The sequence below is a fragment of the Azospirillum picis genome (assembly GCF_017876115.1).
Classification (GTDB): Bacteria; Pseudomonadota; Alphaproteobacteria; order Azospirillales; family Azospirillaceae; genus Azospirillum; species Azospirillum picis.
In genome coordinates, this window is sequence record NZ_JAGINO010000005.1 from 171,454 (window position 1) to 229,124 (window position 57,671).

Annotated in this window: 46 protein-coding genes and 1 riboswitch (1 of these 47 running past the window's edge); of the genes, 29 read left to right on the forward strand and 17 right to left on the reverse strand. The window is 69.9% G+C overall.

Annotated elements, in window-relative coordinates; translation table 11 throughout:
• Positions 1 to 585 carry the 3' portion of a hypothetical protein gene (locus tag J2850_RS09640; RefSeq protein WP_246512946.1) on the forward strand. 498 nt of this gene lie to the left of the window's left edge, so 585 of the gene's 1,083 nt are visible here — the last part of the coding sequence; its start codon lies off the left edge, out of view; it ends in the stop codon at positions 583 to 585.
• Positions 586 to 594: 9 nt separating this feature from the next.
• On the opposite strand, the gene J2850_RS09645 is transcribed toward J2850_RS09640, so the two are convergent.
• Complete coding sequence (locus J2850_RS09645; protein ID WP_209981021.1) at positions 595 to 2,640, reverse strand: NAD(+) synthase; 2,046 nt, start codon at positions 2,638 to 2,640, stop codon at positions 595 to 597.
• Between the two features lie 379 nt (positions 2,641 to 3,019).
• Between J2850_RS09645 and J2850_RS09650 the strand changes: the two genes are divergently transcribed.
• Positions 3,020 to 6,055: a CheR family methyltransferase gene (locus J2850_RS09650; RefSeq protein WP_307354334.1), complete on the forward strand. Its 3,036-nt coding sequence runs from the start codon at positions 3,020 to 3,022 to the stop codon at positions 6,053 to 6,055.
• Positions 6,052 to 8,622: a hybrid sensor histidine kinase/response regulator gene (locus J2850_RS09655; RefSeq protein ID WP_246512947.1), complete on the forward strand. Its 2,571-nt coding sequence runs from the start codon at positions 6,052 to 6,054 to the stop codon at positions 8,620 to 8,622. The genes J2850_RS09650 and J2850_RS09655 overlap by 4 nt, the downstream gene beginning before the upstream one ends.
• A gap of 31 nt (positions 8,623 to 8,653) precedes the next feature.
• Here J2850_RS09655 and J2850_RS09660 read toward each other — a convergent pair whose 3' ends face one another.
• The 4 genes from J2850_RS09660 to clpB all read right to left on the reverse strand — a co-directional run bounded on the left by J2850_RS09660 (position 8,654) and on the right by clpB (position 14,712).
• The gene (locus J2850_RS09660; RefSeq protein ID WP_209981023.1) at positions 8,654 to 9,460 is read right to left on the reverse strand and encodes an aminotransferase class IV; all 807 of its coding nucleotides are present in this window, start codon (positions 9,458 to 9,460) and stop codon (positions 8,654 to 8,656) included.
• Complete coding sequence (pabB, locus tag J2850_RS09665) at positions 9,457 to 10,839, reverse strand: aminodeoxychorismate synthase component I (protein ID WP_209981024.1); 1,383 nt, start codon at positions 10,837 to 10,839, stop codon at positions 9,457 to 9,459. The genes J2850_RS09660 and pabB overlap by 4 nt, the downstream gene beginning before the upstream one ends.
• 25 nt (positions 10,840 to 10,864) lie before the next feature.
• Complete coding sequence (locus J2850_RS09670) at positions 10,865 to 11,650, reverse strand: SDR family oxidoreductase (RefSeq protein ID WP_209981026.1); 786 nt, start codon at positions 11,648 to 11,650, stop codon at positions 10,865 to 10,867.
• A 356-nt stretch (positions 11,651 to 12,006) separates the two neighbouring features.
• Positions 12,007 to 14,712 (reverse strand): ATP-dependent chaperone ClpB, encoded by a 2,706-nt coding sequence (clpB, locus tag J2850_RS09675; RefSeq protein ID WP_246512948.1) that lies wholly within the window; start codon positions 14,710 to 14,712, stop codon positions 12,007 to 12,009.
• A 231-nt stretch (positions 14,713 to 14,943) separates the two neighbouring features.
• On the opposite strand from clpB, the gene J2850_RS09680 reads away from it, so the two are divergent.
• From J2850_RS09680 to J2850_RS09690, 3 genes are all read left to right on the forward strand, one after another.
• Positions 14,944 to 15,858, forward strand: a complete 915-nt coding sequence (locus J2850_RS09680; protein ID WP_209981029.1) for a LysR family transcriptional regulator — start codon at positions 14,944 to 14,946, stop codon at positions 15,856 to 15,858.
• A gap of 147 nt (positions 15,859 to 16,005) precedes the next feature.
• Complete coding sequence (locus tag J2850_RS09685; RefSeq protein WP_209981031.1) at positions 16,006 to 18,522, forward strand: cation:proton antiporter; 2,517 nt, start codon at positions 16,006 to 16,008, stop codon at positions 18,520 to 18,522.
• A 22-nt stretch (positions 18,523 to 18,544) separates the two neighbouring features.
• Entirely contained in the window at positions 18,545 to 19,426 is an 882-nt protein-coding gene (locus J2850_RS09690) for a DMT family transporter (protein WP_209981033.1), read from the forward strand.
• A 364-nt stretch (positions 19,427 to 19,790) separates the two neighbouring features.
• Here the strand turns inward: J2850_RS09690 and J2850_RS09695 are convergent, their stop codons facing one another.
• Positions 19,791 to 20,561: a helix-turn-helix transcriptional regulator gene (locus tag J2850_RS09695; protein WP_209981034.1), complete on the reverse strand. Its 771-nt coding sequence runs from the start codon at positions 20,559 to 20,561 to the stop codon at positions 19,791 to 19,793.
• Between the two features lie 102 nt (positions 20,562 to 20,663).
• Between J2850_RS09695 and J2850_RS09700 the strand changes: the two genes are divergently transcribed.
• Positions 20,664 to 21,749, forward strand: a complete 1,086-nt coding sequence (locus J2850_RS09700; protein ID WP_209981036.1) for an alcohol dehydrogenase catalytic domain-containing protein — start codon at positions 20,664 to 20,666, stop codon at positions 21,747 to 21,749.
• A gap of 270 nt (positions 21,750 to 22,019) precedes the next feature.
• Here the strand turns inward: J2850_RS09700 and J2850_RS09705 are convergent, their stop codons facing one another.
• From J2850_RS09705 to J2850_RS09730, 6 genes are read right to left on the reverse strand one after another with little or no spacing between them, the layout of a single operon-like run.
• Positions 22,020 to 22,409 (reverse strand): DUF1636 domain-containing protein, encoded by a 390-nt coding sequence (locus J2850_RS09705; protein WP_209981038.1) that lies wholly within the window; start codon positions 22,407 to 22,409, stop codon positions 22,020 to 22,022.
• The gene (locus J2850_RS09710; RefSeq protein WP_209981040.1) at positions 22,399 to 23,211 is read right to left on the reverse strand and encodes an ABC transporter ATP-binding protein; all 813 of its coding nucleotides are present in this window, start codon (positions 23,209 to 23,211) and stop codon (positions 22,399 to 22,401) included. The genes J2850_RS09705 and J2850_RS09710 overlap by 11 nt, the downstream gene beginning before the upstream one ends.
• Positions 23,212 to 23,214: 3 nt before the next feature.
• Entirely contained in the window at positions 23,215 to 24,219 is a 1,005-nt protein-coding gene (locus J2850_RS09715; protein ID WP_209981042.1) for a FecCD family ABC transporter permease, read from the reverse strand.
• 10 nt (positions 24,220 to 24,229) lie between these two features.
• Positions 24,230 to 25,069, reverse strand: a complete 840-nt coding sequence (locus J2850_RS09720) for an ABC transporter substrate-binding protein (protein WP_211113848.1) — start codon at positions 25,067 to 25,069, stop codon at positions 24,230 to 24,232.
• Entirely contained in the window at positions 25,066 to 25,674 is a 609-nt protein-coding gene (locus J2850_RS09725) for a DUF7676 family protein (protein WP_209981046.1), read from the reverse strand. Before J2850_RS09725 ends, J2850_RS09720 begins: the two co-directional genes overlap by 4 nt.
• Positions 25,675 to 25,689: 15 nt before the next feature.
• A complete protein-coding gene (locus J2850_RS09730) occupies positions 25,690 to 27,594 on the reverse strand; it encodes a TonB-dependent receptor plug domain-containing protein (RefSeq protein ID WP_209981048.1) in 1,905 nt (634 codons plus the stop codon).
• Positions 27,595 to 27,886: 292 nt separating this feature from the next.
• Positions 27,887 to 28,108, reverse strand: a riboswitch (cobalamin riboswitch).
• Positions 28,109 to 28,317: 209 nt separating this feature from the next.
• Here J2850_RS09730 and J2850_RS09735 point away from each other — a divergent pair.
• Positions 28,318 to 28,983, forward strand: a complete 666-nt coding sequence (locus J2850_RS09735; RefSeq protein WP_209981050.1) for a nitrogen fixation protein NifQ — start codon at positions 28,318 to 28,320, stop codon at positions 28,981 to 28,983.
• 69 nt (positions 28,984 to 29,052) lie between these two features.
• Here J2850_RS09735 and J2850_RS09740 read toward each other — a convergent pair whose 3' ends face one another.
• Positions 29,053 to 30,057: an alpha/beta fold hydrolase gene (locus tag J2850_RS09740; RefSeq protein WP_209981051.1), complete on the reverse strand. Its 1,005-nt coding sequence runs from the start codon at positions 30,055 to 30,057 to the stop codon at positions 29,053 to 29,055.
• Between the two features lie 207 nt (positions 30,058 to 30,264).
• On the opposite strand from J2850_RS09740, the gene J2850_RS09745 reads away from it, so the two are divergent.
• Positions 30,265 to 31,902: a GMC family oxidoreductase gene (locus J2850_RS09745; RefSeq protein WP_209981053.1), complete on the forward strand. Its 1,638-nt coding sequence runs from the start codon at positions 30,265 to 30,267 to the stop codon at positions 31,900 to 31,902.
• Between the two features lie 28 nt (positions 31,903 to 31,930).
• On the opposite strand, the gene hutU is transcribed toward J2850_RS09745, so the two are convergent.
• From hutU to hutI, 3 genes are all read right to left on the reverse strand, one after another.
• Entirely contained in the window at positions 31,931 to 33,613 is a 1,683-nt protein-coding gene (hutU, locus tag J2850_RS09750) for a urocanate hydratase (RefSeq protein WP_209981055.1), read from the reverse strand.
• 138 nt (positions 33,614 to 33,751) lie between these two features.
• A complete protein-coding gene (gene hutC, locus J2850_RS09755) occupies positions 33,752 to 34,480 on the reverse strand; it encodes a histidine utilization transcriptional repressor HutC (RefSeq protein ID WP_209981057.1) in 729 nt (242 codons plus the stop codon).
• Complete coding sequence (gene hutI, locus J2850_RS09760) at positions 34,477 to 35,760, reverse strand: imidazolonepropionase (protein WP_209981059.1); 1,284 nt, start codon at positions 35,758 to 35,760, stop codon at positions 34,477 to 34,479. The genes hutC and hutI overlap by 4 nt, the downstream gene beginning before the upstream one ends.
• Before the next feature lie 123 nt (positions 35,761 to 35,883).
• Between hutI and J2850_RS09765 the strand changes: the two genes are divergently transcribed.
• From J2850_RS09765 to J2850_RS09780, 4 genes are all read left to right on the forward strand, one after another.
• Positions 35,884 to 37,248, forward strand: a complete 1,365-nt coding sequence (locus tag J2850_RS09765) for a formimidoylglutamate deiminase (RefSeq protein ID WP_209981061.1) — start codon at positions 35,884 to 35,886, stop codon at positions 37,246 to 37,248.
• Positions 37,245 to 38,783: a histidine ammonia-lyase gene (gene hutH, locus J2850_RS09770; RefSeq protein WP_209981063.1), complete on the forward strand. Its 1,539-nt coding sequence runs from the start codon at positions 37,245 to 37,247 to the stop codon at positions 38,781 to 38,783. The genes J2850_RS09765 and hutH overlap by 4 nt, the downstream gene beginning before the upstream one ends.
• Positions 38,780 to 39,595 (forward strand): N-formylglutamate deformylase, encoded by an 816-nt coding sequence (hutG, locus tag J2850_RS09775; protein ID WP_209981065.1) that lies wholly within the window; start codon positions 38,780 to 38,782, stop codon positions 39,593 to 39,595. The genes hutH and hutG overlap by 4 nt, the downstream gene beginning before the upstream one ends.
• A 105-nt stretch (positions 39,596 to 39,700) precedes the next feature.
• Positions 39,701 to 40,393, forward strand: a complete 693-nt coding sequence (locus tag J2850_RS09780; protein ID WP_307354326.1) for a phosphatase PAP2 family protein — start codon at positions 39,701 to 39,703, stop codon at positions 40,391 to 40,393.
• Positions 40,394 to 40,406: 13 nt separating this feature from the next.
• Here the strand turns inward: J2850_RS09780 and J2850_RS09785 are convergent, their stop codons facing one another.
• The gene (locus J2850_RS09785) at positions 40,407 to 41,639 is read right to left on the reverse strand and encodes a plasmid replication protein (protein WP_209981069.1); all 1,233 of its coding nucleotides are present in this window, start codon (positions 41,637 to 41,639) and stop codon (positions 40,407 to 40,409) included.
• Positions 41,640 to 42,426: 787 nt separating this feature from the next.
• On the opposite strand from J2850_RS09785, the gene J2850_RS09790 reads away from it, so the two are divergent.
• The 16 genes from J2850_RS09790 (at position 42,427) to J2850_RS09865 (ending at position 57,579) form a co-directional block, all read left to right on the forward strand.
• On the forward strand, positions 42,427 to 43,356 hold the full coding sequence (locus J2850_RS09790) for a helix-turn-helix domain-containing protein (RefSeq protein ID WP_209981071.1): 930 nt from the start codon (positions 42,427 to 42,429) through the stop codon (positions 43,354 to 43,356).
• Entirely contained in the window at positions 43,353 to 44,030 is a 678-nt protein-coding gene (locus J2850_RS09795) for a hypothetical protein (protein ID WP_209981073.1), read from the forward strand. The genes J2850_RS09790 and J2850_RS09795 overlap by 4 nt, the downstream gene beginning before the upstream one ends.
• A 148-nt stretch (positions 44,031 to 44,178) precedes the next feature.
• Complete coding sequence (locus J2850_RS09800) at positions 44,179 to 44,841, forward strand: ParA family protein (RefSeq protein WP_209981074.1); 663 nt, start codon at positions 44,179 to 44,181, stop codon at positions 44,839 to 44,841.
• Entirely contained in the window at positions 44,838 to 45,407 is a 570-nt protein-coding gene (locus J2850_RS09805; protein ID WP_209981076.1) for a hypothetical protein, read from the forward strand. The genes J2850_RS09800 and J2850_RS09805 overlap by 4 nt, the downstream gene beginning before the upstream one ends.
• Before the next feature lie 28 nt (positions 45,408 to 45,435).
• A complete protein-coding gene (locus tag J2850_RS09810; RefSeq protein WP_209981078.1) occupies positions 45,436 to 46,347 on the forward strand; it encodes a LysR family transcriptional regulator in 912 nt (303 codons plus the stop codon).
• Between the two features lie 148 nt (positions 46,348 to 46,495).
• Positions 46,496 to 47,839 (forward strand): ABC transporter substrate-binding protein, encoded by a 1,344-nt coding sequence (locus J2850_RS09815; protein ID WP_209981080.1) that lies wholly within the window; start codon positions 46,496 to 46,498, stop codon positions 47,837 to 47,839.
• A 218-nt stretch (positions 47,840 to 48,057) separates the two neighbouring features.
• Positions 48,058 to 48,924: a branched-chain amino acid ABC transporter permease gene (locus J2850_RS09820; RefSeq protein ID WP_209981082.1), complete on the forward strand. Its 867-nt coding sequence runs from the start codon at positions 48,058 to 48,060 to the stop codon at positions 48,922 to 48,924.
• Positions 48,924 to 49,937, forward strand: a complete 1,014-nt coding sequence (locus J2850_RS09825; RefSeq protein WP_209981084.1) for a branched-chain amino acid ABC transporter permease — start codon at positions 48,924 to 48,926, stop codon at positions 49,935 to 49,937. The genes J2850_RS09820 and J2850_RS09825 overlap by 1 nt, the downstream gene beginning before the upstream one ends.
• A complete protein-coding gene (locus J2850_RS09830; RefSeq protein WP_209981086.1) occupies positions 49,934 to 50,653 on the forward strand; it encodes an ABC transporter ATP-binding protein in 720 nt (239 codons plus the stop codon). Before J2850_RS09825 ends, J2850_RS09830 begins: the two co-directional genes overlap by 4 nt.
• A gap of 4 nt (positions 50,654 to 50,657) precedes the next feature.
• Complete coding sequence (locus J2850_RS09835; protein ID WP_246512949.1) at positions 50,658 to 51,440, forward strand: ABC transporter ATP-binding protein; 783 nt, start codon at positions 50,658 to 50,660, stop codon at positions 51,438 to 51,440.
• Positions 51,441 to 51,625: 185 nt separating this feature from the next.
• Positions 51,626 to 52,414 (forward strand): putative hydro-lyase, encoded by a 789-nt coding sequence (locus J2850_RS09840; RefSeq protein ID WP_246512950.1) that lies wholly within the window; start codon positions 51,626 to 51,628, stop codon positions 52,412 to 52,414.
• 96 nt (positions 52,415 to 52,510) lie between these two features.
• Positions 52,511 to 53,287, forward strand: coding sequence for a substrate-binding periplasmic protein (locus J2850_RS09845; RefSeq protein ID WP_209981089.1), 777 nt, complete (start codon positions 52,511 to 52,513; stop codon positions 53,285 to 53,287).
• Positions 53,288 to 53,327: 40 nt separating this feature from the next.
• Positions 53,328 to 54,101 carry a 5-oxoprolinase subunit PxpB gene (gene pxpB, locus J2850_RS09850; protein WP_209981091.1) on the forward strand — a complete coding sequence of 258 codons (774 nt, stop codon included), beginning with the start codon at positions 53,328 to 53,330 and terminating at the stop codon, positions 54,099 to 54,101.
• Positions 54,098 to 55,120 carry a 5-oxoprolinase subunit C family protein gene (locus J2850_RS09855; protein WP_209981093.1) on the forward strand — a complete coding sequence of 341 codons (1,023 nt, stop codon included), beginning with the start codon at positions 54,098 to 54,100 and terminating at the stop codon, positions 55,118 to 55,120. Before pxpB ends, J2850_RS09855 begins: the two co-directional genes overlap by 4 nt.
• A 55-nt stretch (positions 55,121 to 55,175) precedes the next feature.
• Positions 55,176 to 56,750, forward strand: coding sequence for a methyl-accepting chemotaxis protein (locus J2850_RS09860; protein WP_209981094.1), 1,575 nt, complete (start codon positions 55,176 to 55,178; stop codon positions 56,748 to 56,750).
• 67 nt (positions 56,751 to 56,817) lie between these two features.
• A complete protein-coding gene (locus J2850_RS09865; protein WP_209981096.1) occupies positions 56,818 to 57,579 on the forward strand; it encodes a LamB/YcsF family protein in 762 nt (253 codons plus the stop codon).
• Positions 57,580 to 57,671 lie beyond the last annotated feature (92 nt).

Consider the following 57,671-nt stretch of genomic DNA (forward strand, 5'->3'; position numbering starts at 1 on the left):
GTCACCGGCAACGAGGTCATCGTATCGGACATCGACGAGCTTGAGCAGCTCGTGGAGGACCCGCAGACCAAGGACCGGATGAAGCTCGGCCTGGGCAAGATCGCCGAGCGCCTGAAGCTGACCAACAACCCCGAACAATATCTCAGCGACCGCATCGACGACCTGGCGCAGGAGCTGTCCTACATCGAGGCGCTGCGCGACCGCTTCAAGCACATCCGCCGGATCGACGGCAGCATGGCCAAGCTGGCAACCATCTACCGCACCGACCGCACCTTCTGCTCGGAACTCAACCGCATGCAGGGGCTGATCCGCAAGCCGTTGCGCGAATACGACATGATCTTCGACCAGGCCGACGCCCAGACCGGCGACATCGTCGGTGCGCTGCGCAACTTCCATCCCACCGTGCAGTTCATCCGCAAGATCCGTGACGACCTGCGCGCCAAGCTGCTGGAGTGGGAGGAGCTGCTGACCGGTTGGGACTCCGTCTCGATGGAGCGCTCGGCCCAGGTCGAGCAGCTCCAGAAGCAGACCTACCGCTTCCTGGCCAGCCGCTACATCGAAACCACGGTGTGGAAACGGGGGTAAGGCCCTCCCTTACTCTGCCGGAACCTCCCGTTCCTGCTCATCCAGCCAGACGCGCACGTTGCCGTCCGACGGTGCGCGCCAGTCGCCGCGGGGCGACAGCGAGCCGCCGGGGGTCACCTTTGGGCCGTTCGGCATGGCGGATCGCTTGAACTGGCTGAAACCGAAGAAGCGACGCAGGAAGACGCGCAGCCAGTCGCGGATCTCGGCCGGGCTGTAGGCGCGGCGCTTCTCCAGCGGGAAGCCCTCCGGCCAGTCGCCCGTTCCGGCGTCCGACCAGGCATGGCGGGCCAGGAAGGCGATCTTCGCCGGGCGGAAGCCGTAACGCAGCACATAGTACAGGGTGAAGTCCTGCAGCTCGTAAGGTCCGACCACGGACTCGGAGCTCTGCAGCGCCTTGTCGGAACCGGCCGGCACCAGCTCCGGGGAAATCTCCGTCTTCAGGATGGCGTCCAGCGTCTGCGACACCTCCTGCTGGAACTGGCCGGTGCGGCCGACCCAGCGGATCAGGTGCTGGATCAGCGTCTTCGGCACGCCGGCATTGACGTTGTAGTGGGACATCTGGTCGCCGACGCCATAGGTGCACCAACCGAGCGCCAGTTCCGACAGGTCGCCGGTGCCCAGCACGATGCCGTTGTGCTGGTTGGCGAGACGGAACAGGTAGTCGGTGCGCAGGCCGGCCTGCACGTTCTCGAAGGTGACGTCGTAGACCGGCTCTCCCCGCGAATAGGGGTGGTCCATGTCCGCCAGCATCTGGTTGGCGGCCGGACGGATGTCGAGTTCCTGCGCCGTGACGCCAAGCGCCGTCATCAGCCGCCAGGCGTTCGACTTTGTGCCCTCGCTGGTGCCGAAGCCCGGCATGGTGTAGGCGCGGATGCCCGCGCGCGGCAGTCCCAGCCGATCCATGGCGCGGGCGGCGACGATCAGCGCATGGGTGCTGTCCAGCCCGCCCGAGACGCCGATCACCACCGATTGGATGCCGGTGGCGCGCAGCCGCTGCACCAGCCCCGCGACCTGAATGTTGTAGGCTTCGTAGCAGTCCTGCTCCAGCCGCTCGGCGTTGGCGGGAACGAAGGGCAGGCGCGGGACCACGCGCAGCAGGCCGACATCGTCGGCCGGCGGATCGAGCTGGAAGCCGACGCTGCGGAAGCCGCCCGCCGGCCCGCCGCTCCAGCGGCGGTTGTCGTCGAAGCTGCCCATGCGCAGCCGTTCCTGCCGCAGCAGGTCGAGGTCGACGTCGGCCACCGCCATTTGGGCGCCGTCGGGAAAGCGATCGGTTTCCGCCAGCAGCTCGCCATTCTCGAAGATCGAGGTCTGGCCGTCCCAGGCGAGGTCGGTCGTCGACTCTCCCGTACCGGCGGACGAATACAGGTAGGCCGCCAGGCAGCGGGCCGACTGCGATTTGGCGAGCAGACGGCGGGTGTCCGACTTGCCGATGGTGATGTTGCTGGCCGACAGGTTGGCCAGCACCGTCGCGCCGGCCAGCGCCGCCATGGCGCTCGGCGGCACCGCCACCCACAGATCCTCGCAGATCTCGGCATGGACGACGAGGCCGGGCTGGTCCTCCGCGGTGAACAGCAGGTCGGGTCCGAATGGTGCGGTCAAGCCGCCGATGCGGATCGTACCGCCCTCGGTCCCGGCGCCGGAGGCGAACCAGCGGCGCTCGTAGAACTCCCGGTAGTTCGGCAGGTGGATCTTCGGCACCACGCCGAGCAGCCGGCCGCGGTGGATCACGACCGCCGTGTTGTAGAGCCGCCCCTGGTGCAACAGCGGGGCGCCAACCAGCAGAAGGGGCATCAGGTCGGCCGAGGCGACGACGATCCGCTCGACCGCCCGCGCCACCGCGTCGATCAGCGGATCCTGCATCAGCAGGTCGTCGATGGCATAGCCGGACAGCGCCAGTTCCGGAAACAGGGCCACCGCCACCGCCTTGTCGTGGCAGGCGCGCGCCACGTCCAGCACCGCGTCGGCATTGGCCGCCGGATCGGCCGGCATGCAGCGGGTCGTGCAGGCGGCCACCCGCGCAAATCCGTGCCGATAGATCGATGTGAAGCCCATGACCCGTCCCTGCTGCCGTTTACGACCCGTATGCTCGTTCCGCCCGGCATGCGCGGCGGGGCGCAGGGTGCCGGCCGGTCGCCCATACAGCAAACATAGCAGGATTTTCGCCAGCGTCAGTCCCGCCGTACCCGGCCTTTCGGCGCAACCGTCCCAGGCCGTTCTGCAGCCGAGACCGGCATGCCGGCGGTTTGCCGGCCGAGTCCTGAGCATTCGATATAAAACGAAGGTCAAATCGATCGGAACCATCGGAAGCGCCAATTGAATCTTAGGCAGTTCGGCTGTGTGGAAACCTTAGCTAAGTTGACCGAACGAACATGGTTGGTTATAGCCAGGAGCAGCATTGCCCAGCCTACGTCACAGGGACTCGTTTCACACCGTGCCATCGGACATCCCGGTCACGCATCCAGATCCCGACCCCGCGGACCCGCGTGATCTTGAGTCGGAAGCTTCTCCGGCGGCCGGTTCGGCTGACGGGCAGCCGGCCGAGGAGCCGCGGCCGGAACCTCCCTGCTGCATCGTCGGCATCGGTGCCTCCGCCGGCGGGCTGGAGGCGTTGCAACGCTTCTTCGATGCGGTCCCCGGCGACAGCGACCTCGCCTATGTCGTGGTTCAGCACCTGTCTCCCGTCCATAAGAGTTTGATGGTCGACCTGCTGGCCAAGCACACGGCGATGGACGTGGTGCAGGCCACCGACGGCGTGCCGGTGCAGCGCAACACGGTCTATCTGCTGCCCCCGGCGAAGCATCTCAGCATCGAGGATGGCCGGCTGCGGCTGACCGTCAAGGATGCCGGAAGCGGGATGAGCCTGCCGATCGACATCTTCCTGACGGCACTGGCGCGCGACCAGGGACCGCTGGCCCTCGGCGTCATCCTCTCGGGCACCGGATCGGACGGCACCCGCGGCCTGATGGCGATCAAGTCGGCCGGCGGCTTCACCGCGGTTCAATTGCCGGAGACCGCGCAGTTCGACGGCATGCCCCGCAGTGCGCTGGCCACCGGGAAGATCGACGCCAACCTGCCGCCGGAGGAGCTGCCGAGGCGGCTGATCGAACATGCGCGGCGGGCACTGGCCCGCGCGCGTCCGCTGCCGGACAAACGGACGCGCGACGAGTATGGCGACCCGCTGGGCCAGATCATCGCCGTGATCCGGTCGGTCACCGGCGTCGACTTCTCGCATTACAAGCTCGCCACCCTGCTGCGGCGGATCGAACGGCGGATGCAGGGCGCCGGGCTGGAATCGATGGACGATTATGCGGCGCTGCTGCGAAGGAACAGCGCCGAGACCGTCAGCCTCTACAAGGAGATGCTGATCGGGGTCACCCGCTTCTTCCGTGACGAGGCCGCCTTCCGCGTGCTGGCCGAGAAGGTGATCCCCAGCCTTCTCGCCAACCGCAGCCCGACCGACATGGTGCGCGTCTGGGTCTGCGGCTGTGCCAGCGGCGAGGAGGCCTATTCGATCGCCATCCTGTTCGCCGAGGCGCAGGAACGGATGGGCCGCAGCATCGACGTCAAGATTTTCGCCACGGACATCGACCAGGACAGCATCGAGCAGGCGGGCCTTGGCGAGTATCCCCGCACCATCGCCGAGGATGTGTCCCAGGACCGGCTGTCGCGCTACTTCACCGCGCACGGCGACACCTACACGGTCTCGCGCGACATCCGCCGCATGGTCGTGTTCGCCGCGCACAACATCATGCGCGACCCGCCCTTCACCAAGATCGACCTGCTGAGCTGCCGCAACCTGCTGATCTACATGGACCAGCCGCTGCAGCGCAAGGTCCTGAGCCTGTTCCAGTACGCGCTGCGGCAGGGCGGCTTCCTGTTCCTCGGCACCAGCGAGACGCTGGGCGACCTCCAGAGCGACTTCCACACGATCGACAGCCGGAACAAGATCTACCAGAGCCTGCGTGCCGGCTCCTTCCGGCTGTCGCGGCTGCTGGTGCCGACGGTGGCCGCACCGCCGGCACGCCACGGCGACGATGGCGCGCACAATGCGACCGAGGACGGGGCGGCCATCGACGAGGCGATCGGCGCCCTGATGAAGGCCTACGTGCCGCCCTGCCTGCTGGTCAGCGAACAGCTCAACATCATGCATGTCTTCGGCGACGCGTCCTCCCTGCTGAAGGTGCCGGCCGGCGAGGCCACCCTGAACGTGCTGAAGCTGCTGCCCTCCTCCGTCTCGATGGTCACCGGAACCGCGCTGAACCGCGCCTTCCGGTCGGGCGAGGAGTTCTCGCTGTCGAACATCCCGGTGAAGGACCGCGAGGGCGTCGCCGCCATCAGCCTGCGCGTCCAGCCCTTCACCGCCCGCAAGACCGGCCGCCGGCTCGCCCTCGTCGTCCTGGATCGTGCCAACGCGCCGATGCTGCAGATGCCGGACTCCGACTTCGACCTCACCGCCGACGTCGCCGAGCGCATCCGCGGGCTCGAACAGGAGCTGACGTCGCGGGGCGAGAACCTGCAGGCGACGATCGAGGAACTGGAAACCGCCAACGAGGAACTGCAGGCGACCAACGAGGAACTGCTCGCCTCCAATGAGGAGCTGCAGAGCACGAACGAGGAGCTGCAGTCGGTCAATGAGGAGCTCTACTCCGTCAACGCCGAATACCAGGCGAAGGTGGAGGAGCTGACGGAAATCACCAACGACCTCGACAACCTGCTGCGCTCCACCGAGATCGGCACCGTGTTCCTCGACGGCGACTTCGTCATCCGCCGCTTCACCCCCGCGGCGGCCGGCTTCATCAACATCATTCCCCGCGACATCGGCCGCTCGATCTCGCACCTGTCCACGAACATCGACTATCCCGGCTTCCTGGCGGACATCCGGGCGGTGTTCGTCCAGCATGAGCCGGTGGTCCGCCATGTGCGGGTCCGCGACGGCCGCTGGGTGCTGACGCGGATCCTGCCTTACCTGACCGACAAGAACCAGGTGGTCGGCGTGGTGGTGACCTTCGTCGACGTCACCGCCACCAAGCAGGCCGAGGAACGGGTTCAGAGCGTGCTCGACAGCCTGCCGGAGCACATCGCCGTTACCGACCGCGACGGCCACATCGTCATGGTCAACGCCGCCTGGCGCAACTTTGCCGAACGCAATGGCGCCCCGGCCGCGGAGCGCTGCGGTGTCGGCACCAATTACCTGGATGTCTGCCTGTCGCCGGACACCGGCAACGAGGTCGCCCGCGCGGTGCATGACGGGTTGCGCCGCCTCCTCGACGGCGACGCCGAGGACTTCACCTTCGAATACCCCTGCCATTCACCGAACGAGCAGCGCTGGTTCCTGATGCATGCCACCCGCCTGAACGACCATGACGGCGGCATCGTCGTCAGCCACATCAACATCACCAACCGCAAGCAGATGGAACTTCGGCTGTCCGGCGGGCGGGCCGATGCAGGCGATGGGGGCGAACGATGACCGACGATCCGTCCCGCGGCCTGCGGCGCCGAGCCGAAAGCGCCCTGACCGACGGCCATTTCGAGGCTGCCGACATGACCGCCACCTCGATGAAGGAGCTTCTGCACGAACTCTACGTCCATCAGGCGGAACTCGAGATCCAGAACGAGGAACTGCGCAGCGCCCAGCAGGCCCTGGAGGCGTCGCGCCTGCAGTATCTCCAGCTTTTCCAGTCGGTGCCCCTCGCCTGCCTGGCCGTCAACGCCGCCGGCATCGTCGGCGAGGCCAATGCCGCCGCGGAACACCAGTTCGGCCTGCCCATGCTTCGGCTGAAGGGGCGCCCGCTGACCCTGCTGGTCGACAGCCTCGACCACGGCCGCATGTTCACCGCGCTGTCCCGGTTGCGCGAGACCGGGGAATGGACCCGTCAGGAATTCCGCTTCGTCGGACCGCGCGGAACGGTGATCGACGGGCTGACGGATGCCCGTACCGTCGCCCTTGATGACGGCGAGCGCGGCGACGTGCTGCTGACCGTCACCGACCTGACCGAGCGGAACGCCTGGCTGCGCGAGGTGCAGCAGGCGCGCGACGACGCCGAACGCGCGCGTGCCGATTACCACCACATTCTTCAGTCGGTCCGCGACTGCATCCTTGGAGTGGATGCCGACGGCCGCATCCGGTTCGTCAACGCGGCGGCGACCGACCTGACCGGGCAGCTCGACCTTGATCTGATCGGTCGCCCGCCTTCCGATCTGCTGGCCGGCCCGCTGCCCGGCGAGGAAAGGAACGGGGCGGCCTGGGACACTTCGGCGGAAGGGGGCGCCGCGCGCGCGCTGGCGCTGGCGCTGACCGACGGACGGCCACGCCGCATCGCCTGCGAACGACTGCGCCGGCCGGACGGGACCTACCGGCTGGTCGAGGTCGGCATCTCGCCGATGATGGCGCCCGACAGGCACATCGGCCCGCCCGAGGACCGCATCCTGGGCGCCGTCATCTCCCTGCGCGACGTCACCGCGCGACGGGCGGCCGAACTGGCCCTGACGCTCAGCGAACGCCGTCACCGGGTGCTGGTGCAGTCGCTGCACGATGCGCTCGCCATGACCGCGGTCGACGGCACGCCCCTGCTGGCCAACGCCATGGCCGAGCAGCTCCTGGCGGGACCGGCGCGACCGCTGCTTGACCCCACGGCGCCGGCATTCGGGGACTCCCGCCCGGCGGCGCAGACGACGGCCGGCCGCCGCTTCATCGATGCCAACGGCAACCGCCTGGCCGGACTGCCTCCGGCAGCGGAGGCGGCGGGCGGCAGGCCGGTGGTGGAGCGCATCATCGGCGTCGTGGAAGGCGAGGAGGCCGGCGGCCCGACCCGGTGGCTGCGGGTTTCCAGCCATCCGGTGACCGACGCGGACGGCACGGTGGAAGCGGTGGTATGCAGCGTCGCCGACGTCACCGCGGTCAAGGCGCTGGAGCGCGAACTGAACGTGGCACTGGATGCCCGCGAACGCTTCCTGGCCGCCGCGAGCCACGACCTGCGGCAGCCGGTGCAGGCGTTGCTCCTGCTGTCCGACCTGATGCTGAAGCAGGCGCTGCCCGACGGCGCACGCCGGCTGGCCGAACAGGTCCATTCCTCGCTCGGCGGCCTGGGCGGCATGCTGGACGGTATGCTCGACATATCGCGGCTTGAGGCAGGGCTCGTGACCGCTGTTCCGGCGCCGGTCGACCTCCGCGCGCTGATGACGCGGCTGGAGGCGGAGTTCGCACCGCTCGCTGAGACGGGCGGACAGCGCCTGCGCGTGGTGGCGCCGCCGCTGACGATTTCAACCGATCCCGGCCTGCTGGAGCGCGCACTGCGCAACCTGCTCGCCAACGCCCTGCGCTACGCCCCCAGGGGCCATGTGCTCTTCGGTGCCAGGCGGCGGGACGGCGAAATCCAGATCGAGGTGTGGGACAGCGGCATCGGCATCGCCGACCAGCACATCGACCTCATCTTCCAGGACTTCTTCCAGGTCGGGAATGCCGCCCGGGACCGCCGCGAAGGGCTGGGTCTGGGGCTGAGCCTTGCCCGCCGGATGATCACCATGCTGGGTGGCAGCATCGACGTGACCTCGTCGCTCGGCCGCGGCAGCCGCTTCATCGTCCGCCTGCCGATGTCCGGCCAGGATGCGGACGGCGCCCGCCAGGCAGACCGCAGGGACGGAGATGCCGATGGAGAGACGGCCGGCGGGGACCGCCTGGTGATGCTGGTGGAGGACGACGCGGTCATCCGGATGGCGCTGGCCCTGATGCTGGAGGAGTGGGGCTATCGCGTGGTCGAGGCCGGCAGCGGCACCGAGGCCGACGAGCTGCTCGACGCCGGAGAAGCCCCGGACCTGATCCTCGCCGACTACCGGCTGCCGGCGGGCACCACCGGCCTGATGGTGATGGACATGGTTCGCCGCCGCCTGTCGCGCGACGTGCCGGGCGTCCTGCTCACCGGCGACACCTCCGCCGACCGGCTGCGCGAGGCGGCGAGCGCCCAATGCGCCCTGCTGCACAAGCCCATCCAGCCGACCCGCCTGCGCGAGACGCTGACGGCGGCATTGGCGGGGTGACCGGCTCTGCCCGCCGCCTGCGGGCGGCCCGTCACAGTTCGGCATCCTCCAGCAGTGTTGCGAGGACCGGGCCACCATGCCCGGCTCCGATGGGGTGGCCGTCGACGGATACGAGCGGCCTCAGGCTCAGGCTGTTGGTGAGGAACGCCTCTTCTGCACGGGCGAGGTCGTCGGGACCGAGCGGCGCTTCCTCCGCGCCATGCCGGTCGATGACGAGCGCGCGGCGGATGCCGGGAAGGGCGCCATCGGACACCGGTGGGGTCAGGATGCGGCCGCCGATCACCAGGAAGAGGTTGGCGACACTGGATTCCGCCAGCCGGCCGGCCCCGTTCAGCAGCAGCGCCTCGTCGCCGCCCCGCGCCGCCGCCTCCTGCCGCGCCAGGATGGAATCGAGATAGTTCAGGGATTTCAGCCGCGACAGCGGCGAATGCTCGTTGCGGCGGGTGCAGCCGGCGATCACCGCATGCACCGGGCTGGTCAGGTGCCCCGCCGGGACGAGCGTCATCAGCAGCGTCGGACGAGCATCGGCCGGCGGCAGGACGCCGCGGGCGCCGGTGCCGCGCGACAGGGTCAGGCGCAGCGCCCCGTCGGCGACGTCGTGGGCGGCAACCAGCGCCCTCATCCCGGCTGCCAGAACGGCAGCGTCGTGCGGCAGTGGCAGGTGCAGCAGGGCGGCGCCGGCCGCCAGCCGGTCGAGATGGCGCGGCAGGTGGCACGGCGCGCCATCCTTGACGCGGATGGTCTCGAACAGCCCGTCGCCGAGGGTGAAGCCTCGGTCGGCCGGATCGATCCACGCCGCACCCGATGCGACCAGACTCCCGTTCAGCCAGACCGTCATGCCCGGCCCTCCCCCGCCGAACCGCCCGCCGGCAGGTCACCGACCGCCAGCAGTTGCGGCCTGATCTTGATGCGCATCTCGTCATACTCCGCCGCCGGGTCGGAATCGGCGACGATGCCGCCGCCGGCCTGGGCGATCACCGCGTCCGGCGTCACCGACAGGGTGCGGATGACGATGTTGCTGTCCATCGCCCCATCGAAGCCGATCCACACCACGCTGCCGCAATAGGCGCCGCGGCGGGCGACCTCCAACTCGTCGATGATCTCCATGGCGCGGATCTTGGGGGCGCCGGTGATCGAGCCGCCGGGGCAGGCGGCGCGCAGCAGGTCGACCGGCCCCAGCCCGGGACGCAGCCGCGCCGTGACCACCGAGACCAGGTGATGGACGCTTGCGAAGCTTTCCAGCCCGTAGAGCACCGGGACCTTGACGCTGCCGATCTCCGCGACGCGGGCGAGGTCGTTGCGCAGCAGGTCGGTGATCATCAGGTTTTCCGCCCGGTCCTTCACGCTGGCCACCAGCTCGGCCGCCGCCGCCGCGTCGGCGGCAGGATCGGCATGGCGCGGACGGGTGCCTTTGATCGGCCGCGTCTCGATGCGGCGATCGGCACCGAGGCGGATGAAGCGCTCCGGCGAGGCGCCGACGACCTGAAGGCGCGGGCCGCAATTGAGAAAGGCGGCGAAGGGGGCCGGGCTCAGGCGGCGCAGCCGCTCGTACAACGCATAGGCATCGGCGCGTGCGTCGGCCTCGGCCAGGAAGCGCTGGGTGAAGTTCGCCTGGTAGATGTCCCCGGCGCGGATATATTCCAGCACCCGCCCGACCCGGGCGAGATAATCGGGGCGCGCCAGTTCCGACCGCCATCGGATCGGGGACGGGCCGGCCGAGGGGTCCGGTGGTGCCACGGACAACCGTTCGGCCATCCGGCGGGCGCGGGCCTCCGCCTCCGGGCGGGCGGCGATGACCCAGGCGCGCCGTTCCTGCCGGTCGAAGGCGGCGACGACGTCGTAAAGCCCGATCGCCATGTCCGGCTGGCCGCCAGGATTGCGGTGACGCGAGCGTATGCCCTCAAGTGCCGTTCCGGCTTCGTAGCCGATCAGGCCGACTGCCCCGCCGGTGAAGGGCACCGGCCCGCCTGGAGGTGCCGGCCATGCGGCCAGCGCCGTGGCGAGCAGGTCGAAAGGGTCCCCTCCCACCGGCGCGCCATCCAGCATGACTTGGCTGCCCACGGCCTCGATTGTCCGGACCGGTTCCGCAACGATATAGGCGTGGCGGCCGTGCAGCGGGTGTGGCGCCGCGCTGTCGAGCAGCATCGCCCAGGGTTCGGCGGCAAAGTGCCGGAACAGGGCGGCTGGGTCGCCGCAGGAAATGGATATGGTCAGCATGGGCGTGCCCGGATGGCAGGGGCGCTCACATCAAGATGGTGGCGCCGCCGTCGACGACCAGGACATGGCCGTTGACGTAGCTGGCGGCGGCCGAGGCAAGGAACACCGCGGCACCGGCGATCTCCTCCGGCCGGCCCCAACGGCGCAACGGCGTGCGGTTGGCGAAATAAGCACCCCGTTCCGGATCCGTAGCGATCGCCGCATTTGTTTCGGTGGCGAAAAAGCCGGGAGCGATGGCATTGCTGGTCAGGCCATGCGGCCCGTATTCGGCGGCGAGCGCCCGCACCATGCCGGCAAGGCCGGCCTTGGCGGCGGTATAGATCGCATCGTTGGCCCGCGCGATCTGCCCGGCGACCGAGGTGACGGCGATCATCCGGCCATAGCCGCGCGGCAGCATCAGCCGTGCCGCCTCGCGCGACAGGATCAGGCCGGAAACCAGATCGACATCGAGCAGCGTGGAAATCTCGTCGTCGGACAGCTCGGTCAGCGGCTTCCGGTTGCGCTGCCCGACATTCTGGACCAGCACGTCGAGCCGGCCATGCTCGCGCCCGATCCGTGCGAAGGCGGCCCGTGCCGCCGCCCGGTCCGACACGTCGAAGGCGAGCACCGAAGCGGTGCCGCCGGCCGCCGCGATGTCCGCAGCGCCGGCCTCCAGCGGCGCGGCGGTGCGGCCGTTCAGCAGCACATGCGCCCCGGATCCCGCCAGAGCGCGGGCAATCTCAAGGCCCAGCCCACGCCCGGACCCGGTGACGAGCGCCACCTGTCCGGCAAGCGAGAACGTCGACAGGTAGGGAGGAAGTGTCGCGGCCATGTCTGCCCCCATCTGTTGGAACAGGGAATGGTTTACCAGAGCAGCCGACCAACTGGGCAGCCTTTTGCCCGCCGGCGGGTTGCGCCGTGGATGTGGCTTGAGGCGGGACGGGACGCACCGGACGACGGCACGCGGGCGCTCTTCACCGTCCATGGTCCCGGACGGTCGGCCAGACAGGTGATCCGCGACGAACAGGAATTTGCGTGGCGGTAACCGTCGGCCCCGACGGACCGGTGCCCTGAACCCGCCTTCCCCAAATGACTGCGGCGCCGCTCTCCCCCACTCGGGGAAAAGCGGCGCCGCAGGTCACCAGGGTCGGGAAAGAAGGGGGCCGAAGCCCCCTCGCCGAAGCCCCCTTAGTGCACCGAGGCTTCACGCCCCGCACCGGCCGGCACGGCGGCGGGAACGGCGGACGGCACCGCCGACAGGGCGAAGCCGAGCGGCGGACGCTCCGGCGCCTTGAAGCCGTGGGCGCGGTCTTCCTCGACCACGGTGCCGTCGAGCGCCAGGCGGCCGTCCACCACGGACAGGGCCATGATGGTCCTGCCGTCAACCTCCTCGTCGAGCAGGCGCTCGGCGATCGGATCCTCGACCAGCCCCTGGATCGCCCTCTTCAACGGGCGGGCACCGAAGGCCGGATCCCAGCCGAGGTCGCCCAGCCGCCGCTTGGCCGCGTCATCGGCGACCAGCGTGACGTTGTGCTCTGCCAGCCGCTCGTTGACGCGGGCGAGCTGGATGTCGACGATCCGCGCCATCTGGTCGCGGCCCAGCCGGCGGAAGATCAGCACGTCGTCCAGCCGGTTGAGGAACTCCGGCCGGAAGGCCTTGCGCACGGCGTCCATCACCTCGACCCGGGCGCCGGCCATGTCCTCGTCGTCCTGCAAGGCGCTCAGCGCCTCGGCCCCCAGGTTGGAGGTCATGATCAGGATGGCATGGCGGAAGTCGGCGGTCCGGCCCTGGCCGTCGGTCAGCCGCCCATCGTCGAGTGCCTGCAGCAGGACGTTCAGCACGTCGGGATGCGCCTTCTCCACCTCGTCCAGCAGCACGACCTGATAGGGCTTGCGCCGGATGCGCTCGGCCAGCGACCCGCCGTCGTCATAGCCGACATAGCCCGGCGGCGAGCCGATCATGCGGCTGACGGTGTGCTTCTCCATGTACTCCGACATGTCGAGGCGGGTGATCGCCGTCTCATCGTCGAACAGGAACTGGGCCAGCGCTTTGGCCAGCTCGGTCTTGCCGACGCCGGTTGGCCCCAGGAACAGGAAGGAGCCGGTCGGCCGGCCGGGATCCTTCAGCCCGGCGCGGGCGCGCCGAACCGCCTTGGCGACCGCGCGGACGGCTTCCTTCTGGCCGACCACGCGCTCGCCCAGCTTGTCCTCCATGCCCTTCAGCCGCTGGCGCTCGCCTTCCAGCATCCGTTCGACCGGGATGCCGGTCCAGCGGGTGACGACCGCGGCGATGTCCTTGGCCGTCACCTCGTCACGCTCGGTGCTGGCGCGGGATTCGGCGTCCGCCAGACGCTTCTCCAGGTCGGGGACCACACCATAGGCGAGTTCGCCGGCCTTGGCCCAGTCGCCGTCACGCTGCGCGCGCTCCAGCTTGGTGCGGGCCTGATCCAGCTCCTCCTTCAGGCGACGGCCCTCGGTGCGCCGCGACTGCGAGGCGCGCCACTCCTCTTCCATCGAGGACTGGCGGGCTTCCGCCTCGACCAGTTCGCCTTCGAGCGCATGCAGGCGCTCCTGCGAGGCCACGTCCGGCTCGGCCTTCAGCGCCTCGCGCTCGATCTTCAACTGGGCGACGCGGCGGTCGACGGCGTCGAGCGCCTCGGGCTTGCTGTCGATGGCCATGCGCAGGCGGCTCGCCGCCTCGTCGACCAGATCGATCGCCTTGTCCGGCAGCCGGCGGTCGCCGATGTAGCGCGAGGACAGGGACACCGCCGCGACCACCGCCGCGTCGGCGATGCGTACGCCGTGGTGCACCTCGTACTTGCCCTTGATGCCGCGCAGGATCGACACCGCGTCGTCGGCCGAGGGCTCGTCCACCGTCACCGGCTGGAAGCGGCGGGCCAGGGCGGCGTCCTTCTCGATGTATTTGCGGTACTCGTCCGGGGTGGTGGCGCCGACGCACCGCAGCTCGCCGCGCGCAAGCGCCGGCTTCAGCATGTTGGCGGCATCCATCGCCCCGTCGGTGCGCCCGGCCCCGATCAGCGTGTGCAGCTCGTCGATGAACAGGATGATGCGGCCGTTGGCCTCCTGCACCTCGGCCAGAACCGACTTCAGCCGCTCCTCGAACTCGCCGCGGAACTTGGCGCCGGCCAGCAGCGCCGTCAGGTCGAGCGCCAGCACGCGGCGGTCCTTCAGGCCCTCCGGCACGTCGCCGGAGGCAAGGCGCTGCGCCAGCCCCTCGACCACCGCGGTCTTGCCGACGCCGGGGTCGCCGATCAGAACGGGATTGTTCTTGGTGCGGCGCGCCAGCACCTGGATGGTGCGGCGGATCTCGTCGTCACGGCCGATGACCGGATCAAGCCGGCCTTGGCGCGCCTCCTCGGTCAGGTCGCGGGTATAGCGGGCCAGCGCCTCGCCGGCGGTCGTCTCCGCCTCGTTATCGGCGGGATGGTCCTTGCGTTGGGCATCGGCGGCGGCGGCCAGAGCGTCGGCATCGATGCCGGCACGGCGGAACAGCGCGCGCAGCGGTCCGCTCTGGCGGGCCAGGCTTTCCAGCAGCCGCTCGGCGGTGACGAAACGGTCGCCCCCGGTCCGCGCCGCGGAAACGGCACCCTGCAGCACGGCGGCCAGCGCCGGCGACATGTAGAGCGGCTGCGGCCCCTGGTCGGCACCCGGCTGCACCGGTGCGCGGGAGAGCTGCTCCTCGGTCGCGCTCTTCAGCAGGTCGGGATCGCCGCCGGTGTCGCGCACCAGGCGCGAGGCGACGCCGCTGGCGTCCTCCATCAGCGCCTTCAGCAGATGTTCGGGAAGAAGCTGCTGGTGCCGCTCGGCGAGGGCGGCGATCTGCGCGGCCTGAATGACACCGCGCGCGCGGTCGGTGAATTGACCGAAGTCCATCCGGCACTCCGTGTATCCTGGTGTCCCGCCCAGCGATCCGGCGCGGGAGAAGCCCCCTTCCGGCCCGCTCGATGCGCGGCCGCCAGCGGCTTCATCGAAGAAATGGTTAACGTGGCGTGCCCGATCAAGAGGGGTGCCGGCCAGGGCCCGCGTGCCCCGTTCGGGCCATATTGACAGCCGATCCCTTCCCCCGCCTTCATACAGCCGCGTTATCGGTGGCGGGACGGTACCATGGACCTGCGGCAGCTTCGCTATTTCCTGGGCATCGTGGAACAGGGCTCGATCTCCCGTGCGGCGGAGGCGCTGCACGTCGCCCAGCCGGCGCTCAGCCTGCACCTGAAGCGGCTGGAAGAGGATTTCGGCTGCCAATTGCTGCTGCGCACCGCCCGCGGGGTGGTGCCGACCGAGAGCGGACGGCGATTGGCCCAGAGGGCGGCGGCGTTGGTCCAGGCTGTGGACGGCCTGCGTGACGAGGTGCGCGCGGTCGAGGCGGTGCCGGCCGGGCCGGCGACCGTCGGCATCCCGACCTCGTTGGGGCCGGTGCTGACGGTGCCGCTGGCGCTGGCTGTGCGCCGCGCCCACCCGCAGATCCAACTGCGCGTGGTGGAAGGGCTATCCGGCCATATGCTGGAATGGATGCTGTCCGGCCAGCTCGACCTTGCGCTGGTCTTCGGCACCAGGAACATGGCCGGGCTGGAAACCGAGCCGGTGGCACGGGAAAAGCTGCATCTGGTGGGGCCGGCCGACGACCCGCTGCTGCGCGACCGGGCCGCCATCCCCTTCGCCGAGGCGCTCGCCCTGCCGCTCATCCTGCCCGGCAGGCCGCACGGCGTGCGGGAGGAGGTCGAGCATGCCGCCCTGCTCGCCCGCGGCGCCGTCAACGTGGTGATGGAGATCGACGCGCTGGAACAGATCAAGGCGCTGGTGGCGGAGGGCTGCGGCTACACGGTGCTGTCGGAGCGGGTGGCCCGCTACGGCACGGTCGCGGGGCGGCTGGCCGGGCTGCCGATCGCCGACCCGCAGATCGACCGCAGCATCATGCTCGCCCATGCGGCCGCCCGGCCGATGACGGTGGCGGCGCGGGCCGCGCACGGCATCCTGCGCGGCATCCTGGCGGAGCTGACGGTCGACGGCGGCTGGCGGTGACCTCCGTTCCACGCTCATCCGGAGGGGTTGCCACAGGGATTTTACAAGGGACCATTTTTGCCGCAGAGATGCCCGGTCCACGGCCTTGATACCGCCGGAATGCGGCGATACCGTGCAGCCCACGCCGCAGCCGCCCCCCGTGGAACCATGCACGACATCGTCATCCAAGTCCTCGGCGTCGCGGGGCTTCTCGCCCTCGTCAGCTTCCTGCCGCCGCTCGCCGCCCGCTTCCGGATGCCCTATACGGTGCTGCTGGCCGGGGTCGGCGTCGCGCTGGGAGCCGTGATCCAGACCTTCGCCGGCATGCCCGGCAAGGGGCCGTTCCACGACTTCCTCGCCTCGCTGGCCGAGCTGGACGTCTCGTCCGACGTGCTGATGCACGTCTTCCTGCCGATCCTGCTGTTCGAGACGGCGCTGGCGGTCGACGTGCGGCGGCTGTTCGACGATCTGGGGCCGATCCTGCTGATGGCGGTGGTCGCGGTGTTCGTCTGCACCTTCGCCGTCGGCTATGCCGTCAGCCTGTTCACCTCGCTTGGGCTGGTCGCCTGCCTGCTGCTGGGCTCCATCGTCGCCTCCACCGACCCGGCGGCGGTCATCGGCATCTTCCGCGACCTCGGCGCGCCGCGGCGCCTGACCACCCTGGTCGAGGGCGAGAGCCTGCTGAACGACGCGGCCGCCATCGCGCTGTTCACGCTGCTGCTGGAGATGCTGACGCGCAAGGCCCAGGGCGGGGCCGGGGCGGCGGCGCTGGATTTCCTGCGCGACTTTGCCGGCGGGGTGGTCACCGGCTATGTCTGCGGCCGCATCGCCTGCATGCTGGTCGAGCCGGTGCGCAACCAGCCGATGGCGGAGATCACGCTGACAGTGGCCCTGGCCTACCTGTCCTACGTCCTGGCCGACCATTATGTCGGCGCGTCGGGCGTGGTGGCGGTGGTCACGGCGGCGCTGGTGATCGGCTCGGTCGGGCGTACCCGCATCTCCCCCGCCACCTGGGGGGCGCTGGAGCATGTCTGGCAGCAGCTCGGCTTCTGGGCCAATTCGATGATCTTCCTGCTCACCGCCATCCTGGTGCCGCGGCTGATGGCGGACGCCGGCTGGGCCGAGGTCGGGCTGGTGCTGGTCGTCGTCGCCGCCGCCTTCGCCGCCCGTGGCGTCGTGCTGTTCGGCCTGCTGCCGCTGCTGTCCTGGGCCGGGCTGGCGCAGCAGGTCAGCCACTCCTACAAGGCGGTGATGCTGTGGGGCGGCCTGCGCGGGGCGGTGTCGCTGACGCTGGCCCTGGCGGTGACCGAGAATTTCCGCGTGGCCGACCGGGTGCAGAGCTTCATCGCCGTCATGGTCACAGGCTTCGTCTTCGTCACGCTGTTCGTCAACGGCACGACGCTGCGCTGGCTGATCGGCGTGCTGAGGCTGGACGAGCTCACTCCGGTCGAGCGCGCCATGCGCAACCGGGCGCTGGCCCTGTCCACCGACACCATCCGCGACCGCGTCGCCGCCGTCGCCAAGACCTACGAGGTCGATGCCGTGGTCAAGGACGTGATGGTGGCGCGCTACGAGGAGCGGCTGAAGCGGATCGACCAGGAACGGCACGAGGAAACCGCCCTGACCGACGAGGACCGGGTGACCATCGGGCTGGTGATCCTGGCCAACCGCGAGGAAGAGCTCTATTACGCCCACTTCTCCGAAGGGGTGGTGTCGCGCGCGGTGATGGAGATGCTGGCCGGGCGCTCCAGCCGGCTGCTCGACGCGGTCAAGACCCATGGCCGGAACGGCTACCGCGCCTTCGAGGAGCCCTTCATCGCCTTCTCGCCCTGGATGCGGGTGGCGAGCTGGCTGCAGCGCCGCTTCGGCATCCATCGGCCGCTGGCGCGCCGCCTGTCGATGCGCTTCGAGGTGCTGGTCGCCGTGCGCACCGTCCTGCGCGAGCTGCTCGCCTTCACCCGCGACCGCCTGGCCCGCGTCCTCGGCCAGGACGTGGCGTTCGAGCTGGAAGGGCTGCTGGTCGGCCGGCTCGGCATCGTCGAACAGGCGCTGTCGGCGCTGAAGCTGCAATATCCCGACTATGCCGTCGTGCTGCAGAGCCGCTATGTCGGCCGGGCCGCGCTGCGGCTGGAGCAGGCGGAATACCGGGCCATGCACGCGGAGTCGATCATCAGCCAGGAGGTGCTGTCCGACCTGGAGCGCGACCTCGACCAGCGCCGCCGCGTGCTGGAACGGCTGCCCAGGCTGGACGTCCGCTTCGACGTGGCGGAGCTGGTGCGCCGCGTGCCACTGTTCGCCGACCTGCCGGCGGAGCGGGTGGCGACCATCGCCACGCTGCTGCGCGCCCAGCTCGCCCTGCCCGGCGAGACCATCGTCCGGCGCGGCGAGCGCGGCGACGCCATGTTCTTCATCGCCTCCGGCGCCGTCGAGGTGCTGGTGCCCAACCTGGCGGAACCGGTGAAGCTCGGCACCGGCGACTTCTTCGGCGAGATGGCGCTGCTGACGCGCCAGCGGCGCAATGCCGACGTGCGTGCGCTCGGCTATTGCCAACTGCTGGTCCTTGATGAGAAGGATTTCCGCCGGCTGGTGCAGAAGGACGCGGACCTGCGTGCCCACATCCAGGCGGTCGCCGAGGCGCGCCGGCAGCCGACCCAGTCGTCCCCGGCCGTCCCGGCGGTGAGCTGACCGGACGGGGAAGGACTTTTCCATGAACGAGTCCGCGACAGGCGGACAGCCCTGGCTGCGCCTGATGCCGGGTCTTTTCGTGCTGCTGTGGAGCACGGGCTTCATCGGGGCGAAATACGGGCTGCCCTATGTGGAGCCTCTGACCTTCCTGCTGATCCGGCTGGGGCTGGTCGCGGTGGTGCTGGCGCTGGTGGCGCTGGCGAGCCGGGCGCCCTGGCCGAAGGACTGGCGCTCGGCCGGGCGCATCGCGCTGGCCGGACTGCTGGTGCACGGCGTCTATCTCAGCGGCGTCTTCCTCGCCATCGCCCACGGGCTGCCGGCGGGGGTGACGGCGCTGATCGTCGGCATCCAGCCGCTGCTGACCGCCGCGCTGTCCGGACCGCTGCTGGGGGAACGGGTGAGCGGCCGGCAATGGGCCGGACTGCTACTCGGCCTGATCGGCGTCGGGCTGGTGGTGCGGGAAAAGCTGGCGGTGGACGCCGAGCATCTGGCCGGCATCGGCTACGCCGCGGCGGCGCTGGTCGGCATCACGCTGGGCACCCTCTACCAGAAGCGCCACGGTGCGGGAATGGACCTGCGCAGCGGCACCGCCATCCAGTATGCGGCGACCAGCCTGGTGCTGGCGGTGGTCGCCCCGCTGACCGAGACCATGCAGGTGCAGTGGACGGGGGAACTGGTCTTCGCCCTGGCATGGCTGTGCTTCGTGCTGTCGGTCGGCGCCATCTTCCTGCTGTTCGCGCTGATCCGGCGCGGGGCCGCGGCCAAGGTCGCCAGCCTGTTCTACCTGACCCCGCCGGTCACCGCCCTGGTCGCCTGGGCGATGTTCGGCGAACGGCTCGGTCTCCTGGCGCTTGCCGGCATGGCGGTGGCGGTGTGCGGCGTGGCACTGGTCAACCGCCGTTAAGGCTGCAATGGTCCCCGACAGGGGCGAAGGCTTTCACCGCCGCGAGGGTGCCGCCCCTCCTCCGGTTTTCGGGGAGAAGGGCAGGCAGTGCGAGGCTAGCCGTGGGAGAGGATGGCGACGTCCTCGGCATGGCTCGGCGCAGTGCCTCGCCCCCAGCGCGATATAATGCCCACGCCGCCGCCGGGTCTCCGGGCAGCGTGCCGGCCGGACAGCCGAGCGTGGCCACGTTTGGTATTGCGATACCGCCGAACGTATCGAAACAGGTCAGTTGGGCATCTTTTCCGGCTTCAGCCGCCGCGGTCGGCTATTGGTCGATATGCTGCTGCCGGGCCAGCGACAGGGCAGCCCATGTGAAAATCGATTCTCAGTGCCTGAGATAAATCGCCAGTTTCAGCCTCGGGTCATCATTGGCCTGGAAGGTCGTGTATTCAAAAGTTACGGGGCCGTCCACCGGGTGGTGCAGCAGCTTGGTGCCGGAAACCGGCACACTGATGTCATGGAGCTGCCACCAGGCGTCGAACTCGGAGCATTCGGCGCGGATCCGCTCGACCAAGTCACTGAATTCCGTGTCACCGGCCCAATGATCATGCGCGGTCCGGAAGAGCGACACGATGCGCTTGGCCTCCTTCGTCCAGCCTGTGCCGAACAGGCGCCGCGCTTTCGGATCGGTGAACATGAAAAGCAGGATGTTGCGATCTTTGACCGGCGTGCGGGCGAAGTCGCCGAAGAGCTCGGCCGCCGCACTGTTCCAGGCAAGGACATCCCAGCGTTGACCCGTCACATACGCCGGATGTGGCAGGCTTTCGACCAGACGACGGAGTGAGGGCGGAGCGACCTCCCGCAGGAAGGGGGGGCGTTTCTCCTTGCCGACCAGCGAACGGAGATGCGCCTGTTCGATCGCATCCAATTCAAGGGCGCGGCTCAGGGCTTCGATGGTCTCGTCGGACGGGGAGACAGCGCGGCCCTGTTCCAGTTTCACATACCACTCGACGCTGATGCCGGCGCGCTGAGCCACCTCCTCGCGCCTTAGCCCCGGCGTGCGCCGGCGGCGATGGGCTGCCAGCGCGCCCCCGTCAAGCTGGAGCCGTGCCCGGCGGGAGCGCAGGAAATCGGCGAGCTCCTGGTTGGTCTTCATGCCCGCTCCGAGCGTGGTACGTGTGAATACCAGTATTATACCAGCTCTGTTTAACCTCGTCGCGCACCTTACTCTCCTTCACAACCAACGAGGAGAACGGTCGTGAAGGCAGCCATTCTGAGAGAATTCGGATCACCGCTGATGATCGGGGACATCGCCGATCCAACGCTCGGCACGGGAGAGGTGGTCGTCGATGTCGTGGCAGCGCCCGTGCTGTCCTACACCGACGAGGTGTTCAGCGGAGCGCGCAAGTATCTTCTTCCGACACCCGTCGTGCCTGGGTGCGGGGCGATCGGGCGGGTTCGGGAAGTCGGTCCCGATGCCACGAGATTGAAGACCGGCGACTGGGTCTTCTGCGATCCGACGGTACGTTCGCGCGACGATGCCCTGATGCCGGACATCACCCTTCAGGGCTGGAGCGCCCGCGGAGACGGTGGCAAGAAGCTCCAGCGGTATTTCAGGGATGGTTCCTTTGCCGAGTGCATCCGCGTACCGACCGAGAACGCCGTTCCCGTAGGCGACCTTGAGCCGGCGGACGCCGGCCGCTGGTGCGCGATCAACACGCTGATGATTTCCTATGGCGGCTTGCTTGCCATGGATTTCAAGCCCGGCGAAACGCTGCTCGTCAGCGGCGCCACGGGCAATTTCGGCAGTGCCACGGTTGCGGTCGCACTGGCGATGGGGGCTCGCTCGGTCGTCGCACCGGGGAGAAACGAGAAAATCCTGGACGACCTGAGGCGCCGCTTCGGTGAGCGGGTCGTACCGGTACGGCTCTCCGGCGAGGCGGACCGCGACAGCCAAGCGATGATGCGGGCGGCCCCTGCCCCCATCGACGCGGTTCTCGACTTCCTCCCCCCTTCAGCCCCCGCAAGCGTCGCCCGTCTCGCAATCATGACGGTGAGACCTTATGGCCGCGCCGTGCTGATGGGAGGCGTCGGCATGCTGGGCGGAGAGGATCTTGCGCTGCCATATCCCTGGATCATGCGGAACAATATCTCGATCCTGGGACAATGGATGTACAAGCCCGACGCCGTTGCGGGCATGGTCGGGCTTATCCGCAGCGGCCTGCTGGATCTCGATCATTATGCGGTGACCGAATTCCCCCTGGAACAGGCGAACGAGGCCGTCGTGCATGCGGCAACCAACTCCGGTCCTTTCAAACTCACTGTCTTGCGGCCGGCGCCGTAGCGTTGCGTGTCGTTTCAAAGCACTCCTCGGTCGGTCGGGGTCAGGGCAGATTCCGCACCCGCCGACCCGGACGGCCGCCGAAGCCCATCAGGGGCTACGCTCAGCGCGTCCTGTCCGCCGCAAACCCGGAGGCAAGCTCGCGCGTCCTGCCGACCGTCGCGAGGTAGCCGGGGATGCCGCCCCGCCGCGAGGCGCCTGCCTCCGCAGAGCGGGAGAGGGTTTGGGAGGGGTGAAGCCAGCGCCCCTCTCCCGCGGCAGGCGCGGCAGGCGTCAAGGCGCCGGCGGGATGCGGGCGACGAAACGGCCCTTCACGCCGTCGGGCCACTCGCGCCAGGGCACCACGCCGTCAACCGATCGGCCATAGAGCGCCAGATAGTCGACGAGCGCCTGCACCGCCGACTGGTCGGGGACGAGGTCACCCAGCACATAGCCCATGCGGCCGGGGGAGCGGATATGGACGGCGCAGGCCCGGCGGCAGTTCATCAGGCAGCGCATGGTGGTGACGGTCGGACCACCCTCCTCCGGCCTCGGCCCCACCTCGCGCGAGGTGGCGAGCGCGCCCTGCAGCAGGGCTGCGAACATGGCGCCGGTCCAGACGTCGCCGCCCTCTCCGGCGGCGGTCGGACGGCAGGTTTCGCAGACGACGACGTCAACAGGCATGGCGGGACACTCCACGGTCGGATTTCGGAGGCAGGGTGGGGATCACCAGCGGCACGCCGGCCGCCTCGGTGACCGCGAAGGGGATGCCGTAGGCTTCGCGCAGCAAGGCCGGGTCGAGGACAGCCGGGGTCGGGCCGGCGGCGCAGCCGCCGCCCGGCTTCAGCAGCACCAGATGGTCGCAGCAGCGGGCGGCCAGCGACAGGTCGTGCAGCACCACGAGGACGGCACGGTCACGCTCCACCGCCTCGGCCCGCAACACCTCCATCAGGCGCAACTGGTGCCCGGGGTCGAGCGACGCGGCCGGCTCGTCGGCGAGCAGCAACGGCGCCTCGCCCGCCAGCACGCGGGCCAGCATCACCCGCGCCCGCTCGCCGCCCGACAGGCCGGTGACCGGGCGCTGCGACAGGCCGTCGATGCCGGTCGCGGCCATCACCCGCTCGACCGCGGTGTGATCCTCGGGGCGCAGCCGGCCGAGCGGTCCCAGATGGGGCAATCGCCCCAGCTCGACGGTGCGGCGCACCGTCAGCGGCCAGTGGACGGCATGGCCCTGCGGCAGGAAGCCGACCAGCCGGGCACGCTCGCGTGCCATCGTCGGCAATGGCCTGCCGTCGAACAGGAGGCTCCCGCCCCGAACGGTCGCATCCTGCGGCGGCAGCCCGGCGACCGCCCGCAGGAGCGTGGACTTGCCGACGCCGTTCGGGCCGATCAGCCCGGTGACGGCGCCGCAGCGGGCGGTGAAACCGACGCCGTCGAGGAGGGCACGGCCGCCCCGATGGACGGAAAGGGCACGCACGGTCAGCATGGCTCAAGGCACCTCGCGGTTCAGGCGCAGGATCAGCGTCAGGAAGAAGGGGGCACCGATCAGCGCGGTGACCACGCCCAGCATCACCTCCTGCGGTGTCGGAATCAGGCGGATGGCCAGATCGGCCAGCGTCACCAGCACCGCGCCACCGAGCGCGCTCGGCAGCAGGAGGCGGCCCGGCTCATGGCCGACCAGCGGGCGCAGGAGATGCGGCACCACCAGCCCGACGAAGCCGATGGAGCCGGAAACCGACACCGCCGCCCCCACCGCCGCGGCCGTGCCGCCCACCACCAGCAGGCGCAGCCGCAGCAGGTCGACGCCCAGGCTGCGGGCCGTGTCCTCCCCCAGCGACAGGGCGTCGAGCCCTCGCCCGGCCGCCAGCAGCATCCCGCCGCCGGCGAGGATGAACGGCAGCGCCAGCAGCGCATCGCCGGGCGTCCGGTCCTTCAGCGATCCCATCAGCCACAGCAGCATCTCGGTCACCGCATAGGGGTTGGGCGCGAGGTTCAGCGCCAGCGAGGTCAGGGCAACCGACAGGCTGGACAGCGCGATGCCCGACAGGATCAGCGTCAGGCTGCCGCCGTCCTGCGGTCCCGCCCGCGCCGCCACGGCCAGCAGGATGCCGGTGGCGGCCAGCGCCCCCGCCAGCGCCATGCCGGGCAGGGCCAGCGGCGACAGGGCCGCCAGCCCGAAATAGAAGGCGACCACCGCCCCCCGGCCGGCGCAGGAGGACACCCCGAGCAGTCCCGGCTCGGCCAGGGGGTTGCGCAGCAACCCCTGCAGGGCCGCCCCCGACAGGCCGAGCGCCGCCCCGACCTCGATCCCCAGCAGGACGCGGGGCAGGCGGATCTCGATCAGGATCGCGGCGATCCGGGGATCGCCGCCTCCCGCCAGCGCGGACAGCAGCTCCCCCGGGCCGAACGCGACAGACCCGACGGACAGCCCAGCCAGCGCCGCCGCCAGCAGGAGCAGCCCGAGGGCCAGGGGAAGGGGGAAGGAGAAGCGCATGGCCTTACCCCTACTCATGCAAAGCGGGCAGGCGGCGCAGCCCCTGGGCCAACGCCTCGGCCGCCTCCACCAGGATCCAGCCGCTGCAGATCCAGGTCCGGCCCGGCACTTCGACCGATGGCGTCGCCGCGGCGCGCGCGGTGAAGGCCGGGTGGGCGCCGAAGGCGCGGCGCAACGAACGGTCCGGGCTGTCGAAGAAGCTCGTCAACAGCAGGTCCGGCGGCGCCATGACGAACTGCTCCAGGTCGTAGCCGGTCCAGCCGCGGCGACCGTCGGCGGTCGCGCGGTTGGCCAGCCCGTTGGCCTGCATCACCGCGTCGACGAAGGTGCCGGCCGCAGCGCTGCCGCCGCCCGGCCGCAGGTAGAGCGCCTCCCGCCCCGCTCCCGCCGCCTGTGCCCGCAGGACCGCCAGACGGGCGCGGGTCGCGGCGTTCAGCGCCTCGCCGCGGCCGGGATGGCCGAGCGCTTCGGCCACCATGCGCGTCGTCGTCTCCACCTCCCCGAAGCTCTCGACGAGCGGGATGCGGACGACGCGGATGCCGAAGCGCTCGAGCAGGGCCATCGTCTTGTGGTCGCTCCAGGCATCGGCCAGCACCACCTCGACCCCGGCAGCGACATAGGATTCGGCGGCCGGCCGCAGCCGCGGATGACCGGCGGCTTCATCGGCCAGCAGCGAGAGCCAGCGGTCGCCGGCCTGCGGCGACAGCGCCGCGATCTGTCCGGGATCGGCCAGCGCCAGCAGGTACTGGTCGCCGCAGACGGTGGCCGACGCCGCCCGCGGGCCGGCAGCCCCGGCAACGGCGGGCGTCGCCGCCAGCAGGACCGCTGCCAGAAGGATCGGGCGGCTCATCCGCCGCACCGGAAACCGCGGCCTGCGCGATCCCGCGGATCGGGATCCAGCCCGAGGTAGCGCTGGCGGAAAGCGTCCCACATCGACAGGCGGGACCAGTCCGGCTCCTTCAGGATGCGGTCGCCCTCCCCGAGGAACGGGTTGGGGAAGACCATCGTCATCTGCTGCTCGCCGGCACCGTTGAACAGGCGCAAGGCCCAACTCCGCGGGCCGCCGTCGCCCAGCACCCGGTACAGCTCCGCCCGGGCGGTGCGGCGGATGCGCGCCAGGTCCGGTGGGGTCGGGTTGCCCGGCGCGCCCCGGTGCGGCCCGATGCAGAGATGGAAATGCCAGGCGCCGAAATCGACGGTAAGATAGCCGTCGAACAGCGTGACCTTGCGCGGGGCATTGGGGGCGCGGATCTCGAAAACCGCCCCCTGGACCAGGCTGCCGAAGACGATGTCGCGCCACCACACCTCGAAGGCGTCCTTCAGCAGGGCGAACAGGAACTCCTGGCCGGTGGGCAAGGGAAAGATCTCGACCCTGCCGGTGCCCGGTTCGTCGGCGACGATGGGGAGCGCCGGAAAGGCCGGTGAGGTGGCGGTGGAACCGTGTGTGGATGTCATGGCGGGATCTCCCGGTCAGAAGCGGGCGGACAGGCCGGCATAGCCGGAGCGGCCGGGCGTGGCGTGGCCGCGGATCTCCTCGTAGCGGCGGTCGAACAGGTTCTCGACGCGCCCCTGTAGGGTCAGGTTCTCGGTCAGCGCGTAGGACAGCCGCAGGTCGGCGGTGAGGAAGGCGTCCGACTCCCCGCTGTAGCCGGCAGTGACGCCGCGGTAGCGCAGCCCCAGGCTGGCATGCGCGTCCGGCCTGAACCGCCAGCCGACGACGGCCGTGCCCTGGTGCAGCGGACGGCTGCGGATGCGCTCCCGGCTGTCGGCGTCGATCACGTCCTGCCAGGTGTAGGCGGCACGCAGGTCGATCGTGGCGGTCGGCCTCGCCGTCAGCTCCAGCTCCAGGCCGCGCGCCCTGGTGCGGCTGGTGTTGACGTAGCCGCCGCCGGAGCAGGCGCCGCCGGACGGTGGCGAGTAGACCCAATCGATCTGGTCGCGGGTACTCGCCTGGAACCAAGTGGCGCCGGCGGTCAGCCCGCCGCCGAACAGCGACTGCTCGATCCCGGCATCCCAGCCGCGGCTGCGTTCGGGCCGCAGGTCGGAACGGCCGTAGCAGGGGTCGAAGCGCTCGTAGAGGGAGGGCGGCTGCCAGGCGGTGCCGTAGCTGGACCGCAGCGTGGTTCCGCTCGCCCCGACCGTGTAGGCGGCACCCAGGCGCCAGGTGCCCCTCCCGCCGAAAGCGCTGTGGCGGTCGCCGCGCAGCGTGGCGGACAGGTCGAGTGCCGGCAGCGGCGTGACGCCCGCCGTCGCAAAGGCGCCGCCGCGCCAGGTGTGGCTGTCCATGTCGGGAGCGAGGGGAGCGAAGCCGGGCGTGTGCTGCTGCATGCTTTCGCGCGTGGCGTCGGCGCCGTAGCCGAGGGTGACGGTGTCGGACAGCGCCGCGGTGGCGCCATAGTCGAGCCGCGTCTTGTGGCCGTCGTAGGTGTCGTCCTTGGTCCCCTCCCCCCGGTACCGCCGGGTGACCAGGCTGTTGGCGATGCCGAAGCCATGGACCAGCCGTCCACCCAGGCTGTCGAGCCTGCCGCCCACGCGAACGAACCGCTCCGTTTCGTCGCGCGACCAATCGACGTCGCGGTCGTCGGCATCGTAGGTCAGGTGCTTGCGCTGGTAGCGGGCGGTGGCGTCGAGCCGCAACCCGTCCGTGGCCTGCAGCCCGATGCGGCCGGCGGCCGACCATTGGCGGAAGGGGTCCTTCTCCACCCCGCCGCGCTCCTTGCTGAAGTCCGAATAGCCGCCCGACCGCGTGCCGGCGAGCGACAGGCGGTAGTCGAGCCGGTCGTTGAGCCCGGAGACGGACGCATTGCCGCGCCAGGTGTCGTCGGCGCCATATTCGGCGCCGGCGGTTCCGGCGAGGGGTTCGGTCGGGCGCTTGGTGGTGATGTCGATCACCCCGCCGCCGGTGTCGGGGCCGAAGCGTCCCGGCTGGGGGCCGCGCAGCACCTCGATGCGCTCGATGTCGCCGGTGGCGAACTCGCCCATGGGATATTGCGACTGCGATTGGCTGGTGTCGCTCATCTCGATCCCGTCGATGAAGACGCGGGTGTTGCGCGGGCCGAGGCCGCGGATCGACAGGGTCTCCGCCCCGCCCGGCGCCTGCCGGCCCGACAGGGTGAGGCCGGGAACCAGCCGCAGGGCGTCGTCCAGCCGGTTGATCTGCTGCTGCCGGATCTCGTCGGCGGTGACCTCGCTCGCCGCGGCGGTCGCACGATCCTGCGCCACCTCCGCCGCCGTCGGGGCCGGGGCCGGGGCGCCGACCGGCAGCCGGTCCAGGCGGACCTCCTGCGCGTCCGCCGGATCGGAGGCCGCGCACAGGGCCGGCAGGAAGAGAGCCGGGGCGATGCCCCGAAACAAACTGATGATGCTGTTGCGCATCGCACGCCACGTCCTGCTGCGGGCACGAACGCGCGGGACCGTTCGGAGAACCGCCCGTCAAGCGGAATCCCGGTCGCGCATCCGCACCCGGCCCGTATCGGGCCGTTGAACGGACGCTGCCCGAACGCCGGCCGCGGACGCAAAGCGCCCCTGAACCGGGTCATTCGATGACGACTGGCTGTTCGAAGGAGGTGGGTCCTCGGGACCCGCTTCGGAAACCGGCCGCGGCAACGTCGATGGACGCGTCACCACAACGGGTTTCCCGCACCCACGGCACACCCCGACCGTAGGCAAAGTGACGCCGTCTGCGGCAGGTCTCCTGGCTCGCGGGTCGTCATCGCTGCCGCCTTCCCGACCGGGTCCGAAGACCGCCGGCCAGTGGCCTGATGGCACCGACTCGCCGCTCACAGTTGCGGGGACAGCCACGGCTTGGATGGGGAAACCCCGTCCTTCCGTCGTTCCCTTTTAATCCCCTGGCCCAAGGCCGTGGGGAACCGCTGACGATGCCCATGGTGATAGAAGCGGCAGGCACGCTTGTCAATGGACAGCCGTCTCCACCGCAGGGCAATCGCATATGGCGATAATCGCCCTCTCCCGCCCCGGGAGAGGGAGCCATAGGCGACAGCCGCGGTCTCCCCCGATCCCAGCCCTTCCGGCTGGCGGGGCGGCGACCGGGCCGCTATACCGGCAACGATGCCCATCGCCACGAGAGAGCATGGCCGGATGATGACAGCGCACGCGCGCCTGATGGCCATGTCGCGGCTGGACAGCACCGAGGACGCGCGCGACCTTTCCGGCATCCTGCTCCACCGGTGCAGCGCCGGTTCGGCCTGTTACAGCGAGGGGCTGGGATTGACGCCGCAGGCCCTCGGCCGCCTGCTCGGCACCTGCTTCCCGGCGGCCGGGGCCGGCTGGACGCCGGGCACCTGCTTCGCCGCACACATGCGCCGGCTCGATGGTGGAGCTTGCCCCCGCTGCCGGAACCACCCGGCAGCCCTTCTCCCGGCCCCCATCCCGCCCCCGCCCCGCCTGCCGCGCGACGAGGAGGCCTTCCGCGACCTGCTGCTGCGCAGCCGCGACGGCACGTCGCCGCTGGCCCCGGCCCTCGCCAGCCTGATCGCCCGGGCCGCCGTGGAAAGCGATCATCTGTGGTGCAGCCTGGGGCTGGCCGAGCGGCCGCATCTGGCGGGCCTGCTCGCCCGCCATTTCCCGGCGCTGGCCGCAGCGAACACCGGCGGGCTGCGCTGGAAGCGCTTCTTCTACGAGCGCCTTTGGGCGGAAGGGCGGCCGGCCTCCTGGGAAACCATATGCGACGCCTGCGCCCATTACGGCGAATGCTACGGCGACGGGCATGCTCCGCCATCGCGGGCGGCCACCCGCCGTCCGTGACCCTCCGCGCGCGCCCGATGCGGTGCGCCTGCCGCCTCGAACCGGCCGGCCAGCCAGGACGGACCCGCGTCAGCCGGCGATGCCTGTCAGCAGCGCCTCGTGGAAGCGGTCGGGCGCCTCGATCTGCGGGGCATGGCCCAGGCCGGGGAACTCGACCAGACGGGCGCCCGGAATGGCCTTCGCCGCGGCGCGGCCAAGCTCCGGATAATCGCCCAGGCGCTTGGCGACCTCCTCCGGCGCACGGTTGGCGCCGGGGGCGGTGCGGTCGGTCTGCCCGATCATCAGCAGGGTCGGAACGGATATCCGGCCGAACTCGTGCACCACCGGCTGCGTGAAGATCATGTCGGAGGTCTGCGCCTGGTTCAGCGCGACGACGTCCCTCCCCGACCCCGCATACATTCCGGCCAGCATGGCGACCCAGCGGTCATAGTCGGGCTTCCACCCGCCGCTGTAGTAGAATTTCTGCTGATAGGCCTTGATGCTGTCGAAGCTGGTCTTCAGTTCGGTGCCGTAGAGCTGGTCGATGGTGGCATAGGGGACGCCGGCCGCCTGCCAGTCCTCCAGCCCGAGCGGGTTGACCAGCACCAGCCGTTCCACCGCCTGTGGATGGCTCAAGGCGAAGCGCGCGGCCAGCATGCCGCCCATGGAGTGGCCGACCACGATGGCACGCTCGACCCCCAGCGCCGCCAGCAGGCCCTTCGTGTTCGCGGCGAGCTGGTCGAAGCTGAACTGGTAGCCTCTCGGCTTGCTGGAAGCGCAGAAGCCGATCTGGTCCGGCACGATCACCCGGTAGCCGGCGCCGCCCAGCGCCGCGATCGTCCCCTCCCAGGTGGCGCCGCAGAAATTCTTGCCATGCAGCAGCAGCACCGTCCTGCCATTGGCCGCCACGGTCGGCGCCACGTCCATATAGGCCATCGACAGGCTCTGCCCTTGCGACTGGAAGGAGAAGCGCTGGACCGGGTGCGGGTATGCGAAACCCTCCAGCTCCGGGCCGTAGGCCGGTTGGGCCGCACCGGCCGGCAGGGCCGATGCCGCAAGCGTCAGCGCAAGGACGGAGAGGGTCAGGCGGTGCATCGTGGCGGGCTCCGAATGGTCGACGGTGCGGTGGTGCCGGAGGAGGCGCGGCCAAGCACGCTTCCCGCCCGTCCAACAGGGCGCCGCGCCGCAACGTCGCGGCGCCGGCATCGGAAATGCGCCGGCGCGGCGAGATTTCACTGGATCGTTCGCGTCGTCAGCAATCTAATCTGTCTGACAAATAAGAATAGGTACGGGAAGGAAGCGATGGTGGACACGCTCGATTTCGGCAGCTTCGACTACGTCATCGTCGGCGGTGGAACGGCCGGCTGCGTGCTGGCCAACCGGCTGTCCGCCGATCCCGACGTGACGGTGCTGCTGCTGGAGGCCGGCGGCAAGGACAGTTGGGTGTGGCTGCATATCCCCGCCGGCTACCTGTTCTGCATCGGCAACCCGCGCACCGACTGGTGCTTCAGGACGGAATCCGAGCCCGGACTGAACGGCCGCAGCATCCACTATGCACGCGGCAAGGTGCTGGGCGGCTGCTCGTCGATCAACGGAATGATCGCCATGCGCGGCCAGGCGCGCGACTACGACGAATGGGCCGGCCTCACCGGCGACGATCGCTGGAGCTGGAAGGAGGTGCTGCCGGTCTTCAAGGGCAGCGAGGATTACTGGCGCGGCGCCGACGAGATGCACGGGGTCGGCGGCGAATGGCGCGTCGAGCGCCAGCGGCTGCGCTGGGACCTGCTCGACCGCTTCGCCGAGGCGGCCCACCAGGTCGGCATCCCGCACTCCGACGACTTCAACCGGGGCGACAATCTCGGCGTCGGCAGCTTCGAGGTGAACCAGAAGGGCGGCATCCGCTGGAGCGCGGCCAAGGCCTTCCTGCGCCCGGCGCTCAGTCGGCAGAACCTGAAGCTCGCGACCGATGCGTCGATCGACCGGCTGGAGATCGCCGACGGCCGCGTCACCGGTGTCCGCTTCACGGTCAAGGGCGAGCCGGCACGGGCGACCGCCCGGGTCGAGACGGTGCTGGCCGCCGGCGCGATCGGCTCGCCGGCCATCCTGCAGCGGTCCGGCGTCGGCCCGGCGGAACATCTGCGGGCGCTCGGCATCCCGGTGGTTCTGGATGCGCCCGGCGTCGGCGGCAACCTGCAGGACCACCTGCAGCTCCGCATGGTCTACAAGGTCGACGGCATCATGACGCTGAACAAGCGGGCCGGCAGCCTGTTCGGCAAGGCGATGATGGGGCTGGAATACGCCCTGTTCCGCCGCGGCCCGCTGACGATGGCGCCGAGCCAGCTCGGCGTCTTCGCCAAGTCGGGACCGGAGGCCGAGACCGCCGACCTCGAATACCATGTGCAGCCGCTGTCGCTGGAGAAGTTCGGCGATCCGCTGCACGCCTTCGCCGCCTTCACCGCCAGCGTCTGCGACCTGCGCCCGGCCTCGCGCGGGACAGTGCGCATCACCGCCGCCGACCACCACGTCAATCCGGCCATCGCGCCGCGCTACCTGAGCCATCCGGCCGATCGCGCCAAGGCGGCCAGGGCGCTGGCGCTGACCCGGCGCATCGTCGCCCAGCCGGCGCTCGCCCCCTACCGACCGGAGGAATACAGGCCCGGCCCGGCCTTCCGGACAGAGGAGGAGCTGGCCCGAGCCGCCGGCGACATCGGCACCACCATCTTCCACCCCGTCGGCACCTGCCGCATGGGCCGGGCCGACGACGCGGCGGCGGTGACCGATCCGGAGTTGCGGGTGAAGGGCCTGCGGGGGTTGCGCGTCATCGACGCCTCGATCATGCCGACCCTCACCTCCGGCAACACCAACACGCCCACGGTGATGATCGCCGAACGCGGCGCCGCCCTGATGCGGGCGGAGCGCCGCGCGGCCCTGCGGGGCTGACGGCCCCGCAGGGCCGTCAGCGCGCGTCCTACTTCAGGAAGGGCAGGTTCAGCCCCTGCTCCCGGGCGCAGTCGATGGCGATGTCATAGCCGGCGTCGGCGTGGCGCATCACGCCGGTCGCCGGGTCGTTCCACAGCACGCGCCCGATCCGCTTGGCCGCGGCCTCGGTGCCGTCGCAGACGATGACCATGCCGGAATGCTGGGAGAAGCCCATGCCGACGCCACCGCCATGGTGCAGGCTGACCCAGGTGGCGCCGCTGGCGGTGTTCAGCAGCGCATTCAGCAGCGGCCAGTCCGACACGGCGTCGGTGCCGTCCTTCATCGCCTCGGTCTCGCGGTTCGGGCTGGCGACCGAGCCGCTGTCGAGATGGTCGCGGCCGATGACGATCGGGGCCTTCAGCTCGCCCGTCCTCACCATCTCGTTGAAGGCGAGGCCGAGGCGATGGCGCTGTCCCAGCCCGACCCAGCAGATGCGGGCCGGCAGGCCCTGGAACCGGATGCGCTTGGCCGCCATGTCCAGCCAGTTGTGCAGGTGCGGGTCGTCGGGGATCAGCTCCTTGACCTTGGCGTCGGTCTTGCGGATGTCCTCCGGATCGCCGGACAATGCCGCCCAGCGGAAGGGACCGACGCCGCGGCAGAACAGCGGCCGGATGTAGGCGGGGACGAAGCCGGGGAAGTCGAAGGCGTTCTCCAGCCCCTCCTCCTTCGCCATCTGGCGGATGTTGTTGCCGTAGTCGACGGTGGGGATGCCCATGGCGTGGAAGGCCAGCATCGCCTCGACATGGACGCGCATCGACTTGCGGGATGCTGCGGCCACCGCGGCCGGCTGGCTCTCGCGGGCGGCCTCCCATTCCTCCAGCGTCCAGCCCTGCGGCAGGTAGCCGTTGACCGGGTCATGGGCGGAGGTCTGGTCGGTGACGATGTGCGGCCGGGCCTTCAGGTCGGTGCCGGCGCGGCGCGCCAGCTCGGGGAAGACGTCGGCGGCGTTGCCGAGCAGGCCGACCGAGATCGCCTCGCCCCTGGCGCAGGCGTCGTTGATCCAGGCCAGCGCCTCGTCCAGGTCGGCGGTGTGGCGGTCGAGATAGCCGGTGCGCAGGCGCATCTCGATGCTGCTGGGGCGGCATTCGACCGCCAGCATCGACGCGCCGGCCATGGTCGCGGCCAGCGGCTGCGCCCCGCCCATGCCGCCGAGGCCGCCGGTCAGGATCCACTTGCCCTTCAGGTCGCCGTCGTAGTGCTGGCGCCCCGCCTCGACGAAGGTCTCGTAGGTGCCCTGGACGATGCCCTGGCTGCCGATGTAGATCCAGGAGCCGGCCGTCATCTGGCCGTACATCGCCAAGCCCTTGCGGTCTAGTTCGTTGAAGTGGTCCCAGTTGGCCCAGCGCGGCACCAGGTTGGAGTTGGCGATCAGCACGCGCGGCGCGTCGGCATGGGTGCGGAAGACGCCGACCGGTTTGCCCGACTGCACCAGCAGCGTCTCGTCGTCGTTCAGGCTCTTCAGCGCGGCGACGATGCGGTCATAGCTTTCCCAGTCCCGGGCGGCGCGACCGATGCCGCCATAGACGACCAGCTCCTGCGGCCGTTCCGCCACATCGGGGTCGAGGTTGTTCATCAGCATGCGCATCGGCGCCTCGGCGAGCCAGCTCTTGCAGCTCAACTCGGGGCCGTGCGGGGCACGGATGACGCGCTGGTTGTCGAGGCGGGATGACATTGCGGTCGGTCTCCTGACGGGAGGGATGGGCGTGTTGTGCTGACTCTTACCCCCACCCCTACCCTCCCCCGCTTCGCGGGAGAGGGGGTTGAGCGCGGGAGCGGCGGAGGGTTAGGGAGGGGGCGGTGGCGGAAGCCTCTAAGGCGGCGGAAGCTGGAAGCGCGCGCCCAGCCGGTAGCGGCTGCCGGGATGCACCAGCATCGCCACCGTCACCACCCTGCCCTGCGCCCAGGTGCGGCGGGTGACGCGCAGGCAGGGCTCGCTGTCGGGGACGCCGAGCAGGCGGGCGATCTCGGGAGTGGGCGACACCGCTTCGATGACGTGCTCGACCTGCGGCGCCGACTCCACCCGGATCAGGTATTCGCCCGGCGTCTGGCGGGTGAAGTCCTGGTCGAGATAGGCGGGCACCGCCGCCGGGTTCACCCAGCGTTCCTCCAACTGCACCGGCACGTCGTTCTCGCTGTGGACGACGACGGAATGGAACAGCTTCGCCCCGACCGGCAGGTTGAAGCGGCGGGACAGCCCGGCATCGGCGGCGACCGCGAGCAACTGCTCCACCCGGCAGGCATGGACGTTGCCGCGGGCGGCGATCTCGTCGGCGATGCTGCGCAGTTCCACCACGTCGGTGCTGGGCGGCCGTTCGGCGACGAAGGTCCCGAGCCCCTGCACGCGAGTCAGCAGCCCCTCGTCGGTCAGGTCGCGCAGTGCCCGGTGCACGGTCATGCGGCTGACCTGGAACTCCTCCAGCAGCTTGTGTTCCGATGGGATGCGGAACCCCTCCGGCCAGTCGCCCGAGCTGATGCGGCGGCGGATCGTTTCCCGGATCAGGGCATAGCGCGGCTGGGCTGCCGAGATCACGTCGCTCATAGGACGCCCGCCGGGCCCTGCGGCCGGCGCGCGACGCCGCCGTTGACTACCGCCATGCAGGGATTGAGGCCGATGGCGTAGGCCAGCTCCGCCGGATGCTCGATCCGCCAGACCGCGAGGTCGGCGCGCTTGCCGGGCGCCACCACGCCGCGGTCGGAGAGGCCGAGCGCCCGGGCGGCATGCCGGGTGACGCCGGCCAGCGCCTCCGCCGGGGTCAGGCGGAAGAAGGTGCAGCCCATCGACAGCATCAGCAGCAGCGAGCAGACCGGCGAGGTGCCGGGGTTGTTGTCGGTGGACAGTGCCATCGGCACGCCGTGGCGGCGTAGCAGGTCTACCGGCGGCATCCGCGTCTCGCGCAGCGCGTAGAAGGCACCGGGCAGCAGGACCGCCACGGTGCCGGCGGCCGCCATGGCGGCGACGCCGTCCTCGTCCAGATGCTCGATGTGGTCGGCCGACAGGCCGCCGAATTCGGCCACCAGCTTGGCACCGCCGAGGTTGCTGAGCTGTTCGGCATGCAGCTTCACCGGCAGCCCAAGCCGCCGCGCCGTCTCGAACACCCGTCGGGTCTGGGCGACCGAGAAGCCGATGCCCTCGCAGAAGGCGTCGACCGCGTCGGCCAGCCCGGCCTCGGCGATCGCCGGCAGCGTCTCGGCGCACAGGCGATCGATATAGCCGTCGGGATCGCCCTTGAATTCCGGCGGCAGGGCGTGGGCGCCGAGGAAGCTGGTGCGCACCTCCACCGGCCGGACCTGGGCCAGCCGGCGGGCGACGCAGAGCATGCGGGTCTCGGTTTCGGTGTCGAGGCCGTATCCGGACTTCACCTCCACCGTGGTGACGCCTTCGGCAAGCAGGCTGTCCAGCCGCGGCAGCGTGGCGGCGAGCAGCGCCTCCTCGCCGGCGGCGCGGGTGGCGGTCACGGTGGACAGGATGCCGCCGCCGGCCCGCGCGATCTCCTCGTAGGTGGCGCCGTTCAGCCGCATCTCGAATTCGCGGGCACGGTTGCCGCCATAGACGAGGTGGGTGTGGCAGTCGATCAGGCCGGGCGTCATCCAGCCGCCCTGGCCGGAATGGACCTCGGTCGCCAGCGCTTCGGGCAGGTCCGGCAGATCGGCGCGCCGGCCGACGAAGGCGATGCGCCCGTCCTTGATGCCGACCGCGGCATCGGCGACGGCGCCGTAGGCGTCCGCCCCACCCGTCGCCATCCCGTCCATCGTTGCCCCGTCCATCGTTGCGACGGACAGGTCGATCCACAGGGAATCCCACGGCGCACTGGTCGGCATCGGCTCGGCCCTCCCCTCCGGCCCCTCTCCCGGACAGGGACAAGGACATTTCACCCGGCAACCCTCTTGGCAGCAGGTTGCCTATACTTGTATAGTGTTGTCTATAATAGCGAGGGCGCCCTTATGAGCAACCTGTTTTTTGCCTCGGCGCTGCTGCCGGACGGCTGGGCGGAGAACGTGCTTGTCACCACCAACGCCCGCGGCCGCATCGGCGCGGTGACCGCTGGCGCCGCCTGTCCGGCCGATGCGGACCGCTTCGCCGGGACGGCGGTCGCCGGCATCGGCAACCTGCATTCCCACGCCCACCAGCGCGCCATCGCCGGCATGGGCGAGGTGTCGGGCGACGGGTCCGACAGCTTCTGGAGCTGGCGCGAGGTGATGTACCGCGCGCTCGACCGCATGACCCCCGACGATTTCCAGGCGGTGGCCGCCCAGCTTTATGTGGAGACGCTGAAGGCCGGATACACCGCCATCGCCGAATTCCATTATCTGCACCACGACCGCGACGGCAGCGCCTTCTCCGATCCGGCGGAGATGAGCCACCGCGTCGTCGCCGCAGCGCGCGAGGCCGGGTTGCCGGTCACGCTGCTGCCGGTGCTCTACAATGCCTCGGGCTTCGGCGGCACGCCGCCGACCAGCGGGCAGCGCCGCTTCATCAATGACGGGGCGCGGTTCCTGCGGCTGACCGGGGCGCTGCGCGCTGCCTATGGCGGCGATGACGACGTCCGCCTCGGCATCGCGCCGCATTCGCTGCGCGCGGTCCCGGACGCCTTGCTGGGCGAGACGGTCGCCGCCCACCCCGACGGTCCGATCCACATCCACGTCGCCGAGCAGCGCAAGGAGGTCGAGGACTGCCTTGCCCACCACGGCCGCCGCCCGGTGGAGCATCTTCTGGCCACCCAGCCGGTGGACGGCCGCTGGTGCCTGATCCATGCGACCCACATGACCGACACCGAGGTGCGCGGCGTCGCCGCCAGCGGCGCCGTCGCCGGTCTTTGCCTGACGACGGAGGCCAACCTCGGCGACGGCTTCTATGCCGCGGAACGCTATCTGGGGCTGGGCGGGCGCTGGGGAGTCGGCTCGGACAGCCACATCTCGGTGAGCCCGGTGGAGGAACTGCGCTGGCTGGAATACGGCGTGCGGCTGACCAGCGGCCGGCGCACGGTGCTGAGCGGCGGCCCGCGCCGCTCCACCGGACGCCGGCTGGTGGAGGACGCCCAGGCCGGCGGGGCGCAGGCGACCAGCTTCGAGACGGGACGGATCGCCCCCGGCCGGCGCGCCGATATCGTCGTGCTCGACACCGGCCACCCGCTGCTGGCGGCGCGCACGGGCGATGCGCTGCTCGACGGCTGGATCTTCTCCGGCAACGTCCCCCTCGTGAGCGACGTGGTGGTCGCCGGACGCACCGTCGTCCGCGACCGCCGGCACCCGCGCGAGGAGGAGATCGCCGGACGCTTCAAGAAAACCCTTGGGAGACTTCTGGGATGAGCGAGACCATCACTCTGGTTCCGGGCGCTTTGTCGCTCGACACGCTACGCAGCATCTACCGCGGCCGTCCGGCCCTGACGCTCGACCCGGCCGCCTACCCGCGGATGGAGCGCTCGCGTGCCCTGATCGACCGTATCGCCGGCGGGGACGAGGCGGTCTACGGTGTCAACACCGGCTTCGGCAAGCTCGCCCACACCCACATCGCCGCCGCCGACCTGGAGACGCTCCAGCGCAACCTGATCCTGTCGCACGCCACCGGCGTCGGAGCCCCGCTGGCCGACGGCGTGGTGCGACTGATCCTGGTGATCAAGGCGGCGAGCCTTGCCGTCGGCGCCTCCGGCGTCCGCCCGGAACTGGTGGACGCGCTGCTGAAGCTCTATGAGTCCGACGTGCTCCCGGTGGTGCCGGCTAAGGGATCGGTAGGCGCCTCCGGCGATCTGGCACCGCTGGCGCACCTTTGCGGCGTGCTGCTGGGAATCGGCCATGTCCGCTGCGACGGCGAGATCCTGCCGGCCGAGGAGGGCCTGCGCCGCGCCGGCCTGCCGCTGTTCGACCTGAAGGCGAAGGAAGGCCTGGCGCTGATCAACGGCACCCAGGTGTCTACCGGTCTGGCGCTCGCCGGCCTGTTCGAGATCGAACGGGCCTTCAGGGCGGCGCTGGTGGCGGGTGCCCTGTCCGTCGAGGCGGTCAAGGGCAGCCACCGCCCCTTCGACGCCCGCATCAGCGCCCTGCGCGGCCAGCCCGGCCAGATCGCCGTCGCCACCGCCCTCCGCGAGCTGCTGTCCGGCAGCGCGCTGCACGCCAGCCACCAGGGCCCCGACTGCCACCGCGTCCAGGATCCCTACAGCCTGCGCTGCCAGCCCCAGGTGATGGGCGCCGTACTGGACCAGATGCGCCAGGCGGCGCGCACCCTGGTGATCGAGGCCAACGGCGTCACCGACAACCCGCTGGTGCTGGTCGACACCGACGAGGTGCTGTCCGGCGGCAACTTCCATGCCGAGCCAGTGGCGATGGCCGCCGACCAGCTCGCCATCGCGGCGTCCGAGATCGGGGCGCTGGCCGAGCGCCGCATCGCCATGCTGATCGACACCACCATCAGCGGCCTGCCGCCCTTCCTGGTCGCCGAGCCGGGGCTGAACTCCGGCTTCATGATCGCCCATGTCACCGCCGCCGCCCTGGCGTCGGAGAACAAGACGCTGGCCCACCCGGCCAGCGTCGACAGCCTGCCGACCTCGGCCAACCAGGAGGACCATGTCAGCATGGCGACCTTCGCGGCGCGGCGCCTGGGCGACATCGCCGGCAACGTGGCCGACATCGTCGGCATAGAGCTTTTGGCCGCGATTCAGGGCTTGGAGTTCCACCGGCCGCTGAGCAGCTCGTCGCGGCTGGAGCAGGCCATCGCCGTTGTGCGCGCCGCCGTGCCGCGCTACGAGGTCGACCGCTATTTCGCCCCGGACCTGTCCGCCGTCGGCACGCTGGTGCGTGACGGGTCGCTGGACGACCTGATGCCGGTGGCGCTGGAGGAGGCACGATGAGCGACGCGATCTATGACCTGGAGCGGGGCGACGGGCCGCTGGTGATCAGCATGCCCCATTGCGGCACCGCGCTGGCGCCCGGCCTGGCCGGGCGGCTGACCGACGAGGCGCTGACCCTGCGCGACACCGACTGGCACATCCCGCGCCTCTACGGCTTCGCCGGCAGGTACGGTGCCACGCTGCTGAGCGCCCGCTATTCCCGCTACGTCGTCGACCTCAACCGGCCCTCCAGCGGCGAGAGCCTCTATCCGGGGCAGGCGACCACCGGCCTCTGCCCCGACATCCTGTTCGACGGGACGCCGCTCTACCGCGACGGACAGGCGCCCGGCCCCGAAGAGGTCGCCGAGCGGGTCGAGCGCTACTGGCGCCCCTATCACGAGGCGCTGGAGGCCGAACTGGCGCGGGTGAAGGAGCGCCATGGCTTCGCCCTGCTCTACGACGCCCACTCGATCCGCAGCCAGGTGCCGCGGCTGTTCGACGGAAGGCTGCCCGACCTGAATCTCGGCACCGCCCGGCGCACCAGCGCGGACCCGGCGCTGATCGCCGCCGTGGTGGCATCCATGGAACGCGCCGCCGCGGCGGAAGGGTTGACCTGCGTCGCCGACGGCCGCTTCGTCGGCGGCCATATCACCCGCTGCTACGGCCGCCCGGCCGACGGGGTCCACGCGCTGCAGATGGAACTGTCCCAGGACCGCTACATGGACGAGGAGGCGCCGCCCTTCGCCTACCGCCCCGACCGCGCCGAACGGCTGCAGCGGGTGCTGGCAGCGGTGCTCGACGCCTTCACCGGCTGGCGTCCGGCGCAGGGCTGACCCTCCGGGCGGGCGGCGGAACCAGCACCGCCCGCCCGGCGTTCCCCTGCGGCGTCGATGCTGCGGCGCGTCATCGGGGATGACGACCCTGGGGGAACGGACAGCGTGAGCGATATCACCATCGAGAACGGCCGGCACGGCAGGCACGATCATCACGACGACGGCAGCGAGGCCGATGGCCGTGGGGCGGAGAACCGCGGGATCGAGAACGCGGGCGGCGGAATCGGCTACGGCGCCCGCCCGGCTCCAGCGTTGCTTCAACCGGCGCTGGCCGCCATCGACACGCTGGATTCGCAGGTCCACGATACCGTCACCTGCAACCCCGGCGCGGTCAGCCGCGCCCTGGCAATCGCGGGCCATTACGCCATAAAGCGCCACATCCTGATTCCGGGCTTCGCCACCGCCGGAATCCTCGGACTGCTGTTGGATCAGGCGGACCTGCGCCGCGCCGGCAGCGTCGGCGTCGCCGGGCTGGTGGCCACCGCGGCCGCCAGCCGGTCCATCAAGCGCTATGTCAAGCGCCGCCGCCCGGACGAATGCGCCCCACGCCTGAAGCCAGGCTATCGGATCAGCGCGCGGTCCCTGCCCTCCGGCCATGCGGCGAGCGCCTTCGCCGCGGCGACCGCGCTCGCATCGGTCAGCACATCGCCGGTGCAAAGCGCGCTGATCTATGGCGGAGCGGTGGCACTGGCGAGCGGGCGCGTGGTCCGGCATCGCCATTGGGCTTCCGACGTGGTGGCCGGCGCCCTGCTCGGCACGGCGGTCACCCTGCTTGCCAGAAGCCTCCTGCCGCGCTGACGCCGTCCGCCGTCTATTTCTTGGGAAGGGGCAAAGCGGCCTGTGCCGGTCCCGCGGGATCGGCCAGCCGCTTGGCCCGCTTGTTGCGAACCTCCGCCACCTCTCCGGCCTTCAGCGGAACAAACCCGTCGGGACGCAGGGCGTTGCCGACGATCTGCTTGAGCAGGTCGATGTTGGTGGTCTGGACCCGCCGGCCCCGCCGCACCTGATCCAGGAACTTGGCCGAGGGTGTCAGCACATAATCGATGGCGTCGATGCGCTTGCCGACCTTGGTGTATTCCTTGTCGGCAACGTCGAGGATCCCCTCCTCCACCAGCGCGTCGACGGCAGCGGTGACGACCCGCAGGGTGTCGCGGCGTCGCGACCATTCGTTCATGCCGCTGTTCTTGATGATCTCGTCGGCACTGATGGAGACCGGCTTGGCCTCGTCGTCGGCGGTGTCGTATTCGATGGAGAGACGGTTGTAGAGCCAGCGCGAGACCGGCGACTTCAGCTTCATCAGCCAGGCGTAGGAAACCGGCTTGAACTCCAGGTCGCGGATCGCGGCGGAGACCAGCGGGTTGAACTCCAGGTAGGTTTCCTCCACACCGCCGTCCTCGTCGACCAGATCCGGGCGCGAACGGATCGCCAGCACCGGGAAGGCGGTGGATTCCAGCAGGTTCTGCCCGCGGCTCTTCTTGCCCGGCTCGGCGCTGCCGCCGGTGGAGATGATGATGCGCGAGCGGGCGAGGATGGTCAGGGACTCGCGGATGTCCTGGATCGACAGGGTGTGGTTGACCGCCCGCAGTTCCCTCTGGATCTCGTAGAGGCTGAAGCGCATCTGCACCTTGTCGCGGTTCTCCCCGGTCAGCGACAGGCGGGAGCGGTCCATGGCGAGGCGGCGGACGACCTGCTCCACCACCTGCTCGCGCTCGGACGGGAAGATCTCCACCTCCACCAGATCCGGGCCGGCCCCCGGTGCGCGGTCGTCCTTCTTCACCGGGCTCAGCCGGTCGATACGGGCCGGCTGCACCGTCAGGCGGTAATTGCGGCCTCGGAAGGCGAACTCCCGCCGCACCGACTTGATGAAGTTGTCCTTGGTGACCACCTCGCCCTTGTCCCGGCCCACCTTCTCCTTGTCGTTGTCGCGCGATACGAAGACGAAGCGCGGAGCAAGATCATAGAGAGCGATCAGGTGGGACTGCGAACGGTCTTCCAGCTCGAACAGGATGAGCTGCGCGGCGCTGGTCGGGGCCATCTTGGACATGAAACTCTCCGAAGGTCGGGAGTAACCATGGCGCGCGCGGCCCCCCGGCGCAACCAAGCCCGGAGAAATTACCGCATCAGGGGTGGAGCGACAGCCCGCGATGGTGGAGTTCTTCCCCGCGATGATGGAGCGACTGCCCGCGGTTATGGAGCAGGAGCCCGCGATTGCGCCGTCACACCGGCCCACGACCCCCGCCGCACGGTATCTCCACGGAGAATCGGGCAGAATCGGCGTTCGCGCCGGCGGCCAAACGCGGGCTGTCGCTCTATAGACGTCCGGCGGACAGGCGCAATGCGTCGCGGCATCGGGAAAGCGCCGGTTTCGCAGGGTCCGCGTGGCGGGGATCACCGCGTTCTGTTGCCGGGCAGCCCTCCCGACGCCATCGCCCAGGCGCGGGCATATGCCGGTGCTCCCTGTGTTCCGGCCGGCGGAAATCGCGCATTCCCAACGGTTTGACGGCGTGAGGATCGTCCTGAGCCCTGCCAATCCTTCGTCCTGTCAATGGGAGGGGTGGAGATCGCGGGCTGCCGCTCCATGCCGCTGGGTCGGCAATCGCGGGCTATCGCTCCATGATCGCGGCCAAAGACGCCAGGAGTCCGATTCGCCGGCGCAACGCGGGCTGCCGCTCCATGGTCGCGGGCTCGGGCTTCAGGATCGCGAGCTGTCACTGATCAAACGCGGGCCGGGGCTCCATGGAGTGCGAGCCCGCGATTCGACTCTGCCGCGGACCGCTCCGAATCCTGCGGGTCAATCGTGACCGCGCACAGGCGGAGGAGATTCCCGGGCAATGACCGACAGGACCAACAATCCGAACCGCTGGGGCCGCATTCCGGCCTGGTGGCTCGACCATCCGCAGCTCGATGCCGACGGGCTGGCCGTATTGGCCGCGCTCAGCACCTATGCCGACGAGACCGGCGTGTGCTGGCCGTCGCAGGCGACGCTCGCCACCAAGCTGAAACGCAGCCGGCCGACCGTCAACCGGATCGTCGGACGGCTGGAGGCGCTGGGACTGCTGACGGTCGAGCATCGCCGCTCGGCGAACGGTGGGCGCCTGAGCTGCCGCTACCGTCTCGCCTTCGCCAACCACACGCCGACCGAGACGGCTGCCGAGGCGTCTCCCCGGCGATGTGCGGAGCCCGGCGCCGCGCGAGAACCGCATGGCCGTCCAGGGATGGACATCCCCGCTGACTCAGGAACGGACTCCCCCCGTTCACCGGCGAGTCAGGAACAGCCTGAACCTGAACAGATTCCGGACCCGCAACGCGAACGCCCGTACAGGGATCGATCACGAGGAGCGGAGGTTCCGAACGCTGCCGCACCTCCGGCCATCCCGGTGGCCGAGGACTGGCAACCCTCCGACCAGGACCGCCGATGGGCCAGCGAACGGTTTCCCGCCGTTGACGTCGCCGGCCATGCCGAGCGCTTCGTCCAGCAGTGCCGGGCCCATGGCTACCGCTACCGTGACACCGCCGCCGCTTGGCGGTCATGGCTGCTCAAGGACATGACGCAACACGGCGTGGCACCGCCGTCCGGGTCCGCCCGGCACAAGGCCGGCCGGCCGGCTGCCGCAGTCCCCCTGTTCGCCGGTCGCCCTGTCGCCGCGGCCGAACAGCGCCTGTCCGCATGGGCCAACGTCGCCGCCCGGCTGAACGGCGGATCCACCGCCCCGACCGCCCCAACGCCTCGTCCCACTTCCCACCCGTGGGGGATCGCATGACCAATCTTCATCCATTTCCCGGCCCGAACGTTGCGCCGGCCGCCGCACCCCTGCCCCTGCCCTTCGATCCGGCGATGGCCCCCATGCTGCGCAGCCGGATGCTACGCGAGGCGCTGCCTCCGTCGCTTCAGCGGCTCCTCGACCAGGGCCGGGTGGTCCGTCGCAGCCGCTTCACCGACGATGGGTTCACCGACGTCGCCGAGGATTGGATCCCGCCGGCTGAGGTGGCCGCCCGCGATGCGGCCATGGCCCGGCGTGCCCTGGCTGAGCTCGAAGACCTCGTTCTTGCTCCCGCGCCGCCAAACCATCTGCTCGGCCGCGTCCTTGCGCTGCTGAGCCACTACCCGGCGAAGGCGACAACGCCGGAGGTGGAGCAATTGCTCGCGATGGACTGGGCGGACGATCTCGGCGAGTTTCCCGCCTGGGCGATCGACCAGGCCGCCCGCCTGTGGCGCCGCAGCCGCAAATGGCGGCCGAGCATCGCCGAAATACGTGCACTGTGCGAAGAGGCCTGCGCGGGAGAGCGGGCGCTCGCTGATCGCCTGCGGGCGATCGCCCTGGCCGGGGATCGGACGGGAGGACTGACCGGACCCGTCACAGGATCCGGGCGCGGCATGGCCGGCCGGCCGGCCGTCGCGCCAGTGCTGGCGTCGGCAGTGCGACGCCTCCGATGACATGCGCGGGTCTGTCTTATATGTTGGGTCGTGTGACCGGAACGCCACCCTCCGGTGCCGCTGCGAAGCTAAGACATGTCTTAGGTTTGCGCCTTCGCCGCGCTTTGGTAAAAGACGGCGACAGCAGATGGTGAGAAGGGGCACGACGATGGCCAACGTCACGGGACATGGCCCGGTGAAACGCTTGCTGGTCAACGGCCCGAAAGGGGGGATCGGCAAGACGACGCTGAGCCGCAACATCGCGGTTGCGGCGGCGCTTGATGGCTGCACCGTCGCCACGCTCGACCTGGATCCCCAGCGCAGCCTGACGAAATGGTTCGCCAAGCGTCCGGACGGGATGGCACCGATCACGCATTTCGAGGCCGGCATGACGTCGGCAGACATCCGCGATGCCCTGAGCGGCATCGACGATTTCGACCTGCTGGTGATCGACACGCCGCCGTCGATCGAAGACCATCCCGAGGAGTTCAAGCTGCTGGCTTTGTCGTCGGACCTGATTGTGGTGCCGACCGGGCAATCCGACGACGACCTGGATTCGGTCCGGCCGTGGATGCGCTTCGTCCGCCGCTATGGCAAGAACGCCGCCTTCGTGATGAACCGCGTGAAGCCGCGCACCCGGGGCTTCACCGAAGCGCAGCGCAGGCTGCTGGGGGATGGGCGGATCTGCCCGGTCGAAGTGCCCGACTACGAGGACATCCAGTTCACCGCCGGACGCGGGCTGGGACTGCTGGAGCTGAAAGGCGGCAAGGGCATCGAGCACATGGCCGGGGTCTGGGCTTTCGTCCGTCACGAACTGGAGCTGGCGCAATGAGCGGGTTCAAGCAGGTTTCCAAGGCGCAGGCACGCCGCCACATCGCCGTCGACGAGCGTATCGAGCGGATGGCCGAAGCGCCGATCGAACTGCTGCGGCGTGAGGAGTTCGTCCAGGAGATCTCGACCCTCTGGCGAAGCGCCCAGGAGAAGTTCCTGCTGATCGGCCGTTACCTGGTCCAGGCGAGGCTGCGGCTGGCGCATGGCGAGTTCCAGGCGATGGTGGAGAATGAACTGCCCTTCGGCTATCAGGTCGCCTACCAGCTCCGCATGGTGGCGGAGGCGGTCGACAGCGGCCGGCTGCCGGAGGCCCGCCTGCCGCCGAGCTATGCCACCGTCTACCAGTTGGCCACGCTGAACAGCGAACAGCTCCGCCTGGCCGATCAAAGCAACCTGATCCGCCCGGACGTGACCCGGCCCGAGATCGTCCGCTTCAAGCGCGATCTGCGCAGCAGGACCATCGACCATGTCAGCCGGCGCGAAGCGCTGGAGATCGAGCGCGACCGCCTGCGCGACAGGCTGGCGGTGGTCGAGGCGGAACTGGCCGCTCTGGAAGACCGGCGCTAGGGTCCGGCGATACGGCGAGGAGGGTGGCATGCTGGACCTCAAATCGCTGGAAATCTTCGTCTGGACCATGAGGCTCGGCGGTTACCGGCGGGCGGCCGAGCGGTTGAACACCACCCAGCCGGCGGTCTCCGCCCGGATCGCCCAGCTCCAGGACGAGTTGGGCGTGCCGCTGTTCGAGCGGGTCGGGCGGCGGGTCGCCCCCACGCCGCAGGCGATGATCCTGCTGACCTACGCCGAGAAGATGCTGGCGCTCCGTGCCGAGCTGATGAGTGCCGTGGCGGACCGCAGCGCCATCCGCAGCGTCATCCGGCTGGGCGTGGCGGAGACGGTGGTCCACACCTGGCTCAGCCGCCTGATCGAGCGGCTGAACGCGCTCTATCCGGCGGTCTCGCTGGAGATCGAGGTTGAAACGTCCCCCAATCTTCGCGACGCCCTGGCGCGTCATGAGATCGAGGTGGCGGTGATGCTCGCTTCCTATACCGACATCCGGTTCCGGGCTGTGCCGGTCGGCAGCTACCCTCTGGGATGGGTGGCGAGCCCGTCCCTGGACCTGCCGGCCGAGCCGGTCTCGCTGGCCGACCTTGCGGCTTGGCCGATCATCACCTTTTCACGCACCACCCAACCCTACGGGGTGATCCGCGAGATGTTCTCCGCCGTCGGGCTGTCGGTGCGGATGTTCGGCAACAGCTCGCTCGCCAGCGTGGTGCGCATGGCGGTCGACGCCGTGGGCGTCAGCGTCATCCCCACGGTGATCGTCCAGCGCGAGTTGGCGGAAGGGCGGCTGCGGCTGATCCGGTCGCAGGCGCCGCTGCCGGGGATGACCTTCTGCGCCGCCTATTCCGCCAACGCGGGAAACCACATGGCCTCCATTGTCGCCGACCTCGCGGTACAGGTGGCCGCCGACTATCAGGCGGAGGCAGGGCTGGCAACGGGCGATTGATAGCATTCCGTTATCATTGCAGATCAAAACATACGATTGGACGGCCTCAATACTGTTCGTGTCATCATCCTCTCAGCAGGCGCATCCATCCAGCCGCAAAGGCAGGCGCCGCAAGCCGACAGTGGCACTGAACAAAGGAGATTTCACGATGCGGTTCGCGGACGCGAATTCCGAACCCACCGGCACGCCCTCCACCTCCCGTCCGGTCACACGCCGTCGGACCATGGCGCGCCTGCTCGGCGTCGCGGCGCTGCTGGCGACCACGGCACTCGGCGGCCTGGGCATCGGCGCCGCGCCGGCCCGTGCGGAGGACGAGATCCGGATCGGCGTCATCTATCCGCTGACCGGTGCCGCGGCATCGACCGGGGTGGAGCTGAAGGCGGCCGCGGAACTGGCCGCGGCGATCATCAACAAGGAGATCCCGGCCCCGGCCGGGCTGGTGGCCGGCGTCGGCATGCCGCACATGAAGGGCGCCAAGATCCGGCTGGTCTTCGGCGACCACCAGGGGAACCCGCAGGTCGGAGCCACCGAGGCCGAGCGCCTGATCACCAGCGAGAAGGTGGCGGCACTCGCCGGGGCCTATTTCTCCAACGTCACCGCCACCGCCAGCCAGGTCGCCGAACGCTACGGCGTCCCCTTCCTCAACGGTGAATCCTCTTCCGCCACGCTGACCCAGCGGCACTTCAAATGGTTCTTCCGCACCACGCCGCATGACGACCTGTTCGTCACCAACTTCTTCACCTTCCTGGAGGACATGGAGAAGAAGACCGGTGACAAGCTGCGCACCGTCGGGCTGTTCAACGAGAACACGCTCTGGGGCAACGAGACGACCAAGCTGCAGGTCAAGCTGGCCGCCGACCGCAAGTTCGACATCGCCGAGAAGATCGTCTACCCGGCCAAGACCACGCAGATGACCTCCGAGGTCCAACGCCTCAAGGCGTCCAAGCCTGCGGTCATCATGCAGTCGAGCTATCTCGGCGATGCCATCCTGTCGATGAAGACCTACAAGGAGCTCGGCTTCCTGCCGAAGATGCTGCTGGCCAACGATGCCGGCTTCAACGACAGCGAGTTCCTGAAGACGATGGGCAAGGACGGCGAGTTCGTCATCAGCCGCGAGGTCTGGGCGCTCGACCAAGCCGACCGCAATCCGCTGATCCGCCAAGTCAACGACCTGATGAAGCAGCGCAGCGGCGTCGACTTCAACGGCAACTCCGCCCGCGCCTTCACCGCCATCGCCGTCCTGGCCGACGCCATCGACCGCGCCGGCGCCACCACGCCCGACGCCATCCGCAAGGCCCTGCAGGAGACCGACATCCCCGCAACGGGCCTGATCATGCCGTGGAAGGGCGTGAAGTTCGACGCCGACGGCCAGAACGAGTTGGGCCAGGGGCTGATCGTCCAGGTGCAGAACGGGCAGTATGCGACGGTGTGGCCCTTCGACGTGGCGACCAAGCCGGTCGTCTACCCCATGCCCGCCTGGGATGGCCGCTGACGCGCCATCCTCTCCAGCACGGGCGATGACGGATCGTTCCCTCTCCCGGCATGGGAGAGGAGGGGCACCGACGGCATCGGGGAACGCATCGACGCCCCCGAACCCCGCCTCGCACCGGCCCGGCCGCGCTGCGGCATTCCCCGTTCCATGCACGGGACGGGGCCGGACGGTCCGTCATCGCTCCCTGGCCCACCCTTAGCCACAGGGGGTGCACGGCAATGACCGCCGACATTCTCATCCAAGTGCTCGTCTCGGGCCTGCTGATCGGGCTGATCTACGCCCTGGTCGCCGTCGGCCTGACGCTGATCTTCGGCGTGATGGACATCGTCAACTTCGCCCATGGCGAGTTCCTGATGCTCGGCATGTATGCCAGCTTCTGGGCCTTCGTTCTGTTCGCCATCGATCCGATCGTGGCGCTGCCGATGACGGCGCTGCTGCTGTTCGCCGTCGGCGTCATCGTCTACCAGACCGTCATCCGCCGCATCCTCAAGGCACCGATGCTGTCGCAGATCTTCGCGACCTTCGGCCTGATGATCCTGCTGCGCGGGCTGGCGCAGTTCTTCTGGAAGCCCGACCACCGGCTGATCCCGCACAGCCTGGTCAGCGGCAACATCGCCCTCGGCCCGGTCCAGTTCGGGCTGCCGCAGTTCGTGGCGGCGCTGGGAGCGATCGGCGTCACCGGCGCCCTGTGGGTCTTCCTGCACCGCACCCGGCTCGGCACGGCGCTGGAGGCCACCGCCATCGACCGCGAGGCCGCCACCCTGATGGGCATCGACGGCCAGAAGATGTTCGCGCTGGCCTGGGGCATCGGCGCGGCCTGCGCCGGGCTGGCCGGCGGGCTGATCGCCACCTTCTTCCCGATCTTCCCCGAGGTGGGGGCGAACTTCATCCTCATCGCCTTTGTCGTGGTGGTGCTGGGCGGTTTCGGCAGCATCACCGGCGCCTTCCTGGCAGGCATCATCGTCGGCCTGATCGAGGTGCTGGGCGGCTTCCTGGTCGGTCCGGAATACAAGACCGCCATCGTGCTGTCGCTGCTGCTGATCGTCCTGCTGGTGCGCCCGCGGGGCCTGCTGGGGAAAGCCTGATGACGACCATGACCCAAACACGCAAGGCGGCCGCAGCCGCCGGCCTGCTGGCGCTCGCCGCCCTGCTGCCGCTGGCCGTCACCGAGCCGTCGCAGCAGAACTTCCTGATCCTCATCCTGATGGGCGCGCAGCTCGGCGTCGCCTGGAACATCGTCGGCGGCTATGCCGGGCAGGTTTCGCTCGGCCATGCGGTGTTCTACGGGATCGGCGCCTACGCCTCGACCATGCTGCTGCTGACGCTGGGGCTGTCGCCCTGGATCGGCGCACCGGTCGGCGGGCTGGTCGCCGTCCTCTTCGCGCTCGCCATGGGCTGGCCCTGCTTCCGGCTGAAGGGGCATTACTTCGCCATGGCCACCATCGCGGTGGCGGAGATCGTCCAGGTCCTGGTGACCAACAGCGACCTCCTGGAAGGGGCGGTCGGCCTGACCCTGCCGATGGACCGCGGCGGCCTTGGCTGGCTGATCTTCCTGTCGAAGCTTCCCTATTATTACGTGGCGCTCGGGCTGCTGGTGCTGACCGTGCTTGCATCCTGGGCGATCGAACGCAGCCACATCGGCTATTATTTCCGCGCCATCAAGGACGAGCCGGAAGCGGCCCGGGCGCTCGGCGTCAGCCTGACCCGCTACAAGCTGATCGCCCTCTCGGTCTCCGCCTTCCTGACCGCGCTGGGCGGCAGCTTCTATGCGCAGAAGGAGATGTTCATCGATCCCGGTTCGGTGCTGGCCACCTCGGTGTCGATCAAGATCGCGTTGATCGCCATCCTGGGCGGTGTCGGGCGGCTGCTCGGCCCGGTGCTGGGCGCGGTGATCCTGATCACCATCGAGGAGTACAGCCGCACCCTGTTCGGCAGCACCGGTTCGGGCACCGACATGATCATCTACGCCACCATGATCATCCTGGTCGCCGTGTTCAGCCCCTCGGGCGTGCTTGGCCTGCTGGGCGACCTGCGCCGCCACCTGCCGGGCGGCGGGCGCACGGCGGCGGAACCCGGCAAGATGGAGGCCCGGCCATGAACACCGCACCCCTGCTGGCCGTCGACGGCCTGGGCAAGGCCTTCCAGGGCCTGGTGGCCAACCGCGACATCAGCTTCACCGTCCATCATGGCGAGATCATCGGGCTGATCGGCCCGAACGGGGCGGGCAAGACCACGCTGTTCAACTGCCTCGCCGGCTTCCACACCCCGACCAGCGGACGCATCGCCTTCGAGGGGCGCGACGTCACCGGCTCCACGCCCGAGGCGGCGGCGGCGCTGGGTATCGCCCGTACCTTCCAGATCGTCCGCATCTTCCAGTCGATGAGCGCGCTGGAGAACGTCATGGTCGGCGCCATGCTGCGCAACAAGCGGGTTGCCGCGGCGCGTGAACGGGCGGAAGCCGAACTGTCCTTCGTGGGCCTGTCCCACCGCGCCGCCGTGCCGGCCGGCGACCTCACCGTGTCCGAGCAGAAGCGGCTGGAGGTCGCCCGTGCACTCGCCACCGAACCGAAGCTGATCCTGCTCGACGAGGTGATGGCGGGCCTGAACCCTACGGAGGTCCGCGAGGCGTCGGCCCTGGTCCACCGCATCCACCTGCGCGGCATCGCCAGCATCATCGTCGAACATGTGATGGAAGGCATCATGCCGATCGCCCACCGCATGCTGGTCCTCGACTACGGTGCCAAGATCGCCGACGGCACGCCGGCCGAGATCGCCGAGAACCCCGCCGTCATCGCGGCCTACCTGGGGGAGTGAGAGCATGCTGCAACAACAGCGGTCCCAGCCCGTCCGTCCCGCCACCATCGATGCCGCCGAGGATCCGGTTCCGTCCCGCCCGATGCTGCAGGTCCGCAACATCCAGTCGAGCTATCGCCGCGTCCCCGCCATCCGCGACGTCAGCCTCCACCTCGGCACGGGGGAGATCGTCGCCCTGGTCGGCGGCAACGGCAACGGCAAGTCGACGACGCTGCGCGCCATCGCCGGCCTGAATGCGCTCGACGGCGGCTCCATCACCTTCAAGGGCAAGGAGCTTTCCGCCGTCCCCGCCCATGAGAGGGTGAAGCGCGGACTGGTCCTGGTGCCGGAGGGGCGGCGCCTGTTCCCCCGCCTGACCGTGGAACAGAACCTGATGCTCGGCGGCTTCACCACCGCCGATGCGGCAAAACGCGAGCAAACGCTCCAATTCGCCTACGACACTTTCACCGTGCTGGGCGAACGCCGCCGTCAGCAGGCAGGCACCCTGTCGGGCGGCGAGCAGCAGATGCTGGCGATGTGCCGCGGCCTGATGAGCCAGCCCGACCTGCTGATGCTGGACGAACCCTCCTGGGGCGTCGCGCCGAAACTGGTGACCCGCATCTTCGAGACCATCCAACTGATCCGCAGCCGCGGCATCACCGTGCTGCTGGTCGAGCAGAACGTCCACCGCGCACTGGAGATCGCCGACCGCGGCTACGTCATCCAGACCGGCCGCATGGTCATGGAGGGCAGCGGCCAGGACCTGCTGGGCAGCGACGAAGTGCGGCAGGCGTATCTCGGGATGTGAGGTCTCCTCGCAGGCGGCCCCCTCCCTAACCCTCCCCCGCCTTACGGCGGGAGAGGGAACTCCGCCGCTCCCGCGCTCAACTCTCCCTCTCCCGCGAAGCGGGGGAGGGTTGGGGAGGGGGTAAAGCACCTTGCCATCGCCCGCCCCCAACCACAAACCACCACACACCTTCCCGGATGACCCCCATGACCACCATGCCCCTCTCCGCCGCCGCCGAACGCCTGCGCATCCGCAGCGGCGAGAACAGCGGCCAGACCGCCGGCCTCGCCCCCGGCCATGTCCAGGCGAACCTCGCCATCCTGCCGGCCGACTGGGCCGGGGATTTCCTGCGCTTCTGCCAGGCCAACCCGCGCCCCTGTCCGTTGCTGGCGGTATCGGAGGTCGGCGACCCCCGGCTGCCGACGCTCGGCCGGGACATCGACATCCGCACCGATGTGCCGCGCTACCGCGTCTACCGCGACGGCGTCCTGACCGACGGGCCGACCGACATCATCGACCTGTGGCGGGATGATTTCGTCGCCTTCCTCATCGGCTGTTCCTTCTCGTTCGAAGAGGCGCTTCTCGCCGACGGGCTCCCGGTGCGCCACATCGCGATGAACCGCAACGTGCCGATGTACGAAACCAGCATCCCATGCGCGCCCGCCGGCCGCTTCCGCGGCAACATGGTGGTGTCGATGCGGCCGATGGTTCCGAAGGACGCCATCCGCGCCGTCCAGATCACCTCGCGCTTCCCGTCGGTGCATGGGGCGCCCGTGCATTTCGGCGACCCGGCGGCGATCGGCATCCGTGACATCGCCGACCCCGAGCATGGCGAGGCGGTCCCGATCGAACCCGGCGAGGTCCCGGTGTTCTGGGCCTGCGGGGTGACGCCACAGGTCGCGATCCGCAACGCCCGTCCGCCGATCGCCATCACCCACAGCCCGGGCGCCATGCTGATCACCGACCTGCTGAACACCCACCTGTCGGTGCTCTGAGTTCTCCGCGGGCTTCGCGGCCCGCCTTCCGATCCCCGCATGAAACCGGCCACCGCGCAGCATCCCGCCTGCGCGGACACAGTGGAGGCTTGCCCGATGTCGCGTCCGCTCCCGTCCCGTCTTCTGTCGTCCACGCTCATTGGCACCCTTCTGGCCGGCGGCCTGTTCGCCGCCGTGCCGGCGGCTGCCGACCAGTTGCGCATGGTGGCGCTCAGCTTCCCGCCGCTGATCTACGACGACGGCGGCAAGCCGGCCGGCATCGCCTACGACATCGTGACGGAAGCGATGAAGTCCGCCGGCCACAGCGTGACGGTGGAGATCATGCCCTGGGCGCGGGCGCTGGAAACCGTGCGCAGCGGCGAGGCGGACGCGGTCTTCACCGCCTACAGGACGCCGGAGCGCGAGCAGTTCCTGAATTACTCCACCCAGGTGCTGGTGCCGCAGGTGGTGTCCCTGTTCGTGGCGAAGGACAGCCCGCTCGGCTTCGACGGCGACCTCGCCAAGCTATCGGGCCACAGGTTCGGCGTGGTCAACCAGATCAGCTACGGCCCGATCGTCGACGAGGCGATCAAGGGCGGCGTGCTGCCGGCGGTCGAGAAGTCCAACGACAGCGACAGCAACTTGAAGAAGCTGCTGTCCGGCCGCTTCGAGGTGATGCCGAGCAACCGCTACGTCGCGCAGTATTTCCTGAAACAGGCCGGTGCGCTCGACAAGGTGAAGGAACTGACCCCGGCGGTCCAGGACATCCCCAGCTACATCGCCTTCACCAAGGCGCGCGACACCACCAGGCTGCGTGAGGACTTCGACGCCGGCGTCGCGGCGATGAAGGCGAGCGGCGCCTACCAGCAGGTGCTGGACAAATACGCGCGCTGACCCGCGGCGCGCCTCTCCTCCGACTGCCTCGAGAATTCCCATGAGCGTGACCACTCCGTTCCCGGCACCCGTGCTGCGGACTGCCGGCGACAGCGCCTTGATCGTGGAACTGGGCGACGGCATCGCCCCCGACCTGAATGCGGCCGTCCACCGGCTGGACCGTCGCATCGACGAAGCCAGCATCGCCGGGTTGATCGAGACGGTGCCCACATACCGCTCGATCCTGGTGCAGTTCGACCCGGCTGTCACGACGGCGGAGGTGCTGGGCGGTCGGCTGCTGGAACTGGCGGCGGGACTGGAGGAGGCCGGCACCGGGCCGCAGCTTCGTTGGATCATCCCCGTCTGCTTCGGCGGCGCGCATGGCGAGGATCTGGACGAGGTGGCGCGCCGCTGCGGCATGCCCGCCGAGGAGGTGGTGCGCCTGCACTGCACCGTCGACTACCGGGTCTACATGCTGGGCTTCTCCCCCGGCTTCGCCTATCTCGGCGGCTTGCCGGCGGCGCTGCACCAGCCACGGCGGGAAAACCCGCGCATGGCCACTCCGGCCGGCAGCATCATGCAGGGCGGGGGGCAGGCGGCGATCTCTCCGATCGCCATGCCCAGCGGTTGGCATCTGCTGGGACGGACGCCGGCCCGCACCTTCGACCTGCGGCGGGATCCGCCCTTCCTGCTGGCACCCGGCGATCGCATCCGCTTCACCGCCATCACGGCCGCCGAGTACGACCGGCTGGAGGGAATAGCCGGCTACCTGCCGGACAGTGAAACCGTCTCCGTGGCTGCCGCCGACCCCATGGTACAGGGAGCTGCCGCATGACCACCCATCTGCGTGTCGTCTCCGCCGGCCCCAGCTCGACGCTGCAGGACCGGGGGCGGATCGGCTATCAGCGCTACGGCGTCTCGGTCGCCGGCGCGGCCGATCCGCTGCTGCACGCCGCCGCCAACGTCCTGGCCGGCAACCCGCCCGCCGAGGGGGCGGTGGAGTTCACCCTGGCCGGCGACTGCATCACGGTCGAGGGGGGGACCGTGCGCATCGCCGTCGCCGCCGATGCCGAGGTGGCGGTGGATGGCGAACCGGCCCCGTCCTGGACCAGCCTGCGGCTCCGTGATGGCCAGACCCTGCGCATCGGCGCCCTGCGCAGCGGCATGCGCGGCTATTGGGCGGTGGAGGGCGGCATCGCCGCACAGCCGGTGCTCGGCAGCGTCTCCACGCACATACGCAGCCGTATGGGTGGGCTCGACGGCGGGCCGCTGAAAGCCGGCGACCGGCTGCCTCTGCGCCTCGACCAGGCTCCCGACCGCGGGGAGCATCGTCTCGACCCGTCGCTGCTGCCCCGTCGCAGCGGTACGCTGCGCGTCATGCTCGGACCGCAGCAGGACTACTTCACCGCTGCCGGGATCGAGGCGTTCCTGTCGGAGGATTATGCCGTGAGCCACGAAGCAGATCGCATGGGCTGCCGCCTCGACGGCCCGACGATCGAACATGCCCGCGGCTTCAACATCACCTCCGACGGCATTCCGCTGGGGGCGGTGCAGGTTCCGGGAACGGGCCGCCCGATCGTGCTGCTCGCCGACCGCCAGACCACCGGCGGTTATCCCAAGATCGCCTGCGTCGTCGGACCCGACCTGGCGACCCTGTCGCAGATGCGGCCCGGCGACCGGGTGCGCTTCGCCGCCGTGGGTCCTGAAGAGGCCTGGCGCATCCGGGCCGCGCAGCGCGAGGCCTTCGACGCCCTTCCCGGCCTCCTGCAATCGGCCGGTGCCTTCGCCTTGTACGACAGCGCCCGCCTGCTCGGCTTCAACCTGATCGGCGGCGCCGTCACCGGATGGGACTGAGGCCTTGCCGCCTGCTCCCTCGCCCAACCTCCCCAATCGCCATGGAGTGGACCTGATGCTGCAGCGTGTGGGCCGTACCCTAGCCATGCGTGTCATCGTGCCGATCGCGGTGATGGTGACCGTCATCAGTGCAACCGGCATTGCCGCCGTGGTCACCATGAACCGCGAGGATGCCCGCACCGCCTTGGAGGACCGTGCCGCCGTGACCGTCCTGGTGATTGCCGGCGGGTTGGCCGAACCGCTGTGGAACGTCGATCAGGATTCCGCGGCGGCCCAGCTCGCCGCCCTGGCCAATGATCCCGATTACGTCGGCAGCCGCGTGCTCGATCCCAAGGGTGAGGTCTTCGCCCGGAGCGGCGACGTGTCGGCGGCCGATCCGGCGGTGCTGGTCCGCCGTACCGATATCCAGCGCAAGGCGGATGGCCGCCTCGACCGGCTGGGGACGGTTGAAATCCACCTGTCCCCCCGCCGTGCCGAGCGTCAGGCGGCGGAACGCGCCTGGCTGCTGGCCGGCGGCGGATTGGCGGCGCTTGTGGCCTTGTGCGGCGTGCTGTTCCTGATGGTCCGTGGCGCCACGCGTCCGATCGTCCGCCTGACTGCGGTGATGACGCGGCTGGCGGCCGGTGACGGCACCGCCGAGGTCCCGTCCCGCGATCGCAGCGACGAGATCGGGCGCATGGCCGCCGCCGTCCAGGTCTTCAAGGAGCAGGGGGCAGCCAACCAGCGGCTGGAGGCCGAGCAGGTCGAACTGCGCCGGCGGGCCGAGGCAGAGCGCCATGCCGCCATTGCCGCCGTCGCCGATGATTTCGAACGGCGCGTCGGCACCACCCTGTCCGAGGTCCTGCGAACCACGGATGGGATGGGCGACGCCACCCGCAGCCTGGCCGGCGTCGCGGAACAAAACGGACAGCTCAGTCGCCAAGCCGCCGGCAACGCCGCGGCCGTCAATGCGTCGGTCGACGGCATGGCGGCCGCCGTCGACGAGCTGGTGGCCTCGATCCGCGAGATTTCGGTCCAGGCGCAGCATTCCCAATCGATCGCCGACGAGGCGTCCCGCCGGGCCTCGCGTGCCACGGATCAGGTGGCCGGACTGGTGCAGGCATCCGACCGGGTATCGGCGGTGGTCACGCTGATCAACGCCATCGCCAAGCAGACCAACCTGCTGGCGCTGAACGCCACCATCGAGGCGGCCCGTGCCGGCGAGGCCGGCAAGGGCTTCGCCGTCGTGGCCGGCGAGGTGAAGGCGCTGGCCACCCAGACCGCCAAGGCGACCGAGGACATCGAGACGCAGATCCGCGCCATCCAGGACTCCACCGGCTCCGCCGCCGACGAAATCGTCGAGATCGCCCGCGTCGTACACGGCCTCAGCCAGATCAGCGCCTCCATCGCGGCGTCGGTGGAGGAGCAGAACGCCGCCACGACGGAGATCGGCCGCGGCGTCAGTGAGGCGGCCCAGGGCGTGCGTGCCCTGCTGAGCGACGTGACCGCGACATCGGAGACTGCGGGACAGACCGGGGCGGCATCGGTGCAGCTCGAAGGGGCGGCCGGCGCGCTGACCGGGCAAATGGACAGGATGCGCGGCGAGGTTGCCGGCTTCATCCGCTCTCTGCGAAAGTCCGACGCTGCCTGAGCCGGACGCCGGCTTGCGGGATTGCCTGTGCACACAGGGCCGGCCCGACCAAACAAGGGGGGATGCCATGCCGACCATTGATCTGAACTGCGACATGGGGGAGGGGTACGGCGCCTGGGCGATGGGCGACGACCGGGCGATGCTGGACATCGTCACCTCCGCCAACATCGCCTGCGGTTTTCACGCCGGCGATCCCACCATCATGGCGGACACCGCCGCGCTGGCGGGAGAGAAGGGGGTGCGCATCGGCGCCCATCCGGGGTTCGAGGACAGGTCCGGCTTCGGTCGCCGGATCATCCGCGGGATGTCCGCCACGGAGGCGGAGCGGCTGGTCGCCTACCAGATCGGTGCGCTCCAGGCTTGTGCCGCCCTGTCGGGGCAGCGGGTGACCCACGTGAAGCCGCACGGTGCCCTCTACAACATGGCGGCGGTGGAGCCGGAATTGGCCGGCGCCATCGCCCGCGCGGTCAGGGCAGTGGACCCGTCGCTGCTGCTCGTCGTGCCGCCGCTGAGCGCCATGGACCGCGCCGGCGATGCCGCCGGCCTGCGGGTGGTGCGTGAAGCCTTCGCCGACCGGACCTACGAGGACGACGGCACCCTCACTCCGCGCAGCCTCGCCGGGTCGGTCATCCATGATCCCGGGATCGCGGCGGCACGGGTGGTGCGGATGGTTCTGGACGGTGCGGTCGAGAGCCGGCACGGCACCCGATTGCCGATCGTCGCCGACACCGTCTGCGTCCATGGCGACACGCCGTCCGCCGTCGCGATGGCTGCCGCCGTCCGTACGGCGCTGGAGGCGGCGGGGATCATGGTGCGGGCGCCGGTATGACGCCGGAGTGAAGCCACCGTCGCCGGTTCGGTAGCGGAGCCCCGCACCCGTTCGTCATCTCTCCCGTCGGGCGCGGGAGGAACAGGTCGCCA

Coding starts and splice junctions, on each gene's coding strand:
- J2850_RS09845 (WP_209981089.1), top strand. CDS start 52,511: ATGTCGCGTCCGCTCCCGTCCCGTCTTCTGTCGTCCACGCTCATTGGC.
- J2850_RS09680 (WP_209981029.1), top strand. CDS start 14,944: ATGGACCTGCGGCAGCTTCGCTATTTCCTGGGCATCGTGGAACAGGGC.
- J2850_RS09745 (WP_209981053.1), top strand. CDS start 30,265: ATGGTGGACACGCTCGATTTCGGCAGCTTCGACTACGTCATCGTCGGC.
- J2850_RS09795 (WP_209981073.1), top strand. CDS start 43,353: ATGACCAATCTTCATCCATTTCCCGGCCCGAACGTTGCGCCGGCCGCC.
- hutU (WP_209981055.1), bottom strand. CDS start 33,613: ATGTCATCCCGCCTCGACAACCAGCGCGTCATCCGTGCCCCGCACGGC.
- J2850_RS09730 (WP_209981048.1), bottom strand. CDS start 27,594: ATGCGCAACAGCATCATCAGTTTGTTTCGGGGCATCGCCCCGGCTCTC.
- hutC (WP_209981057.1), bottom strand. CDS start 34,480: ATGAGCGACGTGATCTCGGCAGCCCAGCCGCGCTATGCCCTGATCCGG.
- J2850_RS09835 (WP_246512949.1), top strand. CDS start 50,658: ATGCTGCAACAACAGCGGTCCCAGCCCGTCCGTCCCGCCACCATCGAT.
- hutH (WP_209981063.1), top strand. CDS start 37,245: ATGAGCGAGACCATCACTCTGGTTCCGGGCGCTTTGTCGCTCGACACG.
- J2850_RS09725 (WP_209981046.1), bottom strand. CDS start 25,674: ATGACATCCACACACGGTTCCACCGCCACCTCACCGGCCTTTCCGGCG.
- pabB (WP_209981024.1), bottom strand. CDS start 10,839: ATGCTGACCATATCCATTTCCTGCGGCGACCCAGCCGCCCTGTTCCGG.
- J2850_RS09790 (WP_209981071.1), top strand. CDS start 42,427: ATGACCGACAGGACCAACAATCCGAACCGCTGGGGCCGCATTCCGGCC.
- hutG (WP_209981065.1), top strand. CDS start 38,780: ATGAGCGACGCGATCTATGACCTGGAGCGGGGCGACGGGCCGCTGGTG.
- J2850_RS09830 (WP_209981086.1), top strand. CDS start 49,934: ATGAACACCGCACCCCTGCTGGCCGTCGACGGCCTGGGCAAGGCCTTC.
- J2850_RS09820 (WP_209981082.1), top strand. CDS start 48,058: ATGACCGCCGACATTCTCATCCAAGTGCTCGTCTCGGGCCTGCTGATC.
- J2850_RS09660 (WP_209981023.1), bottom strand. CDS start 9,460: ATGACGGTCTGGCTGAACGGGAGTCTGGTCGCATCGGGTGCGGCGTGG.
- J2850_RS09655 (WP_246512947.1), top strand. CDS start 6,052: ATGACCGACGATCCGTCCCGCGGCCTGCGGCGCCGAGCCGAAAGCGCC.
- J2850_RS09785 (WP_209981069.1), bottom strand. CDS start 41,639: ATGTCCAAGATGGCCCCGACCAGCGCCGCGCAGCTCATCCTGTTCGAG.
- J2850_RS09710 (WP_209981040.1), bottom strand. CDS start 23,211: ATGCTGACCGTGCGTGCCCTTTCCGTCCATCGGGGCGGCCGTGCCCTC.
- clpB (WP_246512948.1), bottom strand. CDS start 14,712: ATGGACTTCGGTCAATTCACCGACCGCGCGCGCGGTGTCATTCAGGCC.
- J2850_RS09860 (WP_209981094.1), top strand. CDS start 55,176: ATGCTGCAGCGTGTGGGCCGTACCCTAGCCATGCGTGTCATCGTGCCG.
- J2850_RS09670 (WP_209981026.1), bottom strand. CDS start 11,650: ATGGCCGCGACACTTCCTCCCTACCTGTCGACGTTCTCGCTTGCCGGA.
- J2850_RS09705 (WP_209981038.1), bottom strand. CDS start 22,409: ATGCCTGTTGACGTCGTCGTCTGCGAAACCTGCCGTCCGACCGCCGCC.
- J2850_RS09645 (WP_209981021.1), bottom strand. CDS start 2,640: ATGGGCTTCACATCGATCTATCGGCACGGATTTGCGCGGGTGGCCGCC.
- J2850_RS09715 (WP_209981042.1), bottom strand. CDS start 24,219: ATGCGCTTCTCCTTCCCCCTTCCCCTGGCCCTCGGGCTGCTCCTGCTG.
- J2850_RS09695 (WP_209981034.1), bottom strand. CDS start 20,561: ATGAAGACCAACCAGGAGCTCGCCGATTTCCTGCGCTCCCGCCGGGCA.
- J2850_RS09825 (WP_209981084.1), top strand. CDS start 48,924: ATGACGACCATGACCCAAACACGCAAGGCGGCCGCAGCCGCCGGCCTG.
- J2850_RS09720 (WP_211113848.1), bottom strand. CDS start 25,069: ATGAGCCGCCCGATCCTTCTGGCAGCGGTCCTGCTGGCGGCGACGCCC.
- J2850_RS09735 (WP_209981050.1), top strand. CDS start 28,318: ATGATGACAGCGCACGCGCGCCTGATGGCCATGTCGCGGCTGGACAGC.
- J2850_RS09805 (WP_209981076.1), top strand. CDS start 44,838: ATGAGCGGGTTCAAGCAGGTTTCCAAGGCGCAGGCACGCCGCCACATC.
- J2850_RS09765 (WP_209981061.1), top strand. CDS start 35,884: ATGAGCAACCTGTTTTTTGCCTCGGCGCTGCTGCCGGACGGCTGGGCG.
- J2850_RS09685 (WP_209981031.1), top strand. CDS start 16,006: ATGCACGACATCGTCATCCAAGTCCTCGGCGTCGCGGGGCTTCTCGCC.
- J2850_RS09810 (WP_209981078.1), top strand. CDS start 45,436: ATGCTGGACCTCAAATCGCTGGAAATCTTCGTCTGGACCATGAGGCTC.
- J2850_RS09800 (WP_209981074.1), top strand. CDS start 44,179: ATGGCCAACGTCACGGGACATGGCCCGGTGAAACGCTTGCTGGTCAAC.
- J2850_RS09690 (WP_209981033.1), top strand. CDS start 18,545: ATGAACGAGTCCGCGACAGGCGGACAGCCCTGGCTGCGCCTGATGCCG.
- pxpB (WP_209981091.1), top strand. CDS start 53,328: ATGAGCGTGACCACTCCGTTCCCGGCACCCGTGCTGCGGACTGCCGGC.
- hutI (WP_209981059.1), bottom strand. CDS start 35,760: ATGCCGACCAGTGCGCCGTGGGATTCCCTGTGGATCGACCTGTCCGTC.
- J2850_RS09865 (WP_209981096.1), top strand. CDS start 56,818: ATGCCGACCATTGATCTGAACTGCGACATGGGGGAGGGGTACGGCGCC.
- J2850_RS09840 (WP_246512950.1), top strand. CDS start 51,626: ATGACCACCATGCCCCTCTCCGCCGCCGCCGAACGCCTGCGCATCCGC.
- J2850_RS09740 (WP_209981051.1), bottom strand. CDS start 30,057: ATGCACCGCCTGACCCTCTCCGTCCTTGCGCTGACGCTTGCGGCATCG.
- J2850_RS09815 (WP_209981080.1), top strand. CDS start 46,496: ATGCGGTTCGCGGACGCGAATTCCGAACCCACCGGCACGCCCTCCACC.
- J2850_RS09855 (WP_209981093.1), top strand. CDS start 54,098: ATGACCACCCATCTGCGTGTCGTCTCCGCCGGCCCCAGCTCGACGCTG.